The organism is Gluconobacter sp. P5B12 (assembly GCF_018812035.1).
GTDB lineage: Bacteria > Pseudomonadota > Alphaproteobacteria > Acetobacterales > Acetobacteraceae > Gluconobacter.
In genome coordinates this window covers 57,672-115,342 of sequence record NZ_JACRVV010000010.1, presented here as the reverse complement: position 1 = coordinate 115,342, position 57,671 = coordinate 57,672, and the positions used below count along the sequence as shown (strand labels likewise).

38 protein-coding genes (2 of these 38 cut by a window edge) are annotated in these 57,671 nt (G+C 54.9%); 19 read left to right on the top strand and 19 right to left on the bottom strand.

The window, feature by feature from the left end:
* On the top strand, positions 1 to 1,383 hold the 3' portion of the coding sequence (locus KP702_RS14525; RefSeq protein ID WP_202208192.1) for a GMC family oxidoreductase. 255 nt of this gene lie to the left of the window's left edge; the window shows 1,383 of its 1,638 coding nt (coding positions 256–1,638); the start codon falls outside the window, past its left edge; its stop codon occupies positions 1,381 to 1,383.
* Positions 1,376 to 2,743, top strand: a complete 1,368-nt coding sequence (locus KP702_RS14520) for a cytochrome c (RefSeq protein ID WP_202208191.1) — start codon at positions 1,376 to 1,378, stop codon at positions 2,741 to 2,743. Before KP702_RS14525 ends, KP702_RS14520 begins: the two co-directional genes overlap by 8 nt.
* A gap of 838 nt (positions 2,744 to 3,581) precedes the next feature.
* Here the strand turns inward: KP702_RS14520 and KP702_RS14515 are convergent.
* The 3 genes from KP702_RS14515 to KP702_RS14505 all read right to left on the bottom strand — a co-directional run bounded on the left by KP702_RS14515 (position 3,582) and on the right by KP702_RS14505 (position 7,881).
* The gene (locus tag KP702_RS14515; protein ID WP_237390049.1) at positions 3,582 to 4,547 is read right to left on the bottom strand and encodes a DMT family transporter; all 966 of its coding nucleotides are present in this window, start codon (positions 4,545 to 4,547) and stop codon (positions 3,582 to 3,584) included.
* Between the two features lie 328 nt (positions 4,548 to 4,875).
* Positions 4,876 to 6,000, bottom strand: a complete 1,125-nt coding sequence (locus KP702_RS14510) for a major royal jelly family protein (protein WP_252348760.1) — start codon at positions 5,998 to 6,000, stop codon at positions 4,876 to 4,878.
* 708 nt (positions 6,001 to 6,708) lie between these two features.
* Positions 6,709 to 7,881, bottom strand: a complete 1,173-nt coding sequence (locus tag KP702_RS14505) for an FAD-dependent oxidoreductase (RefSeq protein WP_202208190.1) — start codon at positions 7,879 to 7,881, stop codon at positions 6,709 to 6,711.
* Positions 7,882 to 8,393: 512 nt separating this feature from the next.
* On the opposite strand from KP702_RS14505, the gene KP702_RS14500 reads away from it, so the two are divergent.
* The 15 genes from KP702_RS14500 (at position 8,394) to KP702_RS14430 (ending at position 31,731) form a co-directional block, all read left to right on the top strand.
* Positions 8,394 to 9,284, top strand: coding sequence for a LysR family transcriptional regulator (locus KP702_RS14500; RefSeq protein ID WP_202208189.1), 891 nt, complete (start codon positions 8,394 to 8,396; stop codon positions 9,282 to 9,284).
* 136 nt (positions 9,285 to 9,420) lie between these two features.
* Positions 9,421 to 11,028, top strand: a complete 1,608-nt coding sequence (locus tag KP702_RS14495) for a serine hydrolase (RefSeq protein WP_215769289.1) — start codon at positions 9,421 to 9,423, stop codon at positions 11,026 to 11,028.
* Between the two features lie 164 nt (positions 11,029 to 11,192).
* Positions 11,193 to 12,413 carry an FAD-dependent oxidoreductase gene (locus tag KP702_RS14490; protein WP_202208187.1) on the top strand — a complete coding sequence of 407 codons (1,221 nt, stop codon included), beginning with the start codon at positions 11,193 to 11,195 and terminating at the stop codon, positions 12,411 to 12,413.
* A gap of 17 nt (positions 12,414 to 12,430) precedes the next feature.
* On the top strand, positions 12,431 to 14,818 hold the full coding sequence (locus KP702_RS14485; protein WP_237390047.1) for a penicillin acylase family protein: 2,388 nt from the start codon (positions 12,431 to 12,433) through the stop codon (positions 14,816 to 14,818).
* On the top strand, positions 14,815 to 16,110 hold the full coding sequence (locus KP702_RS14480) for a serine hydrolase (protein ID WP_202208186.1): 1,296 nt from the start codon (positions 14,815 to 14,817) through the stop codon (positions 16,108 to 16,110). Before KP702_RS14485 ends, KP702_RS14480 begins: the two co-directional genes overlap by 4 nt.
* Positions 16,107 to 18,179, top strand: a complete 2,073-nt coding sequence (locus KP702_RS14475; RefSeq protein WP_215769288.1) for a prolyl oligopeptidase family serine peptidase — start codon at positions 16,107 to 16,109, stop codon at positions 18,177 to 18,179. The genes KP702_RS14480 and KP702_RS14475 overlap by 4 nt, the downstream gene beginning before the upstream one ends.
* Positions 18,180 to 18,422: 243 nt before the next feature.
* Positions 18,423 to 21,311, top strand: a complete 2,889-nt coding sequence (locus KP702_RS14470; RefSeq protein WP_215769287.1) for a TonB-dependent siderophore receptor — start codon at positions 18,423 to 18,425, stop codon at positions 21,309 to 21,311.
* 120 nt (positions 21,312 to 21,431) lie between these two features.
* Positions 21,432 to 22,937, top strand: a complete 1,506-nt coding sequence (dacB, locus tag KP702_RS14465; RefSeq protein WP_215769286.1) for a D-alanyl-D-alanine carboxypeptidase/D-alanyl-D-alanine-endopeptidase — start codon at positions 21,432 to 21,434, stop codon at positions 22,935 to 22,937.
* Between the two features lie 40 nt (positions 22,938 to 22,977).
* A complete protein-coding gene (locus KP702_RS14460; protein ID WP_215769285.1) occupies positions 22,978 to 24,273 on the top strand; it encodes an exo-beta-N-acetylmuramidase NamZ domain-containing protein in 1,296 nt (431 codons plus the stop codon).
* Positions 24,274 to 24,606: 333 nt separating this feature from the next.
* Positions 24,607 to 25,329 carry a response regulator gene (locus KP702_RS14455; protein ID WP_202208181.1) on the top strand — a complete coding sequence of 241 codons (723 nt, stop codon included), beginning with the start codon at positions 24,607 to 24,609 and terminating at the stop codon, positions 25,327 to 25,329.
* On the top strand, positions 25,326 to 26,705 hold the full coding sequence (locus KP702_RS14450) for an ATP-binding protein (RefSeq protein ID WP_215769284.1): 1,380 nt from the start codon (positions 25,326 to 25,328) through the stop codon (positions 26,703 to 26,705). Before KP702_RS14455 ends, KP702_RS14450 begins: the two co-directional genes overlap by 4 nt.
* Positions 26,706 to 27,011: 306 nt before the next feature.
* Complete coding sequence (locus KP702_RS14445; protein ID WP_237390046.1) at positions 27,012 to 27,635, top strand: DUF3313 family protein; 624 nt, start codon at positions 27,012 to 27,014, stop codon at positions 27,633 to 27,635.
* 884 nt (positions 27,636 to 28,519) lie between these two features.
* Positions 28,520 to 29,503, top strand: a complete 984-nt coding sequence (locus tag KP702_RS14440) for a DUF1852 domain-containing protein (protein ID WP_215769283.1) — start codon at positions 28,520 to 28,522, stop codon at positions 29,501 to 29,503.
* Between the two features lie 27 nt (positions 29,504 to 29,530).
* Complete coding sequence (locus tag KP702_RS14435) at positions 29,531 to 30,559, top strand: methionine synthase (RefSeq protein WP_215769294.1); 1,029 nt, start codon at positions 29,531 to 29,533, stop codon at positions 30,557 to 30,559.
* A 269-nt stretch (positions 30,560 to 30,828) separates the two neighbouring features.
* Entirely contained in the window at positions 30,829 to 31,731 is a 903-nt protein-coding gene (locus tag KP702_RS14430; RefSeq protein ID WP_215769282.1) for a LysR family transcriptional regulator, read from the top strand.
* Positions 31,732 to 31,953: 222 nt separating this feature from the next.
* On the opposite strand, the gene pdeM is transcribed toward KP702_RS14430, so the two are convergent.
* Together pdeM and KP702_RS14420 are read right to left on the bottom strand one after the other, a co-directional pair.
* Positions 31,954 to 32,619, bottom strand: a complete 666-nt coding sequence (gene pdeM, locus KP702_RS14425) for a ligase-associated DNA damage response endonuclease PdeM (RefSeq protein ID WP_215769281.1) — start codon at positions 32,617 to 32,619, stop codon at positions 31,954 to 31,956.
* Positions 32,616 to 35,033, bottom strand: coding sequence for a ligase-associated DNA damage response DEXH box helicase (locus tag KP702_RS14420; protein ID WP_215769280.1), 2,418 nt, complete (start codon positions 35,031 to 35,033; stop codon positions 32,616 to 32,618). Before KP702_RS14420 ends, pdeM begins: the two co-directional genes overlap by 4 nt.
* A 70-nt stretch (positions 35,034 to 35,103) precedes the next feature.
* On the opposite strand from KP702_RS14420, the gene KP702_RS14415 reads away from it, so the two are divergent.
* The gene (locus KP702_RS14415; RefSeq protein ID WP_202208174.1) at positions 35,104 to 36,126 is read left to right on the top strand and encodes a ligase-associated DNA damage response exonuclease; all 1,023 of its coding nucleotides are present in this window, start codon (positions 35,104 to 35,106) and stop codon (positions 36,124 to 36,126) included.
* Entirely contained in the window at positions 36,123 to 37,718 is a 1,596-nt protein-coding gene (locus KP702_RS14410) for a cisplatin damage response ATP-dependent DNA ligase (protein WP_202208173.1), read from the top strand. Before KP702_RS14415 ends, KP702_RS14410 begins: the two co-directional genes overlap by 4 nt.
* A gap of 357 nt (positions 37,719 to 38,075) precedes the next feature.
* Here KP702_RS14410 and KP702_RS14405 read toward each other — a convergent pair whose 3' ends face one another.
* From KP702_RS14405 to KP702_RS14340, 14 genes are all read right to left on the bottom strand, one after another.
* Positions 38,076 to 38,804, bottom strand: a complete 729-nt coding sequence (locus KP702_RS14405; protein WP_215769279.1) for an SDR family oxidoreductase — start codon at positions 38,802 to 38,804, stop codon at positions 38,076 to 38,078.
* 23 nt (positions 38,805 to 38,827) lie between these two features.
* Positions 38,828 to 39,793 (bottom strand): ABC transporter permease, encoded by a 966-nt coding sequence (locus KP702_RS14400; protein WP_202208171.1) that lies wholly within the window; start codon positions 39,791 to 39,793, stop codon positions 38,828 to 38,830.
* Positions 39,777 to 41,324, bottom strand: coding sequence for a sugar ABC transporter ATP-binding protein (locus KP702_RS14395; RefSeq protein WP_202208170.1), 1,548 nt, complete (start codon positions 41,322 to 41,324; stop codon positions 39,777 to 39,779). The genes KP702_RS14400 and KP702_RS14395 overlap by 17 nt, the downstream gene beginning before the upstream one ends.
* A 35-nt stretch (positions 41,325 to 41,359) precedes the next feature.
* Positions 41,360 to 42,280, bottom strand: a complete 921-nt coding sequence (locus tag KP702_RS14390; protein ID WP_252348759.1) for a substrate-binding domain-containing protein — start codon at positions 42,278 to 42,280, stop codon at positions 41,360 to 41,362.
* Positions 42,281 to 42,379: 99 nt separating this feature from the next.
* Entirely contained in the window at positions 42,380 to 43,150 is a 771-nt protein-coding gene (locus KP702_RS14385; protein ID WP_202208168.1) for an SDR family NAD(P)-dependent oxidoreductase, read from the bottom strand.
* Positions 43,151 to 43,170: 20 nt separating this feature from the next.
* On the bottom strand, positions 43,171 to 44,184 hold the full coding sequence (locus KP702_RS14380; RefSeq protein WP_215769277.1) for an AraC family transcriptional regulator: 1,014 nt from the start codon (positions 44,182 to 44,184) through the stop codon (positions 43,171 to 43,173).
* Between the two features lie 15 nt (positions 44,185 to 44,199).
* Positions 44,200 to 45,237, bottom strand: a complete 1,038-nt coding sequence (locus tag KP702_RS14375; protein WP_215769276.1) for an NAD(P)-dependent alcohol dehydrogenase — start codon at positions 45,235 to 45,237, stop codon at positions 44,200 to 44,202.
* 379 nt (positions 45,238 to 45,616) lie between these two features.
* The gene (locus KP702_RS14370) at positions 45,617 to 47,020 is read right to left on the bottom strand and encodes a diguanylate cyclase (RefSeq protein WP_202208165.1); all 1,404 of its coding nucleotides are present in this window, start codon (positions 47,018 to 47,020) and stop codon (positions 45,617 to 45,619) included.
* Between the two features lie 107 nt (positions 47,021 to 47,127).
* Positions 47,128 to 48,186, bottom strand: a complete 1,059-nt coding sequence (locus KP702_RS14365; RefSeq protein ID WP_237390051.1) for a glycosyl hydrolase family 8 — start codon at positions 48,184 to 48,186, stop codon at positions 47,128 to 47,130.
* A 49-nt stretch (positions 48,187 to 48,235) separates the two neighbouring features.
* A complete protein-coding gene (locus KP702_RS14360) occupies positions 48,236 to 48,574 on the bottom strand; it encodes a hypothetical protein (RefSeq protein ID WP_202208163.1) in 339 nt (112 codons plus the stop codon).
* 43 nt (positions 48,575 to 48,617) lie between these two features.
* The gene (gene bcsD, locus KP702_RS14355) at positions 48,618 to 49,049 is read right to left on the bottom strand and encodes a cellulose biosynthesis protein BcsD (RefSeq protein WP_202208162.1); all 432 of its coding nucleotides are present in this window, start codon (positions 49,047 to 49,049) and stop codon (positions 48,618 to 48,620) included.
* Positions 49,050 to 52,895, bottom strand: coding sequence for a cellulose synthase subunit BcsC-related outer membrane protein (locus tag KP702_RS14350; RefSeq protein ID WP_202208161.1), 3,846 nt, complete (start codon positions 52,893 to 52,895; stop codon positions 49,050 to 49,052).
* Complete coding sequence (gene bcsA / locus KP702_RS14345; protein WP_215769275.1) at positions 52,892 to 57,448, bottom strand: UDP-forming cellulose synthase catalytic subunit; 4,557 nt, start codon at positions 57,446 to 57,448, stop codon at positions 52,892 to 52,894. The genes KP702_RS14350 and bcsA overlap by 4 nt, the downstream gene beginning before the upstream one ends.
* Before the next feature lie 200 nt (positions 57,449 to 57,648).
* A protein-coding gene (locus tag KP702_RS14340) for a hypothetical protein (protein ID WP_215769274.1) crosses the window boundary here: on the bottom strand, positions 57,649 to 57,671 show its final stretch. 250 nt of this gene lie beyond the right edge of the window; the window shows 23 of its 273 coding nt (coding positions 251–273); its start codon lies beyond the right edge, outside the window; the stop codon is at positions 57,649 to 57,651.

The following is a 57,671-nucleotide window of genomic DNA, read 5'->3' as shown; positions in this document are numbered from 1 at the left end:
ACGACCGGGCCGAACGCCGAAGCTTATCAGCAGGTTTATCTGCGAATGATGGGCGGCACGACGTGGCACTGGGCCGGTTGTGCATGGCGTTACCTGCCGTCTGACTTCGAGCTCAAGACCCGCTACGATCAAGGTCGTGACTGGGCCGTCAAGTACGAGGATCTAGAGCCATTCTACTATCAGGCCGAGGTCATGATGGGCGTGTGTGGTCCTGATCCGAAGGTCGAAGATCTGGGCTCTCCGCGTGCGCAACCTTACCCGATGGACGCACTACCGCTCTCGTATGCCGCGCAGCAGTTCCGCCAGCTCATTGCAGAACAGACACCATGGCGCGTTGTCCATGAACCTCAGGCCCGCAATACGCGCCCGTATGATGGGCGCCCGACCTGTGAAGGGCATAACAACTGCATGCCGATCTGCCCAATCGGTGCCATGTATAATGGCAGCTATTCCGTCTACCACGCGGAAGCCGCCGGCGCGAAGTTCGTAACCAATGCCGTCGTGTACAAGATTGAGCGCGACGAAGCGAACAAGAAGGTCACGGCTGTTCACTATTACGATCCGGACAAGGGATCGCACCGCGTGACCGGCAAGTATTTCGTCATTGCGGCACACTGCATCGAAACAGCCAAGCTGCTTCTGGTCTCCGCCGATGAGAAAAGCCCGACCGGGGTTGCCAACAGCTCCGATCAGGTCGGCCGCAACATGATGGATCATACCGGCGTTCAGGTGACGTTCATCAGCGGCGACAAATCTCTCTGGCCGGGCCGCGGACCTCTGGAAACCAATGTCATCGACAATTTCCGCGATGGCGACTGGCGCGGTGAGCATGGCGCATATCTCGTCCACATGGTGGATGACAACCAGGTGGATTTCGCAACACAGCTTGCAATTTCAAAGGGATATGTCGGCAAGGATCTGGAAGAGCAGATCCGCTATCTGGCGTCGCACACCGTCCGTCTCTTCAGCCACAATGAGGCCCTGCCCGATCCGGACAACCGTCTGACATTGAGCAAGACGAACAAGGACGCGCTGGGGATCCCGCATCCGGAAGTCTATTACAAGCTTCCGGAATACACAGTTCGCAGTTGTGAGCACACGCGAGGCGTCTTCAAGCAGCTTATCGGCCTGATGCATGGGACCGATGAGGAATGGACACCGGGCTACTTCCCGCAGGATCACCCCTCCGGCAGCACCATTATGGGAACGGACCCAAAGAACTCCGTGGTGGATGGCCATTGCCGAACGCATGACCATGACAACCTGTTCATCGCAAGTTCGTCCGTGTTTTCCACGGTTGGAACCGGGAACATCACCCTCACCGTCGCAGCCCTTGCGCTCCGTGTTGCTGATACGCTGAAAAAAGAACTGCTTCATGCCTGATTTCAAGAAAGTTTTTGCGTCTTTTCTGATCAGTGGCGCCGTTCTGGGTGGAATGGGATATTCTACTGCCCGTGCAACTGACGTGGGACAGGACGTTATGTCCCGTGGTGCGTATCTGGCGACTGCAGCAGACTGTATTGCCTGTCACACCCGCCCAGGCGGCAAGCCGTTTGCCGGGGGCCTGAAAATTGCGACCCCGCAGGGTGACGTTATTTCTACCAACATCACACCTGATGCGGAACACGGGATCGGCGCCTATACGGAGGCTGACTTCGAAAAGGCGCTGCGTCACGGTGTCCGCAAGGATGGTGCTTACCTTTACCCGGTCATGCCGTACGTCTCCTATGCGGGCATGACGGACCAGGACGTGCATGCGCTCTATACGTGGTTCATGCATGGCATTCGCCCTGTTGCAGAGAAGCCCACCGAGACGCATCTCAGCTTTCCTGGCAACATCCGCATGTCGATGATGGCCTGGAATCTGCTTGCGGGCAGAGAGAAGCAGGAGACCGGGGATTCCTCCCAGTATGACAAGCTACGTCGCGGACACTATCTCGCAACCGCTCTTGAACACTGCGGAACCTGTCACACACCGCGTAACAGGATGCTGATCGAAAAGCAGAGCCAGTATCTGGGCGGTGCACCGCTTGCCGGCTGGTATGCACCAAACATCACGCCAAGTGCGACAGGAGGGATCGGAGACTGGAGCGAGGATGACCTCGTAGCCTATCTCAAGACCGGCCGTGCCAAGAACCGCAGCCAGGCTGCAGGCCCCATGGCTGAAGCCGTCGAGCATAGCACCAGCCATCTGACGGATGAGGATCTGCACGCGCTTGCGGCCTTCATCAAGCAGATCCAGCCTCATGATGATGACAAGGATCATCAGGCCCGCGACAGTCTGGGCAAAGCGGCTTACAATCCGGACCTTCGCTCTGGCGAACTCACCCGCATTGACAATCTGCACGAAAAGTCTGGCGCAGAAATCTACACCGGCAATTGTGCCGCCTGCCACGGGCAGGATGGTGCAGGCACGGCAGATCAGTATGCCCCGTCACTGTATGCTAATTCAGTCGTCGGTTCCGAGCGTGTTGACAACCTCATTATGGCCATCGTCTACGGTGTGGACAGGAAAACGCCTGCAGGCGGCCATGCCAGCATGCCAGGATTTGGTTACAATTCTGACGTTCAGCGCCTGAGCGACGAAGAAATCGCTCGACTGGTCAACTACGTAACCGCGACGTTTGGCAGCGGTGATCATCATGTCACAGCAGAACTGGTCGCCAAGACCAGAACAGATCATCTTGAAACAGCAGTTTCCCATGTCATGGTCAAAACCACGACGGGTAACAGCACGCCATAACGTTTGTTAGGTGGAGTGGAAGCGTCAGAAGGGAGCATTTTTCCCTTCTGACGCTTCCTCTATTCTGAGCTTAGCACTGACTACTCTATGGGAATTAACATCCATTTCCTTGGTATTTTCATCTCTTAATTTACAGAGAAAATGCTTTCCCCAAGAAAAACATCTAAGTCTCGTCATTCTTGGGAAATATTTTTTTCGCGCTTTCCCACGGAAGAGATGGGCAAATCTTAGGCTTCTTCATTGTATGACAGTCGCCATCTGTTCGAGCGCCAAAGCAAGAACTAGCAGTAAATGATGCGCCATAACTTATACCTCACTGTCGCACACGACGAGGTATTCATGGGTAATGTAGCAGCCCACTGGAGCGCCTTGCCTGCCCGGATCAACGGTCTCTGGAGACATCTTCTGGCTTGCCGGCAGTCGTGAGCGCAACTTTAGCCAGCCCCTTGGGCTCAACATTGAAAACGGGGAACGCGGCACTGTGGTCACTTATTTAGTGATAATGTGCTGCGAAAAAACGTTTCTGAACAAGCCGAATATTCTGTCTCTGGGAGATATCCCTAAAAGCAATTGCTAAGCGTAAGCTATATCGCTTGCTCTTTCATGAACGTTTCAGTTTACCGCAATTTCGCGCGAGGAAAATAGGCCCCTGGAGGCCGAGACTGGCAATCTGGTCACCTTAGTTGGACATAAAGCTGACCTAAAACTTGTAGGTTCTCATTTCACATAGGGGAAGGCATCCTTTTAGTGGATGCCTTCCCTTGCCTTCGACAGGAAAATAGCGGGAAATCCCAGTTCCTTTCGGAACTAGCTCAATCTTCCACTCTGCCCTGCCTCATTACATAGTAGGGAGAGCGGTTTTCCTGGTTGCTTTCAGAGAGTCCTTGGCAATTTTTCGAGCCTTACGGCGTTCAAGGCGCTCTTTCATTGCCATTTTCTCGTAACGTATCCGCTGACGGATCCAGTTCAACATGCCGGAAGCTGTCAGGACGGCGATACCAACGAAAGTCCAGCGGTCGAGGGGTTGACGAAAGACGAGATAGCTCAGCGCAACTCCCCACGCCATCTGACTATACTGCGGCAACGCAACGCGGTTCGCGGGTGCCCGAGCGGTTGCAAGCATCATGCACAACTGCCCCAATGCAGTCAGAAAGCCATACCCAAATAGGTAAATCCAAGTCTCGACATGGGAAGGCCAAGTGGCATGGGCAATCATCAGGATGCCGTTTCCAACCAGCGGCCCCATGAGACTGGACCCAAACAGCGACAGCCTCACTGTTTCCTTACTGGCGATGCGATAGGCAATGACACTTCCTGCATTCGCACAAGCGGCTAAAAGCGCACAGAGATGCCCTAAATTAAGCGGACGCATTCCGGGCCTCAGAACTATGAGAACCCCCGCAAAACCAAGCGCAACAGCCAACCATGCCCAGAATGTTACTTTTTCTTTAAGAAGAAGAACCGATAGAATGGTTACAAAAAGCGGCATCAGAAACGTGATCGACAGAGCTTCTGGCATCGAAAGAAGCATAAAAGCTTTAACGCTGGCAGCTGTCGCCACGAAGACACAGAAAGCCCTCAGCAGCCACATTCCACGAAGCTGAGGCCGTACGATGTCTAGATAGGATTCCTGGGGTTTACGAATGAAAGGAAGAATAAGAAAACCGAAAACACCTCCAAAAAACGCAACCTCAAACGGGTTCAGACTTCCGTCCAGCAGTTTGGAAAAGGCATCACTAACGGCAAACGCAGCATACGCTCCGAAGGCCAAGGCCATTCCGGAGAAGAGGGTTTTGGTGTCCATAAGACTCTGGGATTCGATTGAAAAAAGAGAGGGCCGTGCTGAAAATTACTCAAGTGCGCCCGAAGAAAACGCAAATGTACAGAGCTGATCTATCCACCTGTAATTTCGGTAGGCTTCTTAGAAGAGTAATTACAGAAATTCAAACCTATTTTCTGCGATATTATGAATTTTTACAGCACGCATTGAATATAACACGATATAAATGATTTATAACAAGCATGAGGTTATTGTTATAATAAAATATAATTAATTTATTAAGTAGAATTATAGAAATTAAAATTAAAGCCGGGATCAATAAAATAATAAAAAGAATTGATCCCGAATATAATTATTTATTCAGTGGAATTCTAACGATAATAAATGGCATCTCTTCAAGACTTTTACCATCATGAAACACAGGAAGTCGTGCCCATTGTCCAATTACACTATACACTGAACCGTCATGATATGCGAGGCCGTCCGGCTCTATAAGGCGGGCATCACGCGCAACCATCATAACTTGACCATCGACCGTGCGCCGAAGAATGCCGTGACGCTCTACATCCGAGATGTACAAAGAGCCATCCGGGCCGGTTGCCATCCCGTCTCCCATTGTGGTCTCTCCTTCATATGTCACAGCGGCTTCAATCTGCGCCTCTGTCGTCTTTGTATCCGATAGGAGTGCGGTAGGGGCAGAGTATAGCTTTCGGCTGCTCAGAGACTGCCAGTAAAGCGTTTTCTGGTCAGCGCTTAGATCAATTCCATCTACTCCGCCCTGCGGAATGACTGCATGATCCGGATCATAGCGCCCTACCACACCATCAATCATGCCGACGAAGCCAGGTTCGGCTGAGACGACCTTGGCATCAGCGAGAATACGCCGCTGCTTTCCGGTCGCAAGATCAATGACAACAAGACCTGGATGAACTCCTGTTGAGGTGTCGGTGATAAAGGCCGTACCAGCAGTACCGTGTGTCAAGTCAATCCGGACGTCATTCAGGTGGCTGTCCGGCAAGAGCGCAGGCGCCGTAACCGGGTACACCTTGACGATCTGATTTGTCACAGGATCGACTTCAAAGAGCTTCTGAGCACCGGCAACGGTGCCCTGCCCTTCGACCATACCTTCGTCCAGAACCCAGAGCTTGCCTTGTGCATCAACAATCATGCCAAGCGGCGAGACAAACTGCTCCTGCGATGCCGCATCAGGAAACGGAATAATCTTTCCCTGGGCATACACCCCAAGCCGCGCCCCTGTGTGTTCATGAGCACTCCGCGGAAAGCTTACGACCATCCGGTTATCGGGAAAAAACGCAATGCCGGATGGCTGAACATGAGGGAAGCGGGCAACAACCCGGACATTGCCTGAACTGATGGAGCCCTTATCTACACTATCTTTGGCGAGAGCCGGACCACCGGCAGCCATCGCGAAAAAACCAGCCGCGAAAACGGCTACGAGGGAAAGGTTGGCCTTCAAGAACTATTCTCCACTGATGGACCCAAAGGAGAGACGTTCTCTCTTTCAGGTCGCACTGATTTTCGTGACGCTCAGTAGTCCACGGATAAGGATACTCTGTCACTTCAGAAAGTGGACTTTCTCACGAAATATCAATCGCCTACTTGCCACCTTACAGGCGTAAGCGCATCCGTCGGCAGAGATACACGATGCATCGGAAAGCCGATCATGTGGTCATCAAGTTCCTGCGTTTCAGCGGTCGTAGGGTAAACAGCAACACCTGCTCTCTGAATTGCTCGCCACCCCAAGAGCCACAGCGAAAAAACTTTAATCGCAAACGAGGCGATCGCGAAACTTCCAAGCCCGACCTCGAACATCCGTTTCTGCTGCCAAAAGTACCCCAGTTCCTGCGGCAATTAGAAGGAAATCACAAAATGTCGGGCCGTAAGAACTCTGGGCACAAGCCAGACTGACATCTGAAAATCTGAGTGGTTACTAAATTTGGCTAAACCCCTCAGGACAACCGAACTATCAAAGACAATTATGAGATAGGTGCCCTAAATGACCGCCTTATTCGCAGAGTACCTAGGAGGCAACTCCGCCATGATGGTGCGGCCTGCATTTATGGTCGAGGAAAGCCAAAGCCATGCTGTTCACACCTCTAAGCGCCTCAAACAATTGATATCCCACACGATTTATCTGAATAATTATTCCCGATTAAAAATCGTTCTAAATCTTATACCCGATCCGCCTGTATAGTTTGTTTATTATCGAAACACTGTGGTTAGCTTCTACTAGATCAGGCATTTCGTCTGTGTTGTTATATCCAAACCCCATATCATGGCCCATCCACTGGACAACGATGCCATCTCTTCGTGAAACGACATATACGTTCTCAAAACTCATGCTGCACAGCGCCTCGGGCTGAGGAATTAGCCATGCGATCTGCCCCCGTATGGGAACAATGCTGTCATCATGCCATAGGGCTCTGGCGCCATACCCGGTACAATTAATAAAAACAGGTTCTGGGAGAGTTGTCAGTTCTGAAGGATGATGAAGGGTCAAGATTTTTATCTTGCCGCCACGCTCCAAAAACTGCCGCAAAAGATAATCCGAATAGCTTGTGACGTTGAAAATCAGGTTCGGTTTCTTGTGAACTTCCGAATATGGAAATCGAGTGTCGTCTATCCTGATCAGGTTTCCCTGAGGTTCGATGTCCTGAATACGCTCATCAAGTTTGGCAAAACCAATGGGATCTGCATGAGGCACCGAGGGCTCCCGGGAACGCATACCATAAAAAGTATCCCATTCTACCGGATTTCCTGGCAGCCCCTGAAGGCCTTGATAACAGGAGAAGGAATGCCGGGCCATGCTTTCCCATCGCGCGGCAAACTCCGGCGTCACAGCGTCTTTCTGGGCAATACGAGAAGACGGTGTCCAGCTTCCGGAGGCCCGTGCAGAACGGACGAATGGTGGAAGAGCCTCAGCATAGATCGTGACCTGAGCGCCAGCCTGCTGAGCAACAATTGCCGTCGTGAGGCCAATCGCACCGCATCCAATGACCCCGATATTCCGGGAACTGACTGGTAACGCCCGCTCTACCGCCAGCTTTGCGCTGCCCCATGAGAGCGACCAGCCGCTACCGCCATGCCCATAATTATGCACGACTGTCTTTCGGCCCACCTGCTCCACCTCCAAGCGCGGTCCAGCAGCCCGGAAAGGACGTAGACAGACTGTAATCCGGTCAACTCTGTCAGTTCGTGCCCGGATGACAGGTATGGAACGTACGTCCGCATCCAGGTCGGGGTTGATAAGAGTTCCGGACGCGCATCCGGAGAGGCTGGAAAGCCCTACAAGAGATGCTCCTCTTGTCAGGGCATGGCGGCGCGAGAGAAGGAGCATTGAGAAAAACTTCCAGCTACGAAAGGGAAAAGAGTGATCTACATACAGGTGCCAGATTAGGTTGGACCGCCTAACTTCAGAACGCTGGCATCGACTTTCTTCGACAGGCAAGCATCAGGGTGTAAATGGTTTTGCATATAAATTTTGCTATGCCGCGATGGTATTCTCAAGCCGAACTGCCAATCAAAACCATTCAGGAAACTACCATATTCATTTTGAAGTCTTATCAATCATTACGGAAACTCGGCCAGAATGAAATTCTCAAAAAGCTTGCAAAGCATAACTCCAGGTTAAGAAATTTCCGCAAGCAGCCTATTTTCCATACAAGCGTGGTTCGTTCTTGTTTCAGATTGAATTTCCATTCTGAAGTCAGCATAACCCATGCCATGTCTTTGGCATCGGCTTTTGCAAAAGGGTGATAAAAGACGTTTCATTCGCGCGTAGATGTTACCCCTCTTGCCTCCCCTCCTGTGAACAGTTCAGAAACCTCTCTTTCAAAGTAAGGACCCCCAATGCGCCTGCGCCAGATCGAAGTTTTTTATGCGATCATGACGACGGGTTCGCTCCGACGTGCTGCCGAGTTACTTCACGTCTCGCAGCCAGCAGCAAGCAAGGTTCTGCGCTACGCCGAACAATCGTTGGGTTTTGCGCTGTTTGAACGGACGGGCGGCCGGCTGGTGCCGACACGTGAGGCCCGTATCATGCTCCCGCATGTCAACGCGATCTTCGAGAAACTATCCGATCTCAAGCGCCTGACCGACAATTTACGCTACGCGCGGGATGGACATTCAATCAGTATCGGATGCGTACCAAGCCTGGGGTTAAGCCTGGTGCCTCGTGTGGTGCAGCGATACCGTGCCGATCATCCGGGAATGGAACTGACGATCGATGCGATGCACGGGACTGAAATCGTATCTCGCATCATGAATCATGACCTCGATCTGGGAATTGTTTTCGGCGATTACACATACGATGGACTGACAGCACTCCATATTGCAGACATTCCGCTGATGATGATCGACGGAGAAGCGGGAGAAGGGCCAGTCAGCGTTACCGGGATCGATCCTGAACGCTATATCGGGTTAACCGAAAACGATCCCACGGCCCGCATGCTGGATATGGTGCTGGAAGAGGCTGGAATTCCCATCAAAGCCCATGTGCGAGTACGAACTCATTTCATGGCAGCCGAACTCGTCCGCCTCGGAGGAGGATGTGCAATCGTGGATGCTGTGACAGCCCTGCATCATCCAGGTCTGTCTCGCCCACGCCCTCTCTCACCACCCTTAAGCGTGAGCTGCACGGTTCTATTCCGGGCAGACCATGCCCTGTCGCATATTTCACAGAATATCCTTGCCCTCCTGCGAAGTGAACTGGACGTCGATCTCCTCGCCTTGAAAGAATGAACGGCGTATTTTAACCCAAGGTTAAGGGTTCACTCCATCTTTAAGACAGGACAGGCAGAACATTTCGTGCTCTGAATCATCTTTCTTCCCGGTCTCCTCCTGCTCCGGAGCCGGAAATTCGTATTCAGAGCCGTTCATGATCCAGCCTTTTAGACAGTCACTCATGCTTGCCGTCTCGGCGGCCCTCTTCCTTTCCACAACATGCATCACCCATGCCGCGACGCTGCCACGCGGACTAACCGAGCAGGACATCACCGCGACGGTGGAGCATGCGCGATCGGCCTTCGACGTGCCGGGAGTTGCGGTTGCCGTGGTGCAGGATGGCGAAGTCGTGTTCAGCCGCGGCTATGGACGACGCACGCAGGACAGCGCGAGCGCACCGGTTGACGCCCGCACAATGTTCGCTATCGGCTCCAACACCAAGGAATTCACCACGACGGCGCTGGCCCAACTGGTCGATCAGGGCAAGCTGAAATGGAACGACCGGGTAATTGATCATATGCCGGACTTCCGCGTGGCCGATCCGGCCATTACGCGGGATTTCCGCATCTCGGATCTGCTGACGCATCACAGCGGCATGGGACAGGGCGCCGGAGACCTGATGCTGTTTTCACACAGCACGTTCACGCGTCCGGAGATTTTGGCAGGCTTGCCGTTCATGCCTTTCACAGCCCCATTCCGCAGCGAGTACGCCTATAACAATCTTCTGTATGTCGTCGCAGGCGCGCTGGTGGAGCGCCTTACAGGACAGAGCTGGGAAGATGTGGTCCAGAAACGCCTGATCGATGCGGCGGGCCTTCCGGCCTGTCAGAGCACACCGCCCGTCAAAGGCCAGACGAATGTGGCAATCGGCGAAGGTGAAAGCACAGCTCTGCCTGAGCGGAGCGCCCTGCGCCTGCCGGGTGTCGCACCGGCAGGCGGCATCTGGTGCAGCGCCGATGGCGTGGCGCGATGGGCCCAGACCTATCTCAATGGCGGCCGCGCGCCGAACGGCCAGCAGATTTTCAGCCAGACCAGCCGCGATACCCTCTGGGCGCCGCACGGACTCCTGCCCCTGGCCGAGACGGCGGAGGCTACAAAGACGCATTTCCGCGCCTATGGCTACGGTTGGTTCATGGAGGATTTCTTTGGCCTCAAGCGCGTCTGGCACACCGGCACCATCAGCGGAATGGTCAGCTACGTAACCTTCCTGCCCGAACGCCGATCAGGCATTGTCATTCTGACCAACCATGACGATCACGCGGCGACTTACGCGATTGCGACAACACTCAGCTCCTATGTCGCAACCGGCGCAAGTTCAGACTGGGTCACGCATTTCCAGAACGAGAAAAACGCCAAGCAGGCTGCAAACGCGAAAAAGGCCGCCGAGAGTGGCCCTGGCTCCCCCGCGCGACCTTTCATCACGCTCTCACACGATGCGCAGCAGGACTATGTTGGGACCTATCACGATGACTGGCGTGGCCCGATCACAATCAGCCTTCGTGGAAAAGATCTGCGGATGTCCTTCAGCCATGCTGACGGCCTGACCGGAACGCTCTCCGCCCTGCCGCATGATCTGTTCATTGTCCACTGGGATGACCGTGGGCAGGATGCGGACGATGATTCCTATGTGCAGTTCGAACGCGGCATCTCGGGTCAGGTGAGTGGCATGAAAATGCAGGTCATCGGCTCTGATTTCAGCTTTGATGCGCAAGACCTGCACCCGCAGAAAGTCAATTCTGCAACAAAACCCTCCAAGCCCTGATACCTTGTTTTCATGGTAAAACAAAACCTTAACCACAGGTTATGGAAAGATGGCCTCTTTGCATTAGCCCGACTGAGTTGGAGGCTGTAGGTTTTGGGCATGATAACGGCGCAGGAGATCGCAGCGTCTCCACCACGCCCAGCCTCTGAACGCTCAGGATTTTTATGGCCGGAAAACGGACCATCACCATCATCGGCGGAGGCGTTATCGGCCTGACAGCCGCCTACGCCCTCGTTCGAGACGGACATGACGTCACCCTGATCGAACGCCGCGAGGACGTCGGACAGGACGCCAGCTTCGCAAATGGCGGCCAGCTCAGCTACCGCTATGTCAGCCCGCTGGCCGACGCCGGTATCGCGCAGGACGCCTTGGGCTGGCTGTTCCGCCCGAATTCTCCGATCTCGCTGCGACTGAAAGCCGATCCGCATCAGTGGCGCTGGCTGCTTGCGTTCCTGTTCGCCTGCAACCGGCAAACAAACCGCCGCAACGCCGCAGTCCTGCTTGATCTGGCTCTCAGCGGACAGGCCGAGCTTCAGAACTATCGCGAGGAAGGTCTGGGCGATTTCCTGTGGCGTCGTCCGGGAAAACTCGTCTTGTACAGGAACGCCACTACCTTCCGTAAAGCCGCAAAATCCGTCAGCGATCCGCAGCTCCAGCGCACGCTCTCGCCTTCCGAATGTGCTGATGTTGAACCCGCCTTCGCGGGTCTGCGCGGGCAGATTGCAGGCGGGATTTTCTCGCCTGAGGACGAGGTCGGGGACTGCTTCCTGTTCTGCAAGGCTCTGCGCGAAGCCCTCGCAGCTTCTCCGAACTTTCGTTTTATACAAGGCGACGCCACGCTCACAACAGGCCCGAAAAACCGATGCGAAGTCCAGCTGGATGGCAAGCCCTTTGAGACTGATCTTGTGGCTCTCTCAGCCGGGATCGGCTCCCGGAAACTGGCACGCCCGCTCGGGATTGACCTGCCGCTTTACGGCCTGAAAGGCTACAGCCTGACCACGCGTCCGCGTCCCGGCCTCGTGCCCTCAGTCAGCGTGACGGATTACGACAACCGCGTGGTCTATGCCGGTCTAGGCGATCGCCTGCGGGTCGCCGCAATGGTCGATATCGGTTCGGAAAATACCGATCTGAACCCAAAACGCCTCGGAGAACTGCGCGCGCTTGTGGCGGAGACGCTTCCCGGCGCACTGGGTCAGGGCGACGATACGCCGTGGGCCGGACTGCGGCCCGCCACCCCGACCGGCGTTCCGATCATCGCCCGCACCAGGTATGACAATCTTCTGCTCAATGTGGGGCATGGTGCCCTTGGCTTCACACTCTCGGTCGGCTCGGGCCTGAGACTGAAAGAGATCGTGGCCGGGTTCGACACCCGCGCCGTCAGCTGAGAAAGGAACAGGTTTCTATGCAGGCCACCCGCCGCACGGTTCTTCTTGGCGGCGTCGCCGCCGCCCTGTCCATGCCAGGACGTAGCGCACGCGCCGCCTCTCCCCTTCAGAGCTTGCTGGGCCTGAGCCAGCCGGTCGAAGTTCTCGAAGACCGCTGGGGCGTCCCCCATGTCCGCGCGCAGACCATCCCCGACGCCTTCTTTGCCGACGGCTATCTGGTCGCGCGCGACAGGCTATGGGAGCTGGATTTCGGCCATCGTCAGTCTCTGGGCCGACTGGCGGAAGTCTTCGGCCCGGCCTTCGTGCCCTCCGACACGGCCAACCGGCTGGTGCTGTTCCGCGGAGACGCCGAACGCGAACTCGCCGCCCTCCCCTCCCTGACGCAGGACTGCGCACGCGCCTATGTCGCCGGGATCAACGCGCGCATCGCGGAAGTCACCGTCACGCCCTCGCTCCTGCCGCCGGAATTCGGCATTTTCGCTGCCACACCGCTGCACTGGGACGTGCTGGACCTGATCCGCGTCCGCGCCGAAGTCACGGGCAACACCCGCACTGAAGTCCGCCGCGCCCGACTGGCCGCACGCGGAGCACTGGCCTACGACGCCCTCATCACGCCGCTGGAACCCGTCCACGACCTGCGGGTCCCAGAAGGGCTGGACACCGCCGCCATCTGCGAAGACGACCTCGGACTGTTCGGTGTGCTTCAGGCCCCCCTACCACGGCACGACCTCCATGCAGCCGCCGAGGACGAGACGCGACGACGGAATGAGGGCAGCAATTCTTGGGTCATCGCCCCCTCCCGCACCGCGACCGGCCGTCCCATTCTGGCCAACGACCCGCATCTGTCCTTCGGCGTGCCCGGCCCCCGTCACGTCATCCATCTGACGGCGCCGGGACTGGATGTGATCGGCGGCGGTGGCGCGGGCATGCCCGGCGTCATGCAAGGCCATAACGCGACGATCGCCTTCGGACGGACGAATTTCCATATCGATCAGGAAGACCTGTTCATCCTGCGCACCAACCCCGCCGACCCGCTGCTTTATGCCCATCAGGGCGGCTGGAAACGCATGGAACAGGTCGAGACGCGGATCGCAGTCCGTGGCGAGGCCGAGCGCATGGTGAGCCTGTTCTATTCCGTGCACGGGCCGGTCGTCTCGCGTGATCCGGCACGCAACCGCGCCACGGCGGTCTCCGCCACCTGGCTTGCCCCCGGCGCGAACGGGCTTCTGGCCAATATCGGGATCAATCTGGCCCATGACTGGACCAGCTTTCGCGAAGCCCTGCGCGTCCATACCAGCCCGACCAATTTCACCTATGCCGACACCAGCGGCAATATCGGCTGGCAGGCCGCAGGCGGTCTGCCCCGTCGTGCACCGGGACATGACGGGCTGATGCCCGCACCGGGAGACGGGCGGTATGACTGGCAGGGCCTTCAGCCGCTCGAAGCCCTGCCCAGCAGCTTCAACCCCGCACGCGGCTGGTTCGGAACATCCAACGAAATGAACCTGCCCCCCGGCTATCCGGTCGAGGAACGGCGCGTCAGTTTCGAATGGCGTGACGGCTTCCGACACGAGCGCGTGGCCCAAATGCTGGATGCCACACCGCATGCGACCCTTGGCGACAGCGTGGCCCTGCAACACGACACATTCTCCGTGCTGGCCCTGCAAATGGTCCGGCTCCTGCCCGACGTCCCGCCCGACCTTGCCGCAGAGGCTGCAGTGCTCAAAGCATGGAACGGCCGCGTCGATGCTTCAAGTGCGGCAGCAGCGCTGTATGAAGTCTGGTGGACCCGGCTCGAACGCGCCCTTCACGCGCTCATCATCCCGGCCACTCTTCACGACCTACTGCCGGGCCCTGTGAACGCCACGGTTCAGCTCTCCCTGTTCCAGTCCCCCGATGCCCGCTTTGGCAAAGATCCAGTGAGCGCGCGGAACAGGATGCTCGTCGAACAGTTCCGGGAAGCCGTTCAGGAGTTGCGGAAGCGCCTCGGCCCGCTTCCCGCCGCATGGCGCTGGGGGGCACTCCATACCATCACGCTGCGTCATCCGCTCGCTTCCGTCCCGGCCATCGCAACGGCTTTCCCCACGGTCGGCGGCCTTTCGGCCCAGAGCGGCGGGGACCCCTATACCGTCATGGCACGCTGGTACAGCCCCCAGACCGGCGGTCCCGACGCCTATGCCACGACGGGAGGCGCCAGCTATCTGATGGTGTGTGACGTCGGGCACTGGGACCGCTCGCTGTATCTCAACTTTCCCGGACAGTCCGCCGATCCGAAATCTCCGCATTACGCCGATTTCCTGCCCGTCTGGCTGCGTGGCGCCATGCAGCCGCTGTCCTTCAGCACCCACAGTGTCGATACCGCCGCGGTCCGGCGCATCACCCTGTTGCCTGAGACTCAACCATGATCATCCGGAGCCTCACACTCGCCGCCATCGCCGTCCTGTCATCCGCAGCACACGCCCAGACACACACACAGTCCGCCACCGAAACCACCCACGCGCTGGATCGCGTCCTGACACAGGGCGAAGTCCGCCCGCTGGCCGCCATCGCTGCCGTCCGCCTGCGGCACGGTCGCGTCGCCTACAACTATTACGGCGGATTTGCACGACGCACCTCGGGCGGAACGGTTCCCGTCGGACCACAGACCCTCTTTCGCATCGCCTCAATCTCGAAAGTCGTTACGACCATCGGGCTGATGGGACTGGTCGAGCAGGGCAAGATCGACCTCGATCACGATGCCTCGGACTATCTGGGCTTCCGGCTCCGCAACCCGGATTTCCTCCGGATACCCATCACCGTGCGAATGCTGCTCAACCACACCTCCAGCATCCGGGATGCCGACGGCTACATCCTCCCACCGGACCATAAGATCAGCGAGTTCTTTGATACAACCCGCAAACCCGGTGAGCTCGGCTACCACTTCGCGCATGGTGACGTACACGCGCCGGGCACATGGTTTGAATACTGCAATCTCTGCTACGGCCTCGTCGGCACGATCATGGAGCGTGTCAGCGGTGAGCGCTTCGACCACTACCAGCAGACACATGTGCTGGATCCGCTCGGGATAGACGGCGGCTATAACCGTATGTCCCTCGCCCATCCCGACCGTCTGGCCACGCTCTACAGCCACCGGCCCAAAGGATGGGAGGCAGAAACCGACACCCAGCCCCTCACTCCCAGCTGGAGCGCCGCATCCCTCGCCACCTACACGCCGGGTACGAACGGCACGCTGTTCGCCCCTCAGGGCGGCCTGCGCATCTCCATGGAAGGGCTGACCCGTCTTGCCCGCTTCATGCTCGGCCACGGCACCCTGGACGGCAGAACGCTGCTTTCGGCCCACAGCATCGCCCTGATGCAGACCCCCACCTGGCAGTATGACGGACAGAATGGCGACTGCCCCTACCCGATCGCCAGCTATGGTCTGAGCATGGCGCGCCTGACCGGAGCGCGGGATTCTTCGGGCCGCGAAACCCGGCCCTATAAAGGCTATTCCGGCGATCTGGCGGGTCACCTCGGCGATGCCTATTCGCTGCATTCGGGCTTCTGGTACGACCCCGCAACCGGCGATGGCTTCCTGTTTGCAGCGGACGGCTTCCCCGATGCCGGGCAGGAACGCCCGGGTGTCTATTCATCATTCACCAGTATCGAGGAAGAGATCTTCACCGCCCTCGCCGGAGCCGGGAAATCAGCCCCATGACTGTTCGACTGTCCCTTCTCGCCGCCTCAGCGCTGCTCGCGGCCACCTGTTCCGGCGCAATCGCGGCCTCCACGCAGGACGCAACCCAGCTGGGCGCCCTGCTGGCCATGCCCTATGCCAACGGGCTGACAGGAGCCGCAAAAACAGCGCGTCTAGCCTGGGTGGAACGTCGGAACGGCATCCGTAACATCCTGATTTCCGACGGAGGCGCGGTCCCCCGCAAGGTCACCGCCTATATGCAGGATGACGGAACCGATCTGTGGGGCCTCGCCCTCAGCCCGGACGGGCGGACACTGGCCTTCGTCGAAGGCGGCGATGCCGAATATCCCAACGATCACGCCCCCAATCCCGGCAACGCGGCCATCCCGGGCAAGGAAACCGTGCGGGTCCTCCTGCCCGACGGCCGGACGACCACCGCCGGAGAAGGACACAGTCCCGTCTTTTCCCCGGACGGACGCCTGCTGGCCTTCATGCGCGGCGGTGCCCTTCTGGTCGGACAGCCGGGCCAGACGCCGCGTGTGGTCATGACCACGCCGGGCGAAATCACCGCCCTGCACTGGTCCCCGGACAGCAGCCGTCTCGCGCTCGAAATCGACCGTGGCTCCCACAGTCTGATCGCGCTCTGGAACGCCCGAAACAGCAGCGCCGCACCCGTGTTCCTGCCCGCCGCACTGGGCCACGATCAGGAAGCGACCTTCTCGCCAGACGGCCGCTCCATTGCCTTCGTCCGGGCCTATCACCCCCTGATGACGGCCGAACGCGGCAAGGGACATTTCTGGTCCCTTCAGGTCTATGACACCGCATCTGGCGCGGAGCACACGCTCTGGACTGCACCGAAAGGTGCCGGGAACCGCTTCTGGGCGCCCGAAGGCATGGACCTGACATGGACCCGCAACGGACAGCTCCTGTTCCCGTGGGAAGGCAGCGGCTGGCTGCGCCTCTGCGCCCTCAGCGTCACCGCCCCTGCCGCAACACCACGCTGCCTGACGCCGGATCAAGCCGAAATCGCGTCCTACCGTCTGTCAGCGGATGAAACCCGTCTGATCTACACGGCCAATATCGGTGATCCGGATCACTGGCGCGCCTGGTCCCAGCCCCTTGATAACAGCCAGCCCGTGGCCCTGAGCGCGCCCAATGAACAGGTCATGGACCTCACACTGGCGGGACCGGCCATTGCCATGATGGCTACAGGCACAGACCAGCCCGCCCACCCGGTCGTGCTTCAGAACACTGTCCGGCACCTGCCCGTAATCCCCACTGTCCCGAACGGCTTCACATTCACGCCCCCTCAGATCGTGCATTTCCGCAGCGATGACGGCCGCGACATTCACGGACAGATCTTCCTGCCTCCCGCTGGAACACCCGGTCCGCATCCCGCGTTGGTCTTCGTCCATGGCGGCCCGCACCGGCAGATGCTCCCGGCCTTCAATCTGATGGGTTATTATTCCAATGCCTACGCCATGAACCAGTTTCTGGCATCGCGCGGATATGTGGTGCTGGCCGTCAATTACCGTAGCGGCACCGGCTACGGCGTGGACTTCCGAACCGCCCCCGGCATCGGCCGCGCGGGCGCCAGTGAATACAAGGACGTTCACGCAGCCGGACTGTTCCTCCGCAGCCGCTCCGACGTGGCCCCCAGCAAGATCGGCATCTGGGGTGGAAGCTGGGGTGGTTATCTGACGGCTCTGGCCTTGGCCCGCAACAGCGACCTGTTTGTCGCTGGCGCGGACTTTCATGGTGTCCATGACATGACGGAACCAGATCATTCAGGCCTCTCTCCCGAAGAGAAGCAACGGGAAAAGGAGAGCGAGTGGCGCTCCTCCCCAATTGCCGACATCGCGCACTGGCGCTCACCAGTCCTGCTGATCCACGGGGATGACGACTTCAACGTCGAATTCGAACAATCCGTCCTGCTGGCCCGTATGCTCGTGGAACGGAATATTCCGTTCGAAGATCACGTCTTCCCCGGTGAACGCCACGCCTTCCTGCGAACACAGGACTGGCTGAACGCCTATCTGTGGACGCTGCATTTCTTTGACACAAAGTTACCAGCCGTACAGCCAAACTGACTCCTGCCGGATCTGCGTGCGGGACAAACATTTCCAAAAGGCAAATCCGGACGGGAACCGAGGCCTATCCTTCCCCGTCACCAACAAAATGTTGCCTTCATGAAACGTAAGGGGATGTCGCGCACTTAACTTTTGGTTATATAGCGCGCGCAGTTTCGAAATCGACGGTTGCGTTGCAGGCATGCAATATTAGTTCGATATCGCAACATCATCGCCCATCGGCGTTTATGAGGGAACCAGGGTATGACGGCCAGACTGCCCCTGAAGTCTTATCTCCTGTCCTTTGCAGCTCTGTCGTCGGGCGCAGCGTACCTCGTGCCGCAGCAGGCTTATGCTGCCGCAACAGTGTCCAGCCCTGCCGATGCCAAGGACACATCATCTCACTCTACAAAATCCTCCGCGGAGCACAAAAAAACTCAAAAACCGGTTAAGGCCAGCCGGGAAGTCATTACGGTTACGGGCAGTCACATTGCGAACGCGCATATCAAGTCTCCGACCCCCATCAGCTCCCTTAACCAGCAGGAAATCCTGAATCAGGCTCCAAGCAACAATATTGCTGACCTGATCAATCAGATGCCGCAATTCGCAGGAAGCCAGACACCTCAGAATTCCGCCTATTCCCTAAGTGATGGCCTCGCTGGCATCAACGCACTCAACCTTCGTAATCTTGGTGCCGTCCGGTCACTCGTGCTTCTGGATGGACGACGGATCACGCCATCCGCCATCACCGGGATTGTCGACATCAACACAATCCCACAGCAGCTGGTCAAACGTGTGGATGTAGTGACGGGAGGAGCATCCGCGCAGTACGGCTCCGATGCTGTCGCAGGGGTCACGAACTTCGTACTCGACAAGACCTACACAGGCCTGAAGGTGACTACGGATTCCGGCATCTCGGACTATGGGGATGGAGAGAACCAGCATGCCGCCATAGCTGGCGGCTTTGGCTTCGCACATGGGAAGGGGCACGTTCTTCTTAGTGGCGACATTGCCCATCAGGACGGCATTTTCAGTGTAAACCGCAGCTGGAACAGAAACGGCGACCGCATTATCGCCAATCCCGACTATGCAGCGGGAAACGGTCAGCCCTATTACATCCGTGTTGGTAATGCAGGAACCAACAACGTTATGCCCGGAGGGATCATTAATGCCTCCAAGGGAGGCGTGACCAATTCGCTGCGTGGGATCTATTTTGGTCCGGGCGGAAGTGTCAATCACTACAATTACGGCTCTCTGTCGACCTCCAGCGTCTCGGTCGGCGGTGATCAGAACCTGGCCAACAATAACAAAAACATTGGCCTGGAACCTCAGAGCGACCGTAAAAATCTCTTCGGACGCCTGAGCTACGATGTCGCGCCGTGGATGACCCTGTATGCCGAGGGTGCCTACAATGAGAGCGAATACGTCTACAATGCCGGGCCACAGTATCTCAGCTCAATCTCACTGAAAGGGACCAACCCCTATCTTGTGGATGCTCTTGGCGCTGACGCACTTCAGAATGTCTCGAACGTCACTGTCGGGACGACTGCGCTCGACATGCCCTACCGCCGGACTGACAATCTCCGCAACGTCCAGCGTTATACGTTCGGTGGCGAAGGCAACTTCGAGATGTTCGGCAAACGCGCCTCATGGAACGCCTACGCCCAGTATGGCGTCACCCATACACATGAGCAGATCTACAACGTCATGAACACGGCAAAGATCGCCAATGCGACAGATGCCGTGCGAAACTCGGCCGGACAGACTGTCTGCCGCTCTTCCCTGACCAACCCAGGCGATGGCTGCTCCCCGATCGACTGGCTGGGAACGGGCGTTATGTCGTCATCGGCCATTGATTATGCTCTTGGCGCACCATGGCGAAATCAGCGGTTTCAGGAAATCGTCTCGGGCGTAAACCTCTCCACGATACCCTTTGCGACATGGGCCGGAGATGTGAACGTCGCCGTCGGTGGCGAATATCGTGACGAGCGTGCCTCGGGATACGTTCCGGCAGAATACCAGTCGGGCTGGTCGGTCGGCAATTACCGGCCGACCTTTGGGCACTACAACGTCAAGGAAGCTTACCTGGAGACCGCCGTGCCGCTGGCAAAAGGTCTGTCCTTTAACGGTGCCGTCCGCGGAACGAACTACTCGACTTCTGGTTATGTCACGACATGGAAAGTCGGCGGAACGTGGCAACCTGTCAGGGATGTTCTGTTCCGCGCCACCCAGTCGCACGACATCCGTGCACCAAACATTAACGAACTCTACAATGCAGGGACATCCCAGACGACGAGCGTGCTCGACCCGGTCACGGGTCAGACGGCTACCGTTCTCTCCACGACGACAGGTAATACGAAACTGCGTCCCGAGACGGCTAACACAACCGTCGTCGGCGCCGTCATCACTCCGCGATATGTTTCTGGCCTGGCGGTTTCGGTTGACTGGTTCCATACCAAGATCAAAGGTGCGATCGAACAGTTCTATCCGCAGTCCATCATTAATGAGTGCTATGCAGGATACACGACCTTCTGTTCGGCGGTCCGTCCCGATCCGAGTGGGACGCGTGATCTTCTCATCAGTGCCTCTCCGTTCAACTTTGCCAATCTTGAAACCAGTGGCATCGATATCGACGCTTCTTACAGCTTCCCGTTGCGCCGCCTGCTACGCGACGCCGATGGCAAGTTCACCCTCCACGGTCAGGCCACAAACTACCTGAAATATGTTTCTAATTCCGGTGTGGGCTATACCGTCGACACATCAGGCGACATTTCGTCCGGCCCGCCGCGCTGGATCTACCGCTTCTCGGCCACCTACAGCACATCACGATACAGCGTCACGGCCATCGCCCGGGGCATCAGTGCAGGCAATTATTCCAACAGCTATGTTCAGTGCTCGGGGACCTGCCCAGCGTATAACGCCAATTATCCCACGATCAACAATAACCGTGTCACGGGCATTTTCTACTTCGACATGAACGCCACCTACAATCTGCCGGTCGAAAAAATCGGCAAGATGCAGCTTTTCCTGACCGTAACCAACCTCGCAAACACCTCTCCGATCCTTCTGCCGGAAGGCGGACTTGAGGCCGACGAAACCTATAGCAACCTGCTCGGGCGGACTTATCGCGGCGGTATTCGCATGGAATTCTAAGGGCGGTTTTTCCACTCCAGATCATCCCCGCACTGAGGCTGCCTGCACACCAAGCACAGGCAGCCTCTTATTGTTTCAGCGTCAGGCTGAACTTTGTAATTCCCAGTCAGCCAAGGTCTTATGCGTCAGATCTCCAGCTTTACTCTGAAACGTTTTCGCCGGGTTTTCCTTTCCTTCGGGACAGCCGGACTTCCCATAATCCTGAGCGCCTGTGCTTTCCACAGTTCCTCTGCCCCTCTCGGACCGTATGCCCTCGCTGAGCGACTTTCGCCCATCCTCCGGACCTCCCAAGAACAGGGCGTACGCTGGGGAGTTGTCATTTCCACGAGGGATGGAAAAGTTCTTTTTTCCCGAAATGCCACTGGGCGCTTCATCCCAGCGTCAAATGCCAAACTCTTCACGACAGCCGCCGCAATGGCTGATCTTGCCGAATTGGAGCGCGATGAAGCCACACATTCCACTGCCCTTCTGCTGGCGCCCCACGCTCACGGCGCGCCAGATCTCATTCTCCAAGGCTCAGGAGATCCTTTCCTCTCCGATGACGCTGCATGCAAAACCGACTGCCTGAAAACGCTGGCCGATGCTGTCTTCGCCAAAAAGCTCAGACGCGTTCATGCCATTATCGCTGATGACCAGTTGTTCGCGGATGAGCGCTGGGGTGATGGATGGAGCTGGAATAACCTGCAGACACAATGGGGCACGGCAGTTTCGGCACTTACACTGAACGACAATATCGCTGAACTGGACGTACAGCCCGGTGCACACCTTGGCGAACGCCCGTTGTTTCGCTGGTCATCCCCAGCCGAGGAACTGACGGTAATCAATCAGGCTCTTACCGTACAGGATGAAAAACCTGAGCTGAATTTTGAAAAGAAGCCCGGTGAAAACCGTCTTGTCCTGACAGGCACGCTACCTGCAGGAGCGGCAGTCCAAACATTGAAAATCGGGATCGACGATCCAGCACTCCTGACGGCACACCATTTCAGGTCGCTGCTTCACGACGCGCGCATCAAGGTTCAGACTGTGAAAGCTCGTCATCGCCTGACGAACAGTCCAGCCGAAATCATTGCGCCAGATGCTCAAGTCCTTACCACCCTCCCAGCACCAGATCTGAAAGAAGACATCCGTTATCTCCTAAAGACCAGTCAGAACCTTCATGCCGAACTCCTCCTCCGCCGCTTAGCTCTTGTCCATGGGAATGGATCTGTCGAAGACGGCCTTGCCGAACGCCACCGGGTTCTGACTGCTCTGGGGTTGGCTCCTGTGGGCTTCTCTCTTTACGACGGCTCAGGAATGTCTCCCTACAACCGCGTTACACCTCAAACGGTGATCCAACTCCTTCTCCTCGCTGACCAACAACCCTGGGGCGCTGAATGGCGGGATGACCTTCCGCTGGCAGCATCAGACGGAACGCTTGTGCATCGTTTTATTGGCACGGCCGTCGCTGGTCACCTGCATGCAAAAACAGGCACGCTCGCAGCAACCCACTCCTTATCAGGTTATCTCCAGACGGTGCGGGGTCAGACTCTTTTGATTGCCGTATTCACAAACGACGTGCCGGACAGTCTGCCACATCCGACGAAAATCATGGACGATCTGGTGACTGCTGTCGCCATGGCCGAATAATCGCCTGAAGAGCACATTTTGAAGGATAATGTCTTAATTCATGCATGAGCTTTCTGGGGCGCCAGCCCGAAAAACACCCCTCGGCCGCCGCTCCTTTATGGGCCTTTGCGCAGGAACAGCTGCATTATCTTGGGCAAACGCTTCTGGGATGCCACGTGAGTGTCTGTCCCCTGTCGCGATCCGAACCGGCTATGACAGTCTCGAAGCTGATGGCTATCAGGCTCTTAAAGGGAGAAAAGTCGGTCTGATCGCCAACCCCACAAGCGTGGACCGCCACCTGCGCCATATCGCAGACAGGCTGCATGCTGCACCGGGAGTAAACCTGAAAGCCATCTTCGGGCCTGAACACGGGTTTCGCGGCTCGGCGCAGGCTGGCCACTCAGAAGCCAAAAGCATTGATCCCCGCACGGGCATCCCTGTTTACGACATGTACACACTCTCCGGCCCGAAGCTGGATGCGCTCCTGAAATCTGCGGATATCGATCTTCTCGTCTTCGACATTCAGGATATCGGCGCCCGGTTCTACACCTATATCTGGTCCATGTTCGACGCACTTGCAGCCTGTGCACGCTGCGGCGTCGCGTTCATGGTTCTGGACAGACCCAATCCCATTACAGGCCTACCCGCCAGCGGCCCTACCCTCGACCCGGCATTTTCATCATTCGTGGGCAGGGTCCCCCTTCTTCTGCGGCATGGCATGACTATTGGCGAACTGGCACGCCTCTTCAACAGCCAGTATGTCCCACAACAGGCAGGCCACGCTGCCGAATTGCATGTCATTCCCATGACCGGCTGGCGTCGGGACCGCTATCAGGACGAAACCGATCTGGTCTGGGTGCCGCCGAGCCCTAACATGCCCAACGTGACGACAGCCCTCGCCTATCCGGGGACATGTCTCTTCGAGGGTACAACCTTTTCGGTTGGTCGCGGTACGGCATTTCCTTTTCTCACGATTGGCGCCCCTAACCTCCAGGCAACCCGATGGATAGAGAGCCTGAACAACGCAAACCTGCCAGGCTGTCTGTTCAGGGAGGACTGGTTCACGCCCGGATCGGACACCGCAAAGGAGCAATTATGCCACGGGCTTCAGATTGCCATCACGAACCGGAAGACTTTTGACCCTCTGCTGACCAGCGTTGCGATGCTCCAGACAGTCATAAAGATATCGGATAGCCCAATATGGAGGAAATCCGGGTCGACCTTCGACATTTTGGCTGGGAGTAGCATACTCCGAAGACAGCTTTCACAGGGCATGTCAGCACCTGATATTGTGGCAACCTGGAAAGCGGATGAAGCAACGTTCAATATGCAACGCCACCTGTTCCTGATGTACTGACACAACAACAGGTTTGACTATTGCTCGACAACTTTAGCGTCTCCGTTGCACCATGCCCAATGGCTATTTGACCTAGAACAGCGGGGCCGCATGCGTGGATGTTTGTGATGTGCACGAGACAGCCTGTCAGGGATTTTCTTTGATCGAGAATATGCATTCCGGAGAGCACGATGCTACTGCCCTTCCTCTTCCAGAAACAAAAAAAACTCTGAGTGCGGCATTTTTTTTGCAGTGTGATATGCAAAATTACTAACCTGTTCATATGTGTCTAGGTTGAAACATCGTGTCCCGCCCAGACATCATCCCGCAGACCTTTCATGTTAAAGGTAAGAGATGACACCCATGCCTCATCTCCTCATTGTTGATGATGATCAGGACATCCTGACGCTCCTGACCAGTTTCCTGCAGAGACACAACTATTGCGTTTCCGTCGCTGAAGACGGCGAGGCGATGTTTGAAATCCTGCGAACGCAGACCATTGACCTTGTCATTCTAGACATCATGCTACGCAAGGAAGACGGTTTCAGCCTCTGTCAGCGCCTCCGGACGTCTTCGAAAATTCCGGTCATCATGCTGTCTGCCATGGCCGACCATACTGACCGGGTGGTCGGACTGGAAATCGGTGCTGACGATTACTTGACGAAACCCTTCGACCAAAGGGAACTTCTGGCCCGCGTCAAGGCCGTCCTGAGACGCACAACAGAATTCGCCCCCACAACAGCTCGCATTCCGACACGCCCCATCCTCAAATTCGGGAGCTGGAAGCTCGACGTGGCCCGCCGCGAACTTCGTTCGGCCAGTGGCTCTCTCGTTCTGCTGTCCAGCGGCGAATTCGATTTACTTCTGTCCTTCGTTGAGCATCCCCAACGTGTTCTGACCCGCGACCAGTTGATGGACATGGCACGCGGCCCCGACCATGCGGCTTTCGACCGAAGCATCGATGTGCAAGTCAGCCGCCTTCGCCACAAACTGGAGGAAGACCCTAAAAACCCTACCCTCATCCGAACTGTAAGAAACGGCGGTTATATCTTCTCAACGACAGTAGCACGCACATGAAGCGCCTTACTTTTATGGAAGATACTATCGCAAGGCGTCTTATCATTACGGTTACACTGGCCGCAGTCGTCACACTTGCGCTTCTGGAACTGTTTTTTGTCTTTGGAGGCACGTGGGCCAAACCGGATATTCAGGAAACAGGCGTTGTAAGTCAGGTGGGGTCAGTCATTCGCATCGTCAGCTCAGCGCCTGCATCAGACCGTGAAGGACTGGCACAGGCAGCCAGCACCGATGACGTCCATTTCGCCTGGTATGCACCCCACACTCCACTGGCGCAGGCGCTAGAGAATGGTCAGTACCGTAGCGACGAAATTTCCCAGAGCTGGCGGTTCCTTAAGCCCTATCTCCGACACCGTCCAAACCGCTTGATCGTCTTTCGGGAAAACAACCCCGTCTCCCAGGCAACTGGCCTCCCATATGACAGATCGCGCTTCCACGACGCCTATTTTGCAGGCATTCGCCTCGACGATGGCAGCTGGCTCCTGTGTGTTGCCCTTACCCGGTTTTGGGGGCTGTACGCCTTTCAACGTTTCACCCTTCAACTCCTGTTTCTTGCAGTATGGGTTGTCACGGTCTCCATGATTGCTTCACGCCAGCTATCACGACCTATCGAACACCTTTCAGGTGGGGTGCGCAGCCTTGGTCTTCAGCCACGCTCCGCGCGTCTGGATGAAGATGGCCCCCGTGAAATCCGGCTGGTCGCAGAAACGATCAATGGCATGCAGGCTCAGATCCAGCAGTTCATTGAATACCGCACCACAATGCTGGCTGCCATTTCGCACGACCTTCGCACGCCCCTGACTCGCATCCGCCTCCGCGGCGAATTCATTGATTGCCCCGAACAGCAGAAACATCTCTTCCGGGATGTGGACGAAATGCAAACCATGATCGACGGTGCCTTATCCTTCTTTCGTAACGATGCCTCCCGCGAAGAAAGCATCATGTTCGACTTGCCCGGCCTCCTGCAGACCATTGCAAACGACTACTGTGACCAAGGCTTCAGTGTAGAATATTACGGTCCAGCCAAGGCGGGTTACGTTGGCCAGCTCTATGCCATGAAGCGCGTATTCTCCAATCTCGTCGAAAACGCCATCAAATACGCAACGCCTCCCACCCTCACCCTGGAGACACAGCAGGACGGCAGCTACATGATTTATATCCGTGATAATGGTCCGGGTATTCCTGAAGCCTCCCTTTCCGAAGTTTTTGAGCCCTACTTTCGTCTCGATAAGTCTCGTAACCGTCAGACAGGCGGCGTCGGTCTAGGGCTAACGTCGGCACAAACGATCGTCCGCTCCAATGGAGGTGAAATCACAATGGCCAACCGTTCTGAGGGTGGCCTTGAAGTCCTGATTTTCCTGCCGAAAATCTGCTAATAATGACCATATTTCACAGCTGCAATATTTGAGACACACGCTGGAAAAAGACGAGCTTTAACAGTGGCTTTACCACGCAGCGCCCTATACCAATCAAAGGCGCTGCACCTTCCGGACCCACCCTTTTTTCGGAAACGAGCCACCAGCATGACGTCTCATTCACAGCGCGCGCAATCGTACAAACCATCACGCTTTCCTCCAGTGCCTTCGGTACTGATTTCCTGTGCCTTCATATTCTCCCTAACAGGATGTGCAGGCCAAAAAAACACCCAGACGGGTTTCATTCCTCGGGATACGTATGGACAGATGGTTCATCAAAAAAACCATACGGATGATCTGGTTTATGTCTCCCCCACGATAGATGCTTCGAAGTATCATTTCCTTGTCATCGAACCTGTTACCTGGCATCCGGTAGCAAAGGCTCCAAAACTTAAACCTGCGGTCGAAGCACGCATGACCAAGGCTTTCCACGACGCACTTGTCAAAGCCCTTGCGCATGATTTTCAGGTCCTCGCACCCGAACAATGTGACCCGACTTGCCCCAACACAATCCGGGTCCGCGCGGCTATTACCAATATCCGCCGCAGTAAGTGGTATTATAATGCCCTTCCGATCGTTGCCGGATTTGCAGCCGGCGCAGCGGGAGGTGGCATGCCGCCGATCCCTCCCCCATTTCCGGGGGGCGCCAGTGAAGAACTCGTCGCCACGGACGCAACCACAGGGGAAACCCTGCTTGCCATCTCGACTTATAACAATGGAATGCCATGGAACATGATGGGACAGTGGCTTCCATATGCACATGCAAAAAGAGCCTTCCGTCTGGCGTCCGAACTCATGGATGAAGAGTTTCACAGGATCAAGAAGAACGGGAGCACGCAGTTGCCTACCGGAACCCTTCGTAACTCACATGAAAGCAGGAGAAGCGGATAATGAGCCCGTTAAGAATGAAAATCCGTAAAAACTGGCCTCTTCTTGGTTTGGTCGTAAACCGCTCTCTTCTGAATATTCTCGAGTTTTATATACCTCTCACAATTCATCTTGTCGTCACTCGCACTCACCGTAAAACATAGTCACTTTCTTGATGGAAACTATGTCATTCTTTATTCATTATGAAAGAACCGTGGATTATGCCCTTGCGACCTGATTTCAGGTACAACTGACAGTAATTGACGGTTTTTCTGGATGTTTGGCACCTACAAAATACATTGCACTTTGGTGCCTCTATGGTACCGATCAGACATGGCACGCAGCAATTTGCAGCCTGTCGCGCCTCTCTGGAAACAAAGCAGAGACGATCCATTTAGTCGTCCTTTAACCTAATATCGACCGCTCATCCTCAATCTCTTCACAGGCGCCTGAAACAGACTTCTACCCTGACATCAATTGCGCCTATACGCCGTATTTTATTATCGAAACTATGTTTCAGTAATTCCGCACGCAACTCAGAAGCCTAAGCCATTAGTATTCCTGTTACAGGGAATTTGAATTGCCTGCTCGAAATCTTCCAGCATCAGACATTCATGCATCGTTCGCTTCTCGAAGCGATTGTCTTCATCCCGTCCAACTAAAAACTACAGATTAGTGTCAGATGTTGGCGGGTATTCTAACCTTTTTTCTCCTACAGTTATGGTATGAACGATTTTCATGGATCAATGAAATAAAATCATTTTTGCTCACTCAACATCTCGGGCATACCGTTCACCAGCACCACTCATCACTGCACGGCATGAAGCTTTCTGCTCCGGCAATATAAATCCGAATAAATCCTCAAGTGAAAATATGAGGAATTTTCAACTCGCAAGGTCGAACCGCATATGTCCATAGAGTTTACTTTTAATCTGAAAAAAACGCGGTTTGACGAGGACTATTGTCCCTCAAACGATACGCGTCTAACCACAAATTTTGCCAACCTCGTCAGAGGAAACCATCGTCAACAGAACTTGCAGAATATCCTGCAAATGATTGATAACCGTTTTAATGCGTTAGCCCATTGGGACAACTCAAAGGCAGATCGCTACTCCGTCGAAATTGATATCATCTCTGTCGAAACGACTATGAGTTGTAATGGTGAACATCAGTCATTTCCCTTAATCGAAATACTGAACACTTCTATTATTGATATTATCAACAACGAACGTATTCCGGGCATTGTTGGAAATAATTTTTCCTCTTACGTCCGCGATTATGATTTCAGCGTCCTCCTTCGAAATTATAATCAGAACCGTTCAGAATTTGGCATTCCCGAGCGCTTTGGTGATCTTCATGGTAAGATGTTCAGATCTTTTCTCGGCTCTGACGAATACAAGAATAACTTCAGAAAAATGCCGGTCATTTGCCTGAGCATTTCAAGTAACAGAACGTACCATAGGACTGAGAATCATCACCCTGTCCTTGGCTTTGAGTATGAACAGAGAGAGTATTCTCTTACTGATCAATACTTTGAAAAAATGGGTATGAAAGTTAGATATTTCATGCCTCCCCATAGTTCAGCACCTCTAGCATTTTATTTTTTCGGAGATCTTCTGACAGACTATTCCAATTTGGAACTCATTAGCACAATTAGTACGATGGAATGTTTTCAGAAAGTCTATCGACCAGAAATCTATAATGCGAACTCCCCGGCAGCCGGATGCTACCAGCCCAGCCTGACCCATCAGGACTATTCGACAACTCAGATTTTCTATGACCGAGAAGAACGGAACAAGCTGGCGATTGAACAGGGAAAGTTCACCGAGGAAAATTTTATCATTCCCCACCGGACGGCTCTTGAGCAGTGGTCTGCTCATTTTTCAGTTTGAACCCTAAACCGTACAAGGCCTTTGACCATGACAAAATTACTTCCGACTTCAACAGTTGGCAGCCTGCCTAAACCGTCGTGGCTTGCAAAAACTGAAACCCTCTGGTCCCCATGGAAACTGCAGGGCGAGGAATTGATTGAGGGCAAACAGGATGCTTTACGTCTGACACTCGACGATCAGGATCGTGCCGGAATTGATATCGTGAGCGACGGTGAACAAACGCGGCAGCACTTCGTCACGACATTCATTGAACACCTGCGCGGCGTTGACTTCAAAAACCGCCAAACCGTCAAGATCCGTAACCGGTATGATGCGAGCGTGCCGTCCGTTATTGGGAATGTAACACGTGAGAAACCTGTCTTTGTAGAGGATGCAAAGTTTTTAAGAACACTGACAAAAAAGCCGATTAAGTGGACACTCCCAGGCCCCATGACCATGGTCGATACGCTCCATGATAGCCACTACAAAAGCCGTGAAAAGTTGGCCTGGGAATTCGCCAAGATCCTCAATCAGGAGGCGAAGGAACTGGAAGCTTCTGGCGTTGATATTATCCAGTTCGATGAACCAGCCTTCAACGTTTTCTTCGATGAAGTTAACGACTGGGGGGTTGCGGCCCTAGAAAGAGCAGTTGAGGGGCTCACGTGTGAAACCGCAGTTCATATTTGCTATGGGTATGGTATCAAAGCCAATATCGACTGGAAAAACAGTCTCGGTGCCGAGTGGAGACAATATGAGGAAATTTTTCCTAAGCTGCAGAGTTCCAGTATCGATATGATCTCTTTGGAATGCCAGAATTCCCGTGTTCCGATGGATCTCATTGAACTTATTCGTGGTAAAAAAGTAATGGTTGGAGCCATTGATGTAGCTACCAACACGGTTGAGACGCCAGAAGATGTGGCTGATACGCTCCGAAAAGCCCTCCAGTTTGTGGATGCAGACAAACTTTACCCTTCTACCAACTGTGGTATGGCGCCTTTGTCCCGTCGTGTCGCACGGGAAAAGCTGAGCGCTCTTGCCGCAGGGGCCAACATTCTGCGAAGAGAACTTTCGGCATAACAAGCGCAGTCTTCAGCGCCTGATTGTCAAAAATAACGGATAGCTGAGCGGAGATTTTTTTTACTGTCTCCACTCAGTCATAACTCCAGAACGGCCCAACAATTTGACCACCGCGTTCCCGAGCCCCAGCGCTCCTGAATTGCCGAAGGCAGATACAAAAACAAAAAGATTTGAGAGGGGCGGGCAACTGTCTGGAGAAAGGTTTTTAAAGATAAGCAAAAATGATATAATTTAATGCTTTCATAAAAAACACGCATGGACTGGAAAGTATGGCTATCCTGGAACGCAACCATCTGATGATCATTCAGGCAGTCGCACAGGAAGGGTCGCTAACAGCAGCGGGTATCCGATTAAACCTGACCCAGCCTGCTCTCAGTCATGCCGTTCGTAAGATCGAGATACAACTTGGTGTAAAGATATGGCGACGCGAGGGACGCTCTCTGGTCCTGACGCAGGCAGGGCAATGGCTACTCGCTCTGGCAAATCGTTTGCTACCCCAGTTTTCACTCGCAGAAGAGAGGCTGGAACAATTCGCCAATGGCGAACGTGGCATTTTGAGGATCGGGATGGAGTGCCATCCCTGCTACCAATGGCTCCTTAACGTTGTCTCACCCTATCTCGAACGATGGCCAAAAGTAGATGTCGACGTTCGGCAGAAATTTCAGTTTGGTGGCATCGGAGCCTTGCTAAGCAACGAAATTGATATTCTCGTCACACCCGACCCACTTTACAAACCGGGCCTTAACTTCACACCGGTGTTCGATTACGAACTTGTTCTTGTCGTAGGGACTGGTCACAGACTGTGCGGCGAAACATCCATCACGCCTGAGCAACTTGCCGGGGAAACGCTCATTACCTATCCCGTACCTTCTGAACGTTTGGATATTTATACGCAGTTTCTTCAGCCAGCCGGCATCGCACCGCGTCAGCAGAAGCAGATTGAAACGACAGATATCATGCTGGTTATGGTGGCGCATGGGCGCGGTGTCACAGCCCTACCTCGCTGGTTGGTAGAAGAACATGCCTCACGCTACGGTCTGCATGCGATAAGACTTGGCGAGAAAGGGATTGCAAAGCAGATCTTTCTCGGACGCCGCGAAACAGATGATGACATTCAATATCTCACCGATTTCATAGACTTTGCTGCCCGACCTGAAGATCCTTTCTTTTGAAAAGCTTTCTGTGTTCCTCTATCACCTTATGATGGGATAGAGAGCATCAAACAGCCGGGCTTTCTCAATATTGAAAAGCATCCGTTTCCTCGAAGAAATTTCCGGGCTTTTAGATTTGAAATATTTGTGGATCAGCATAAATTCTTGGGAACCACTCAAGAATTCTACCAATTACGACGGTCTCGATTGCGCGCCTCTCCACCGTGGGCTTAGAGCTGCCCACTAGACAACCCGATTAATTTGATCAGCTCCCCAGACATAAGCCGCATATCCGTGGAGAAACAGTCCTGCGAACGCCTGATGGGAGATGTCCAATCCGCCGGTATATGATCCCAGTGCTGGCAGAATAAGGCGTTCTTCTCCCGTGAGGAAGCAGGCGCGGCTCATAACATGCCCCCTGATCCGTATTCTGATCTTCGGATGAAGATGGCCTGCCAGTTCCGCACTGCCAGAAGGAATTGTCGCAGATGGTATATGCCTGAGGATCAGATTGCCGACCCGGTATTCTTCAACCCACTTGCCCCCAATACCCGAAATCGGGAGCGCATCGTGATTACCTGTGATCCACAAAGTCGCTGCTTTTGTGGTTATGGTATCCAGCAATGTTCGTTCTGCATCAAGAAGACGCTCTCCTGCCTGACAGTCATGAAAGCTGTCTCCAAGCGCGACCAGAACCCGGGGGGAATGAGCCTCGACAAGCTGGAGCACGTTCTCGAGCGTCGACATCGTATCTCCTGGCGGAAGCAGTACTCCACGTGCCCGAGCAGACGTCCCCTTACCCAAATGCAAGTCAGCCACCACGAGCATCTGCGTTTCAGGCAGGAAAACAGCCCCTCCGGGCAGGAGCCATATCCGCTCACCTGCCAGCGTTACCTCACGAAAATTCACGCTTTCCCTGCCAAGGCATAAAGCTTGTCAGCCTCGGCCAGAAGATACTCTTCGCCCTCTCCTCCCCGGATTTTTTCACGTCCCTGCTCAAGAAGAACAGGAACCGCAAGCGGCGAAACATGGGAAAGACTAACATGCTCGATATGCCCTTGAATGCGATCCAGCATACCGGAAAGACGCCGCAGATCAGTCAGACCCTGCTCTGCCTGAAGCCGCGTCGCACGTAGGAGGATGTGATCTGGATCATATTTTCGAAGGACATCGTAAAGCAGGTCACTACTGATCGTCATCTGACGCCGGTTTTTCTCACGCCCGGGATAATTGCGTTCCACCAGTCCGGCAATAATGGCAACGTCCCGGAAAGTGCGGCGGAGCATGGCACTTTCCGCGAGCCAGTCTGCCAGATTGCCTTCAAGCAGATCTTGGCTGAACAGGTCCGTCATGGAGCCAGCGGGATGGACGCACCAGCAGGCAACCATATAATCGTTAGCCACGAAGCCCAGAGGTCCCTTTCCAGTCTCCTCCAGCTTTTTTGTCAGGAGAAGCCCCAAAGTTTGATGCGCATTCCGCCCTTCAAAGGGATACGCCACAATGTAGTGCAATCCTTTGTGTGGAAAAGTCTCAACAAGAAAATTGTCCGGTCCAGGCATATGTGAGCGCTTTGCCTGAAGGGTAAGCCAGTCCTGCACAGCCTTCGGAAGCACGGTCCACAAGGATGGCGTATGCAGCATCTCACGGACGTATCTGGCCAGACCGGGTGAAATGGAAAGCTGGTTGCCCCCGTAAACCGGTACGCGCGGATCCTTGCCTCTACCCCGCGCCGCCTGAACGGTCGTATCTTGCAGCCCCAGAAATTCCAGCAGTTCTCCGCCCAGCAGGAATGTATCGCCCGGAACGAGCGTTGAGGCGAAATACTCGTCAATCTCCCCAAAAGCTTTTCCGCGTCGGGATTTGACGCGAAGCATCGGAGTATCGACGATGGTGCCAATATTCATCCGGAACTGCCGGATGATCTGCTCATTGCGAACCCAGAGTTGCCCCAATGAGTCCCGGAAAAGACGCTGATGGCGTTCATAGGCCTTTAAAGCATAGCCACCGTCTTCGACAAATCGAACGACCTCATCGAAATCCGTGCGTGCAATCTGGCTGTAAGGCGCAGTCTGGCGAACTTCTTCATACAGAGCATCGGGAAAGAACGGTCCAGCACACGCTGTGACCAGCACATGCTGAGCCAGAACGTCCAGTGCCCCGGCGCGCGGCGGATCACCGTCGAGTTCATGCCGCAGAACAGCGTCTTTGGCAGCTTCACATTCCAGCACTTCAAATCGGTTGGCTGGAGCAAGAAGCGCACGCGATGGTTCGTCCATCCGGTGATTAGCCCGGCCGAGCCGCTGTGTCAGGCGGGAGATCTGTTTTGGTGCCCCCACCTGAATGATCTGATCCACTGCGCCCCAATCCAGCCCCAGATCCAGCGACGACGTAGCCACCACTGCCCTCAGATCGCCTCGAGCCATGGCCTCTTCAACCTTGGCCCGACGCACCGCATCCAGACTGCCATGATGAAGCCCAATAGGCAGATTGTCTCCGTTGTCTTTCCACAGAGCCTGGAACAGTAGTTCTGCCTGCGCCCTACTGTTGACGAACACGATGGTGAGGCGAGCACGGGCAATTTCATTCAGGATTGCAGTAGCGCTTCCCAACCCTGTACGACCGGCCCACGGAAGATACCCCCGCTCGTCAGGCAAAAGCACATGAACGTCCGGCCGCACCCCGTCTTCCGCTTTGACAAGACGGACGCCAGAGGCTTTGCCCGTCGGGGAAACCCAGGCCGCCATGGCGGAAGGGTGCGCTACGGTTGCGGATAAGCCATTGATCCGGAGTGATGACGAAAACGTTCGCAGGCGGCTGGCACAGAGGGCAAGCTGGTCTCCCCGCTTGGTGCCAGCAAGCGCATGAACTTCGTCGATAATCAGAACTCTGAGCGTGGAAAAGTACGCGGCAGCATCTGGGTATGACAGCAACAGCGCTAGGCTTTCCGGTGTTGTCAGGAGAACATGCGGCGGGTTCTTCTGTTGCCGTTTCCGGCGTGCTCCGGACGTATCTCCACTGCGGACCTCAACACGAACCGGAAGATCCATGTCCATAATAGGTCGGGAGAGGCTTTCTGCGATATTGGTCGAGAGAGCCTTCAGGGGACTGACATAGAGCGTATGCAGTCCTGAATATGAACCGTCTGCCAATTCGATGAGGCTGGGCAGAAAGCCCGACAGTGTCTTTCCTCCGCCGGTTGGCGCGATAAGAAGCGCAGACACTCCATCTTCCGCTGCCTGAAGCATAGCGAGTTGATGAGATCGGGGAGACCAGCCCTGTTGGAAAAACCAGGTCTGAAAAGGTTCGGGAAGATGTTTGCTCATTAGCTGAAGAAACGCACACGCGTTTCGCGGGTTCTTTCCCTGTTCTTGCACGACTGGCGGAGAAGACTGGGTGGACTGGCTTGAGTTGAAACCGGAAGGGCTCTTCTGTGCACCCGGCGCGTTCTATATTGACCCTCTCCAACCAGTGGCCCACGCCGTCATTACGCATGGTCATTCTGATCACGCCCGACCCGGCCACGAGCTTGTCACCGGGACGCCCGAAACTCTGGCGATCATGCGCCTGAGAATGGGTGAAGGCCGCGCCGGTCAAGCCCAGCAGGCACTTGCTTATGGAGAAGTCATTTCCATTGGGGACGTGCAGGTCTGGCTCGCGCCTGCCGGGCATGTTCTGGGAAGTGCACAGGTTGTCATGGAGTACCGTGGGCAGCGCGCCGTCGTCAGTGGGGATTACAAGCGCGCGCCTGATCCAACATGCGTTCCTTTTGAGGTTGTGCCCTGTGATCTTTTCGTAACTGAAGCCACGTTTGGGCTGCCAGTCTTTCGCTTACCTGATCCCGCTCATGAGATTGCCAAACTGCTGCATGACGTACGCCTGTTTCCAGAGCGCACGCATGTTGTTGGCTGTTACGCCCTTGGTAAATGCCAGCGTCTGATCGCTCTGCTTCGTGAGGGTGGCTACCATGACCCTCTCTGGCTCCATGGTGCTCTTCTACCGATGTGTAAGCTGTACGAAGGTTTTGGTGTCCCCTTGGGGGAACTGCGTTCTGCAACGGCAGCAAAGAAAGGTGAGATGCGCGGGGGCATTGTCCTCGCGCCTCCATCGGCCATTGCAGACCGTTGGGCACGTCGGCTTCCAGACCCGGTCGTCTGTCTGGCATCAGGCTGGATGCATGTTCGCCAGCGAGCAAAAGCGCGTGGGGTCGAACTCCCTGTCATTATCAGCGACCATGCCGACTGGGATGCTCTTCTGGAGACATGTCAGGCAACCGGGGCAAAGGAAATCTGGGTCACGCATGGGCGCGAGGATGCTCTGATTTATGCGTTGGGCAAGATGCAGATCCGCGGCCGCGCGCTGCGGCTTTTGGGGTACGAGGAAGAGGATGAACAGGCGGAACAGGGCGCTTTGACATGATCGAATTTGCGACCCTGCTGGAACGCCTGGCCTTCACCCCTTCACGAAATATGAAGCTTGCACTTCTCAAAGAGTATTTTTCGATGGCGCCCGATCCTGACCGGGGATACGCGCTGGCTGCGATGGCAGGAAGTCTGTCCTTTGCTACTGCTAAACCTGCCATGCTTCGGGCTCTGGCCATGGAACGGATCGACCCGGAACTCTTTGCGTGGTCTTATGATTACGTTGGAGACCTTGCGGAAACAGTCGCACTGATCTGGCGGCCGGAAACCAGTGATCATGTTACGCCAACTGCACCGGGTCTGGCGGAGGTCGTTCATACCCTCGAGCGCCTTCCAAAGGCAGATGTCCCGGATGTTGTAAGGGGATGGCTGGACGTATGCGATGCCTCCTCCCGCTACGCCCTCCTCAAGCTCATTACTGGCTCGTTGCGCGTTGGCGCGTCAGCCCGGCTGGCAAAAACAGCCCTTGCAGAAATAGCGTCTGTGGCTGCGGATGACATTGAGGAAGTGTGGCACGGCCTTGAAGCGCCTTATGGGCCCCTCTTCGCATGGGTGGAGGGAAAAGGGCCGAAACCCGATGCGAAGGATGCTCCGGTTTTCCGGCCGCCTATGCTGGCCCAGCCCTTGGAAAACGTTGACCTGACAGCATTCGATCCAGCGGAATGGCGAGCAGAATGGAAATGGGACGGTATCCGAGTTCAGCTTGTTTCCACACCTCAAGGGGAGCGTGTCTACACGCGTAGGGCGGAAGATATTGGAAAGGCCTTTCCGGACGTGCTGGCCACGATGCAGGATCTAGGCAGCAGGGTCGTTCTGGATGGTGAGCTTCTGGTCGTTCAGGACGGTGTTGTCGCCCCGTTTGCGGATCTCCAACAGCGATTGAACCGAAAATCGCCTACGGCTTCCATGCTTAGAGACATGCCAGCCGGTATCCGACTGTACGATATCCTGTTTGAAGACGGAGACGACCTGCGCTCCCTACCATTCGATACCAGACGACAGCGATTGGAAAGCTGGTTCGCACGCTTGAATCCGCCCAGAATGGTCTTGTCTGATCTCATTGCGTTCCAGAACTTTGAAGACCTAGCCAAGCTTCGCGAGAATGCACGGAGCGAAGGCATTGAAGGGCTAATGCTGAAAAAGGCTGACAGTCCGTATGTTCCGGGTCGACCACGGGGGCCGTGGTGGAAATGGAAACGTGAGCCACTCAGCGTCGATGCCGTTGTCATGTATGCACAACGCGGGCACGGCAAACGCAGCAGCTTCTATTCCGACTACACGTTCGGCTTATGGCGCACCGTGGACGGAGAACGTGAACTTGTTCCGATTGGTAAAGCTTACTCAGGCTTTACGGACGAAGAACTGAAATTTCTGGACAAGTGGATCCGCGATCACACCACCAAGCGTTTTGGTCCAGTCCGGGAAGTGGCGCATGGTCTTGTTCTGGAAATTGCCTTTGATGCTGCTCAGTATTCCAAGCGCCATAAAAGCGGCGTAGCCCTTCGTTTTCCGCGCGTTTCACGTATTCGCCGTGACAAACCTGTAGAGGATGCGGACACGCTCGATGAGTTCATTAGAGCTTTTCTATAGAGGAAGTACCTCATCCGTTTCGACACACCGCACTCCCCCTCTCGCGGACAACGATGGCTCCAGGGGAAGAACAGACGCGGAAAAATTTTAATTAATCCCCCGCTGATGTTCTGATGGGGCGCCAGTCGCACCTCTTCGCACGCTCGTAGCAGGCAAAGGATATGATCGCGACGGGATGCTGGAGAACCTGATCTTTCGAGGCGATCCTCCCGTCATCCCACCACATTCAAATCAAACAGAGAATATTCTCTATAATTTCCGTTTTCACAGAGGGCGCAACCGTATCGAGCCGATGTTTAATAAGCCCAAGCAGGTTAGGCCGCGCCCTCTTATGGAAAAACCAGAAAAACCTTTGTATCAGGCATCAAAGTTATGCGGCAGAACGACCAGATCCCGCACCATCACGCCCTTTGAACGTGTCAGGATGAAGATCAGGGCTTCAGCCACTTCCTTGGCTTCCATCAGAGCACCAGCCTTGATATTGGCTTCAAGCCGTGCCTGATCCCAGTCTTTCAGCAACGGCGTGACCACAGGCCCGGGCTGGATTGCGCCCACCCGAATACCGTACTTCGCGACCTGCCGGCGCACTGTATGCACAAAGGCCTGCACAGCATGTTTCGAGGCTGTGTAGATGGGCTCGGCCATGATGGGGATCATGCCGGCAATTGAACTGGTCATGACGATATCGCCACTCTCCTGCTTCATCATCTGCGGCAGCACGGCGCGGACCGAGCGGAAGGCAGCATTGATGTTCAGGTGCAGCATCGCATCCCAGCTATCAGGATCGCCTTCCCAAACATTGCCGCCAACATACGCCCCGGCATTGGCATGGAAGATATCGATCCGGCCCTGTTCCTGAACGATCTGCGCAACGGCAGCATCTACGGTTTTATAGTCGAAGAGATCGACAATGATCGCATGAGCCTGGCTACCGAGCTCTGCCGTCTTGTTTTCGAGCGTTTTGGCATCACGGTCCAGAAGATAGACCACGGCCCCCGCTTCGATGAGATAGCGGGCACATTCGAGACCGATACCCGAAGCCGCGCCCGTGATGGCGGCGATCTTGCCCTGAAGAGACTGTGTCATATGCACTATCCTGTGATGCTGTCTCAGCGTGCGGACGCTGTGCCGCGCTGACGACTGATGAAAATTGCGAGAAGGATGATCGCGCCCTTGATGACATTCTGAACGTAAGGGGAGACCTCAAGCAGGTTCAGCCCGTTGTTCAGGACACCCAGCAGCATGGCACCGATGAGGGTGCCGATGATGGAGCCACGACCGCCGGAAATTGAGGTGCCACCCAGCACCACGGCGGCGATGGCATCGAGTTCAAAGCCGACACCTGCGTTGGGCTGGCCGCTCATGAGACGCGAAGACAGAACAACGCCTGCCAGCGCGGCCGTAAATCCGCCAATCAGGTAAACGGTGATCTTGTATTTACGGGAATCGATGCCGGAGAGGCGGACAGCCTCTTCATTGCCACCGATGGCGTAAATGTACCGGCCAATCGGCATGCGCTGGAGCAGCAGATAGGCCAGCGCATAGACAACTAGCATGATGAGAATTGGCGTCTGGATTCCCAGAACCTTTCCGCGACCGATAAACGCGAACCAGTCCGGAAGGCCCGAGATGGGATAGCCGTTCGTGTAGATCAGCCCCAGTCCACGGGCGATACTCATGGATGCCAGCGTCACAATGATCGGCGGCATTCCGAGACGGGCAATGCATAATCCGTTTCCGGCTCCGAAGAGCGCCCCGACACCCAGCCCGGCGAGAATGGCCAGCCCGGCGTTCAGGCCGGAAACCAGCAGACCCGCCGTAATGGTTCCGGCCAGCGCCATGACCGCGCCCACAGAAAGATCAATGCCGCCTGTGAGAATGGCAAAGGTCATGCCCACGGAGATGATGGCGTTAATTGAGACCTGTCTGGCGACGTTTTCGAGGTTGCCGAAGGACAGGAAGCGACTGTTAAGCGCGATCATGCAGACTACGACCACGAACAGTCCGACCGCTGGGAGAAATGCCGTTGACCGCGCGAATTTCGACGATCTGTAACGCTCAAGCAGAGAGTGCATCGACTGCGGACTTTTTAACGCTTGCTGTTGCATGACGCATTACCTCTTCCGAACTGATGGCATCCCCCTCCAGAACCGCCGTGATGACGCCATGGCTGAACACGGCCACGCGGTCACACATTCCGACGACCTCCGGAAGCTCGGATGAGATCATGATGATGGCGTATCCCTCTGCCGTGAGGTTCCGCATGAGTGTGTAGATTTCCGCCTTAGCCCCGACGTCGATGCCGCGGGTAGGCTCATCGAAGATCAGGATCTTGCTCCGGCGGTTCAGCCAGCGCGCAATCACAACCTTCTGCTGATTTCCGCCACTAAGACTCACCACGGTCGTCTCGTCCGAAGGGGCTTTGATACGGACGGCGGACATCAACTCCTGTGTCTTCCACTTCTCCCGCGCGGTGTCGATCGTGCCGATCGGGCGGGTATATTGCGGCAGGTTGTTAATGGAGATGTTGTCCCGGATACTGAAGCCAAGGATCAATCCTTCGGTTTTTCGGCTTTCGGGCAGAATTCCGATACCGTGACGCAGAGCCTGTGCCGGATTCCCCATAGACACGTCTCTGCCCTCAATCCGCACCGTTTTTCCTGGACATGGCAGTGCGCCGATCAACGCCAGAGCCGTTTCCGTTCGGCCAGAGCCAACCAGCCCAGCGAAACCAAGGATTTCACCTTTCCGCAGGTAGAAACTGTTGGGATGCCCGTTACTGGAAAAGCGAATATTTTCAGCTTCCAGAATGCGCTCGGCAGTATGGAGAACGGGTTTGGGCGGGAACGTATTTTCAATTTTCCGGCCGACCATCCGCTCAACCAGATGATCCATCGTGCACTCGGCCGTTTTCAGGACGCCTACATAAGCCCCATCGCGAAGCACCGTAATCCGGTCACAAATTTCAAAAATCTCTTCGAGGTGATGCGACACGAAGAAAATGCCGATGCCCTGGTCCCGGAGCTGCCGCATGACGTTGAAAAGCAGTTCGGCTTCCGTCGGGGTCAGGGTCGCGGTTGGTTCGTCGAGGATCAGAACCTGCACATCCAGTGACAGAGCCTTTGCGATTTCTACAAACTGTTGTTCAGCAACGCTGAGACGCGCGACAGGAACGTCAAACCGCGTTTTCACCCCCAGCCGCTCGAAAATTCCCTGCGCAATGCGCGTCATTTCGCTTTTGCGGGAAAAGCCGAGAGCGTTCCGCATCTCACGCCCGAGGAAAATATTATCCACGGCGTCGAGTTCAGGAATCAGGCTGAATTCCTGAAAAACAATCCCGATGCCCGCGCTGATGGCATCCTTGTAGCTGGAGAAGTGGCATTCTTTTCCGTTGAGAAAGATCTGCCCTTCATCCTGAGACTGGATGCCACCCATGATCTTGATGATCGTGGATTTTCCAGCACCGTTCTCCCCCAGAAGAGCATGGATTTCTCCACGCTCCAGGCTGAGACTGACATTCCGCAACGCCCGGACTCCCGGAAAGCTCTTGGAGATTCCCTTAAGCGCCAGAAGCGGTTCTGGGGATGTCTGACTGGTTTCTGTCATGATGTTCCCTCCGGAATCCGGGGCGTTCTTGGAATTTACCAGCTAAACGTCTTGGCTTTCGTCGCGTCGATCAGCTCGACATCGACTGGCAGAACTTTCGGGACTTCTGCGCCCCATTTCTTGGCGAGGGCCAGCGCGAGTGCCAGACGGATTTCCTGCCGGGGGAACTGGGCTGCCGTGGCGATGAAATGAGAGCCCGGCTTGCTGATGGCCTTCACAGCTTCCGGATTGCCATCCACGCTGACCAGCTTCACGTCAGAGCCATTGGACTCAATGGCTGAAAGAACACCGAGCGATCCGTTATCATTGACGCTGAAAATGCCCTTCAGATCCGGGTTGGCCTGAAGCATGTTCTCCGCCACCGTCAGAGCCTGATCACGCTCCTGCTTGCCGTTCTGAACGCTGACAATCTTGATGTCGGAATGCTTGGCAATGGCGTCCTTGCAGCCTTTGACACGCTCAAGAATCGGCACAACCGGGATACCGTCGATGATCCCGATATTGCCGCTCTTGATCGTCGTGGCGAGGTACTCGCAGGCCTTGAAACCGGCATCGTAGTTCTTGGAACCGACAAACGCATCCAGCGGGCCGCCAGCCTGAGCATCTACCGAGACGATCGGGATGTTCTTGTCATGAACCGCCTTAACAACGGACGTGACGCCTACGGTATCGGTCGGGTTAATGATGATGATCTGCGCGCCCTGCTGGATCATGTCCTCAATGTCGCTCACCTGCTTGGAAACGTCATGATGCGCATCGCTGATGATGACATTGGCGCCGATTGTGGCAGCGGCCTCCTGCAAAGCGTCCTTCATGGTGACGAAGTACGGATTGTTCATTTCCTGAAAGGAAACGCCAATTTTCAGTGGTGTTCCGGCTGCGGCAGCCGGGTGTGACAGGGCCGTCCCGCCAAGAGCGAGAGGCAGAAGGGCCAGCGGAAGCATCTTGGTCTTCATGTTACACCTGTTGATCTGCATGCACTGTGCAGGCCATTTCCTGCACATGGCCTTGTCAAAACCATAAAATTACCTGTCTCTATTTGAGGATGCGGCGGCCTAGAGGGCCGTGTATCCGCCATCGACAAATATTTCCTGCCCGTTGACCATGTTCGATGCATCGGAAGCTAGATACAGAACTGTATCCGCGACATCTTCCGGTGTTGCGACACGACCCGCAGGGATTTTTTCCAGCAGCTTTTCCAGCTTGTTCCCAACGCTCCAGACGCGTTCGCCCATGGGCGTCCAGACGACTGTGGGGCAAATAGCATTGGCCTGGATGTTATGAGCCGCCCACTCCGCCGTCATAACCTTGGTGAGACCGTTCAGACCCGCTTTGGAGGCGACGTAAGCACCATGATCAATCAGCGCGACAGAGCTGGCCTGGGAACTGATGTTGACGATTTTACCGCGCTTGCGTTCGATCATGCCCGGCGCAAAAGCACGGGCGAGAAGCCATGGAGCGCGCAGGTTAATGGCCTGCACGGTGTCCCACTCCTCAACGGTCTGCTCCACCAGAGGGCGAGGGAAACTGACGCCAGCATTATTGACGACAATATCGACGCCCCCCCACGCAGCCGTCACGGTCTGGGCGACAGCGTCTGGAGCCGTGGAATCATTAAGATCTGCAACAACCGTGAGGCATTGACGGCCATGGCTTTCCACAATCCGGCACGTTTCGGCCATATCGGCTTCCGAACGCGCAACAGCGACAATATCGGCCCCGGCAGCACTCAGCACGTCGCAGATCGTAACACCAAGCCCGCGGGATGCACCCGTTACAAGAGCTTTACGACCGTCGAGGGAAAAGCGTTGTGGAAGTGTTGACATGATCTGTTTTCCCTTATCGATCAGTTCAGGAACTCTGTGGCGTCTGCTGGCGAAAGGGCCGTCATTTCGCGAGCATGACGGCGATATTCCCGTGGCGTGCAGCCACGCAGGCGCAGAAAGATGCGGTTAAAATTGGAGAGGTTGTTGAAGCCGGAAGCCGCACCGATTTCCGTGATCGAAAGGGGAGAACTCGCCAGCAGATGACATGCGTGACACACCCGCAGCCGATGCAGGAACGACATGAACGTGTCGCCCGTCGCCGCCCGGAACTGACGGGAAAATGTTGAGGCGCAAAGCCCCAGATCCTGCGCCAGATGGTCATGCCGAATTTCGGACGGGTCCATAGCCATCAGGGACGTGATGACATTACTCATCCGCTGCATTTCCGGGCTGTTCAGAGCCGGGTTTTCACCTTTGAGAGACAATGTCCGGAAAGGCGCAGAAGTCAGATCTGCCAGAAGCCCCAGACACGCTGCCAGCTTCGCAGCGCCCTGCACAGTACCAATGGCGACCAGCTTTTCACCCATCTGAAGTGCTTCTGGACCAGTAAATTCGATCCCAAGGGTGGAAGCCTGCAAAAGATTGCGCAGCCCTGCCAGTTCAGGGCACAGCGTCGTCAGAGTTTCAATCCATTGAGCGCTAAACTGAAGCACCACATCACGCCCGGTTAGTACTTCTCCGGGCTTGAGCGGGCTGAACCAGCCATGCGGAAGATCCGGCCCAACAAGTACCAGTTGCCGCGGACCAAAACTGCCGATGTGATCCCCGATAATGGCTCGCCCCTCCCCCTTCGTGATGAGATGCAGTTCATATTCGGGGTGATGATTCCAACGTGCGACAGGCGCTGGATAATCGTGCTGATGCCATCGGAAACTTGTGTTCGGTTCTGCATGAATGGCCTCATAAACAGGACGCGTCGCATTGCCACTGACGGGCGCCTTGGCTTGAAGCGAGCGGAGCGTACCGAGGGCCGAGGCCCTGTTAGCAATGGGAGAGAATGCACCCTGCGTCTGAGATTTCTGCGTTACGGACATGAAAATACTGTCCTTTCAGAGAACGATCTGGAGCTTCACGTCATCCGGTCGTGCTTCCGCAGCACGCTCGAAAGCTGAAATACCCTGATCGAAAGGGAAGGTTTCCGAGACGAGAGGTTTGAGGTCGATCTTGCCCGCACTGATAAGGCGGATGGCTCGCTCATAGACATTTGCGTAGCGGAAGACAGTTTCCATCCGGATTTCCTTGGCTTGCGCAGCCACGATATCAAATGGAACTTTCTGAACCGGCATCCCGACGAACACGATTGTGCCGCCTGGCCGGACGCAGGCCAGAGCATCATCATAAGCCCCAGAAAAGCCGCTGGCTTCGAAGACAACATCTACACCCCAGTCCGCACCGCAGGCTGTATCGATGACGTCGCGCACCTTCGTCTCCCGCACATTGACAGGCGTGACACCGTCATACTGCCCGGCAATGGCAAGTTTGGCGGGAGCAAGATCCGTGATGAAAACCTGGCCTGCCCCTGAGGCAAGCGCTGCCAGAGCTGTCATAATTCCGATCGGACCACAGCCCGTGACGAGACACACATCGCCGGGCTTGAGTGCCGCCTTGACGGCCGCATGAACACCGACCGCCAGAGGCTCGACCATGGCGCCTTCTGCGAAACTCACATTGTCTGGCAGCTTGAAGGTGAAGGCAGCCGGATGGACAACCGACGGGGTCAGACATCCGTGAACAGGTGGAGTTGCCCAAAAACGCACGGCTGGATCAACATTATACTGCCCTAAGAGGCTGGACCGGGATTGCGGGTCAGGAATTCCAGGCTCCATGCACACCCGGTCTCCCACCTTCAAAGAGCGGACATTCTGCCCTACTTCCGTAACCGTACCCGAGGCTTCATGACCCAGAACCATGGGTTCCCGGACCACGAAAGGGCCGATGGCACCGTGCGTGTAGTAGTGCACATCGCTACCACAGATTCCAACGGTATGGATGGCAATTCGAACATCATCGGGGCCGATCCCCGTTGGCAGAGCAATTTCCCGCAGGGAAAGTTCGCCCTTTTTCTCAAGCACCAGAGCCTGTGCCATATCCAACCGTCTCCTGTCACACGTTCTAACATCAGATGTGATCAAGAGAACTGATTATATGTTATATATCACAGTGTATAGAGTGTTTTTTCCTAAAAAATGATACTTTTTTGAGTGATACGATTTCAGATATCCAATTTTTTATCGACAGACGTTAATCCAACATATTGATTAAAATAGATATTATTGATTATACTCTCTCCTGAAGAAGAATGTATTTTCCTGAATCCTGAAATTTTCCATGTTATAGATAACACAAATATGAGGTCTGGACTGCTTGGAAAGCTCCAGATTCTATCGATGAAAGGCAGCAGCCACAGCGTGTGGAGATACGGCGAAACTATTCCAGGCTACTAAACATCCATCGGACACAGCACACTTACTCTGCCAAGCCATCCGAATGAACGTGTCTGCCTTTGCTTACATGCCAGCGGTTTCTACCTGCCGCCTTGGCAAGATAAAGGGCTCGATCTGCATCCTCGATGAGATGACGATAATCCGGATGGCCAGCAAATGTGGCGATGCCAAACGATGCGGTCACGCGAATATCGATTTCGTTGACTGTCAAAGCAGTGTTTTGCTCAATCGCTGTGCGAATACGTTCCGCGATTTGGATCGCTTGTTCTTCCTGAGTTTCGGTCAGGAGAACAAGAAACTCCTCTCCTCCGTATCGAAAAATAAAATCACTCATCCTGCACTGTGCAACCAGTATTTTAGCGACGTATCGCAGCACGGAATCACCCACAACATGCCCGAGTTTATCGTTGACGGACTTGAAGTGATCGATATCCACCATCAGAATACTGAAGGGAATATGTCGCCGTAGAGAAAGGGAGACTTCTCTACCAAGAATGGTAGGCAAGAAACGTCGGCTCAGTGTTTTGGTCAATGGATCACGGCCATTCTCAACGGCTTCCGCCGTTTTAAAAAGCTGGTCCATCATGTAATGGATTTCTTCCAGCGCGCCTTGAAGGGCTTTGATTGCCTGTGGGGGCACAGGCCGCGCGGAGACCAGCTTCGGAACAAGCGCATTATCAACGTGTTCTACGGCCTTCGATACAACGTCAATTTCTGACGCGCCTTGAAACAGAACACTTCCCTTGTGCCTTAACCAGAGCCCAAACGCAGAGTCTGAAAGAGTATTGGCGGAGTCTCCCCCATAACAGATGTCGAGAAGAAAAGACTGTCCCCACTCCAGCAAAGCGGCCCGTTGCGTCTCTCGTTCAAGACTTATGTCTTTGCCCAGTGACATGAGCCGGAACGCCTCATTGACCTCAACTTCCTTTCGCGTTCCCTGTACAAAAGCCAGGCTCATGACCTCGATCGCAATATCGATCATATCTTCCGCATATGCGATGGCCGCGGAATATTGCGGTCCGTCCAATCCCAGTGCCTGAATGAACACGCGCAGTTTCCTTTTCAGGAGACGGGCACCATGCATCACCACATGAATCGGGATCTGAATACGCGCATGCGCGGCGCCAATCTTCTGCTGAGTCTGCACAAGAATACTGGCGTCCGGCGCGTCGTGAGAGAAAAGCTCTGCCAGCCAACGCCCCAGTGCTGCACGAAGGCGCGTATCAACAATTTCATTCGAAAGAAACGGGGCTGCATCAGCGTTGTTCAGAAGCACTTCATAAAACCTTTGCACGCAGTCCACCGCGTGCTGGTCTATCACCCCTGCTACAATTTCCTGCACAGGGGCGGGCGTCTGGGAGATCAGTCCCTGCCACTCTTGCTCGGCGATAGAAGGCTCTTGTACTTCAGAGGCATCAGTAGTCATCAAATAATTTTCCGTACAGTTCTGGGGCAATTTTTCGAAAGGAACTGCACAGCAGCACCCCATGATCTTTAAACACAAAAGCAGTTCTGTCTCGTCATTTCCCCGCCTTAGCGCAAACTTTGTGCCGCAACGATGTTCGAGAGAAGGACAAGTGAAGCAGAGTAATAATCAATGCTTCTGCTCAACACCGGGCTAAAGCCATTCTCAAACCCACAGGCTGCGCCAATGGCATGAAATCCCTGGGGGGCCGCATAAGGCGCTGTTTCATCTGTCTTCAGGTCGATCCAGGCAGGCAGCCCGCCTGACGTGTAGGCATGCCAGTAACGCACAAACGGGTTTGCAATATCCCGATCCAGCATGCCGCCCCATTGAAGATATAAAGGAACCCGGATCGCATCATACGAAAACCGGGGTGGCCAACCCGAAGCGATTTCCGGCACGTCCCGATCCTTTCCAAGCGTGAGCCAGTCAGGTGGCAAGCCCCATCTGCCAAAACGAGCCTGCCGGAGCAGATCCATTCCGTCATGAATAGCTTGCGCCCATATTCCGGTATCGTCGAACTCCTGTGCGGCCTGCATGGATGGAATAACGTAATAGGACATGTTCAGTGTAGCTTTTCCGGGTGACAGAAAACCCGAAATACCCGGAAGAAGGACAAGGCAACCGTTGAAATTTACGAGAAGTTTCTTCCGAATACTTGAATAGATCTGCTTTGCCTGCGTCAAAAGATGTGGCCGCTGCCATTTCCTTGCAGCGCTTGTCAGGGCAAAGGCGATCAAAAGATCACCATCCGTCGCGTTGTTATGGTCAGGCACATGCGGGATAGAATTATTGATATACCGCCAGGAAAAGAGCGCATCCTGTGGCCTGCGGAGCGTCGTGGCGGTCCAACTCCAGAGCCTGTCAAAAGACGTTTGATCATCGAACGCAACGGAGAAGAGCATCCCATATCCCTGCCCTTCACTATGGGAGGCGACACCATCATGAGCGTCGATGATGCGCCCGTCAGAGGTCATAAAGCGTTTCTTGTAATCTTCCCACAGATCATCTGCAGTCGCAGCAGAAGCATACGATCCGGTCGCCGCCAGAAATGAAGTACAGAAAACTCCTTTCATGACCATCCGCCGGTTGAAGGACTCTATTGCCATGGTGGGATCACGCATCATGTTCTTCACTGAATATATCCTGTCTGGTACTGTCGCGCTTGAAGATTACTCAACGAAAAATCTCGTTAAGTCCCTTTGCGGGCATGCCGCTTGTGATCCTGTTTTTCTCCAGCATCGAAAACACCTTGGAGAGTGGAATGCTACGGGCATCCGTGAGGAAATTTTCAATCGGCAGGGCAGTACTCTCCGTGCTGCCGTCCTGAGGACGCAAAGTCACTTCAGGTGCAGGGAGAGGCTTCGACGCTTCAACGTGTTCGGCTTCCTCCACAGGCGCCTTCACGTAAGGTGTCTGTGGAATGAAAGCGATGTTATCGAACGAACGGTATCTGAAATCCGGCTTTCCCATTGCTTTGCAGAGTGAAGGAACGTCGGATGAAAACTGGGGCATGCTTAATCGTCCTGGCTCATGAAGCGACCGGTCGCGGTTCTGTTCATTGTCCGTACTCGAACAGTAGACTTCCAATGGAGTTGGCCGGCGTCTGAGGGTCCCATGTTATTCGGCAGCCTTCCGCGGCATTGGGCTGATCCATAAGCCATTGCTCATAGAGGCCCGCCAGACATGCCGTCAGCCAGCTTCCTGGCGGAGTACCCGTACTTCCCAGTGATGGCAGACCATCATGGGTCAAACGAAGGCGTGCCTGGGTTTCTGCCAGAGAAAGGCTCGTTTGCCCCCACCCAAGCGTGGCAAGCTGGACGTTCATTTCCAACTCGAGGTTGAGCAGCGTTTCACATGGCGGCAATGTCACGCGGCACGCAATCCGATACCCGACCTTCCGAAGAAAACTGTCCCGCGCGTCCGCCCCGGCCTGCTGATCGAATTCCCGAGCCAGCTCTGTAAGAAGCAGTGTAAAATCAATGGCCATTCAACGTATTCCGGAAAAGTCGTAGTGAACGGACAGATTCACATCTGTCTGATTCCAGGGACCCGACTTCTGGTAGAGAAAACGACCACTAACCTTCAGATCAGGCGTAATGTGGTAATAGAAAAGCGCATCTATACCGCCTGAAATTCCAGACGAAGATTTCGCGGGATCACGATAGTTGTACTGGCTCAGCACACTTGTAGAAACACCACCGCAGGGTGTGATTGTTGATCCGTTTGCGGCAGCGAGTGCTTGCTGTTGTACACAGTCCTGTGCAGCATCGTAATTCGCTCTTGCCTGTGTCTGGTAGCGACTGTCTCGAGGAAAAAGCAGTGTGCTGCGCTGACGATACGCCTGGAAGCCTCCAAAACCGGAAGCCGCCCAATCCCACGCCCCCTTATGTCCTGCATACCGCACCGGGATAGTCAGAGAGAAAAAGGACTGTGGCGAAAAATAACCGCCATTCCCGGGGGTATAAAGAAACTGGTTGTTATTATACCTGAACCAGTCGGCATCCGCACCGATATGAACTTTGTTCATACCATCGTCGTAGATACGGAAACTGCCTCCCACACCGGCTTCATAATTAACATTGGACTGCGTGTTACGACCATAGATGTAAGCACCGCCCCCACCTGCATACAGAGAAAAGGCATCATCTCCGTATTCGAACTGTGCATGAGCTCTATTTTTGGTTACCCCGCCCCAGGTCCTGTGCTGGGTTACATCGCCCACTGTCTCCGTCTCACGCAGACCTGCATAAGAGAGGACGCTATCTGCGATGGCACGTCGTTCGAATGTCGTATGCAGTATAAGATGAGGCGCAATCTGAGGGGTTAATTCAATCCCACCCAGAATGTTGGTCACAGAAAAGCCCAAAGGCGACGTGCCGATATCCGCCCTGAACCAATCAAGAGCATAATAAAGATTCGTACCTACGCCATAAGCCGAGCGGCGACGTATCACGTCACTGTAGCAGGCAGAAGTTGTCTGGACGTCTTGAGGCGCACAAGTCACCGCTGTCGTCCCAGTTTTCCACAGCCCTTCCCGATAATCCATAGTCCCCGTGCCGGAGGCGAGTACGGTGGGATCCAGAACGATACCCAATCGTCCCGAACCCACCGTCATGGCTCCTTCCATCTTCAAATCAGCACGGGAAAGCTTGGTCAAGCCGGTCCCGGAACGTCCGAGAAAGCCGGGAGTAATATCCACGGTCGGCGCATAAGTCTGACTGACGCGGCTTTCATCTTCCTGAATGCCACTCAGCATTGGGTCCTGCTCCGCCTCGGATTTGCCGTGATCCTGCTGCCGGAATGGATTAACGTCCTCAACAAGGCCTCCATCCGTCCGTCGAACCTGAGCGGCACGGAATTCTCTGGCCCGAGCAAGATCTTCAAGACTTTCGCGCCAGTTACCATCCATCTCGGCCACACGGGCTGCCGCAATCCACGCACGCGGATCGGTGGGCGCACGCTCCTTGAGAGCTTCGGCATTAACTCTGGCTTCGTCTTTTTGGCCAGCCTGAGCTTCGAGCTTGACCAATGCTAGTCTGGCTTCCAGATCATCAGGGTCACGATTGACAACCGCACGTACAATTTCATCCGCCTTGGCATTTTCTTGCCGGGCTTCATACAGTCTAACGAGCGCCATACGGGCTGACGTGTCAGACGGATTATCCGCCAGAACGGGCCTGAGGGCTTCATAGGCTTCCGCCTGATCACCCTTCGCATTCAGCTGATCCGACCGCGTTACAGCCAGCCCTGTTGTAATATCGTGGCGCTCACGTTCCTCTTCGGGAGTCAACTGCGCACCTGCAAGGCCTTCCATCAGATGTCGTGCTTCTTCTGTTTTGCGAACCCCCAGGAAGCTCCCCGCATATGCCAGTCGCTGCTGTGCCGTCAGATGGGGGGTAGAAGACAAGAGGCTCCGGAGAAAAAAGACAGCGAGAGCAGGCTTGCCTGCACCAACCAGTTGGCTGGCAACGCCTGCGCCCCTTATCCCGGTAGGATCGCTCATAGTGTCGGCAAGTCTGCGGACATAAAAGCGGGCATCGGTCTCATCCGCCGGCAGAGTGGCGATGCGGTCGTGATCTTCAAGACGCATCTCAACCTGTCTGATGGATTGCGTCCGTGCCTGTGCAGGCAATGTTCGAAGAAGCTGTCTGATTCTGTCGAAATCATTGACCTGACTGCTAAAAAACACTGCAGCCTGTAGCTGTTCAGCCGTCAGATGGCGATCTGTCGACAGGATAGGCTCCATGACTTCCCGTGCTTCCTGCTGGCGCGAAGACTTCAGAAGCGCCTGAGCCAGATGAAGCCTGATCCACGGGTCGTCTGGTTTTTCCGCTAGAGCTGAAGTCAACAGGGTTACCTTTTCCCCGGCGTTATCCGCCCGGTCAGCTTCGGCCTGTAAATCGGCCGCACGCATATCCTGCAGGAAACGGTTGCCCATACCCGGAATACGTCGGGCGAGTGCCTGAGCCTCACTCACCCTTCCATCCGAAGCCAGAATTCCACTCAACCCCTGAAGCGCTGCGATATTCCCGGGCTCTGAAGCAAGAACACTACGATAGCCTCGCTCGGCTTCAGCCGTTCGCCCCTGCCTACGATCCATGTCTGCAAGTTTGACTTTAAGAGCCGCTTGGTCGGGCGCCACCTGCAACGTGTCAACAGCGAGTTGTCGTGCTTCGTTATAACGCCCCGTAGCGATCAGACTGTCTATCCTGTGATAGGTGCCCGCCAGCTTCGAACCTGCCAAAGCTTTCGTCCAACGCGCGGCCTCGGCAGGGTTCAGTTGCGATGCCCGGTTCAGAAGTTCCGTAGCTTCGTCCGAACGCCCCTGCCGCAGACGCACAAGTCCGAGCCCTCCGACCGCGTCCGCATCATCCGGATGGGTCTGCAGCACTCCATTGAAGTCACTTTCCGCCTGCTGAAGATTGCCACGGTCCAAAGCCTGAAAACCTTCAGTGCGGGTCTGGGCCAATTCTTCACTCGGGGCATGCTCTGCCTGATGTCGACGTTCCAGCACATCATGATCTTGCGGCAAGACCGATAGAAAAGCATCATAAAGTGGGATGCTTCGAGAGGTCGGAGGAACCCAGTAAAGTGCTGTTCGCCAAGCTCTCATGACAGAGGTTCGCTGCTCTCTTGAAAGAGCCGTAACACCCGCCAGACCTTGCAACCGTTTCATTCCATCCAGACGGGTGTCCTCGTTCCAGGTCAGAGCTTCAGCATATCCAATCTGAGCCGCAATATTGTTATGATCAGTGCGGATCAGTGATCGCAACCCGGCAATAGCCTCGTTTCGCAATGGCTTAGACGCAGCCATCACCTGATAATATTCCAGTGCATACCCTCCTGGCGGACCATTCGGAAACAGACGCTCATAAACGCGCACTGCTTCTGTCGCCTTCCCTGAACGAGCGAGGGTCCGGGCCTCCTCCAAAAGTGGGCCAGAAACAAGGCTTCCCCTCATAACGGAATCCAGATTTTGTGCCGCTTTCGGATTGATTTTCTGAAGCGTCTTTAGAACTCTTTCCGAAGCTTCAATGTCACCTTTCTGAGCAGCCCACTCTCCCTCGATTTCCAGAACGCCTGGGTTTTGAGGAGCAACCTGCCGCGCCTGAGCCAGTGTTTCTGCCGCACGATCATACTGACTGCGACCAAGCCAGTACCTCGTCTGTTTTAACAGAAGCTGGACGACCTCCGCCTGATCCGCCGGGATCGCCGAAAGAGTAACTGCCTGTTGAGCCTGCGCATCTTCCGGCAACCAGAAAAATACACCTTGGGATAGACCAGAAAGAAGCAGGGCGGACGTTGGTAGCGACGGCAGGAAACGAGCTTTCATTGCGCCTGAACGCCCTGATCGGAGAGTTGCACCTCATCCATGACACGTTTGCGCAGCATTGCCTGATACATGACAGCTTTATGCAGACTGCGTCCGATCAGAAAGATGGCAACAGCAGCAGCAGCAATGATGCGGAATGGGTGCTCACGGAAGATACGCTCGATATTCACCCAGAAAGGCAGACTACCGACGGTATAGGAGATGCCATTGCGAGACGCGACAACATGGCTGCCATTAACGACAGTCAGATCCCCCTGAATTCCCCGCTGTTTTTCTGGATCACGCATGGCATGAACCAGTTCATCCAATCCCTGTGGTGTCCCGGATAGCATCATGACAAGCGAGCGATGCGATGCATACGGAGAGCGCGCTGCCATAAAAGCTCCCCCACTCTGCAGACTGAGCGCCCCCTGAAGCTTTACTGTACCTGTGTCAGAAACGGCATTTCCTGCAAGATCGGCAAAGAAATATCGCACCCCATCCAGCATTGTTCTCTGCCGGAAATGAAGCTTGCCATTTTCAAGAGTATAAGGTGTTGCTGCCAACAGAGAAGCATATGACCTGTCCGAGCCAAGCGTTCCCATCACCAGCACGTCCTGATCGGGAAACGTCTTGTCCGAGGCTAGGACGCTCTCGCCAATCAAAGTCATTTTGTCTGCGGGATACCACGTATAGGAGCCAATGGTGCCCATTAGGTCCAGAAAGGCAGTCGTTACTGCTGTATCCGGATGATCAGGAAGGCAGATTACCGTTTCGGAAAGGTCTGCAAGGCGCGTAAAGGGAAAGGCGCTATTTGCGAACATTGCGAGATTGGGAAGTACGGCAAAATGGTACGCCCGCCTGAAATCAAGCGTGGAATCAGGATCAATGCTGATCGTGATATCCTGACCTGATGCGGCAATTTGTGTATTCGCAGCTGGGCGACCGCTAAAATAGAAATCAAGCTGATTCTGCGCATACACCCCCCAAACTGGAAGTTTGATCCGATCCTGCTGTAGGGCAGAAACCGACGGGAAGTAACGTGAAATCCATAATGGTAGAAGCGTCGGAACTCTCCAGGAGTAGCTCCGCAGGTAAAGGTTATTGAGGCTCACATCAACATGAGACCGGTCCAGGTCAACAATTGCTTCCAAGGGACCATTGATGCCAACCTCGGCGAGAAATGGCTTGTCCCGCCACGTGTAGAGATCAGGCAAGATACGGAACGGAATACTCAGTGTGCCAGGAATATACCCGTGGCCCGTGAGAGCAGCATCACTCACCAACTCGCCAAACCGGACTACCCGGCTTGTCGGTATAAATGCTGGTGCATCATACGGATTTCTGGGCATGGTTTCCGGTGCGCTAACACTCTGTGACGCATTTTCAGAAAGTGCTTCCGGTAGAAATGCAACGGCACGCGCAGCTTCCTGAACCTCTTCCACGGTGCGACCAGTAATAACCAGTACGGTTCCATTACTATCTTTGGGGTTGGCAACTTCAGCTACAAAGGGCCCTTTGACAGAGGCTGGAAGCAGCAGTCCGACTGGCAAAAGACCTGCTGGAGCGATGGCCACCGCATTACCGCTCAAAGGAAGATGTCTGCTGACAGGAAACGAGATACGTCGGACGTCGGTAATCTTTCCAAACCAACCTGCCATGATCGCAGCGCCCCGTAGGTCCCCCGGAGACTGGTTGTCAGGAAGGACAAAAGGCAGCACGACAGGATCGCTCGCCTGAATGTCCAGCAGAGGTGTGGGAAGACGGTTGAGATGACGCTGGGGCGGCAAGGGTACGGTGGTCAGCGTCAGAGAGGACATACCTCTGATTTCGGCCCATATGTCAGTCGTTTTTTGGGGCAGCGCAGGCGTTTCGTGATCCGAAGACGTACTTCCCAAAGAAAAGGTCAGTGTGTTCTTTTTCGTGAAAAGTACGGGATCAAGATCAAAACTAAGGGCGTCAAAAGAAGCGCGAGAGCGATCCAAAGTGATCGTTCCAACATACTGATCATTGAGACGTATCGTGATGGCCCCGCCTGTCGCGGCAAGTTGCGGTGAAAACGCTCCACTCAGGACAAGGCGCGCCCCTGTGACAAGACGGGAAGATGGAACTGAAAGGTTGACCCCCTGAATGGAAGCCCAAGGCAACATCCGTAGAACAGAGGGCGTTCCAAAATGCATGAGAGAAAAGGTTTGCGGCGTTGCCCCTGCAAGCGGAGGCATGACAGGCCCCGGCACATTCGTAGTGGTTCCTATATCGGGCAGAGGAATATTGTCTCCTGCATCGGAAATCGGAGATGGGAGAGCCTGAGCAGAGGCCTGCCCACTCATCGCGATGCTTGTCATCAGACCGATGATCAGGAGGGAAGCAGTCGAACCTTGTTTCATGGGACGAAGCACTATTCTCTCGCGTTTTTTCTTGCGGGCGGCGGCAAAATCCTTTGCCTGCTGTTCAGCATTCAGAATGCGCTTGTCGCGCTCAGCATAAGAATCAGGATCAGTTCGTTTAAACAGTGCTCCGAAACAGCGCAGAAGTAGCCACGCACTCCGGAGCGGACGATCTGGCGCATAGTTATCCCAGCCAAGCCATGCATCTGCCCGACCAAACATGAACCGTACAATCACCGCTTCTTCTCGTGGCGAAGCAGGCGTCCAGCGCAGGCTGACCTCGTCCTCTTCGACAAGAACAATTCTAGCAAGCACACCGGTCTCACCTGACTGCAGACGAAGACGGACTGCCATATCCGGGCGGATCATGCTTGCGTCTTCAGGCGGAACGTGAAGCCTGCAACCGCCTCGTGAGACATCGATCGTAACGCCTTCGACGAGGCTACCGTTCTGCAGATCGACCGTCAGCGGAAATATCGCAGCAAGTCTCGGGCTATGCCTTATCTGACGTGTCTCACGCCCAACCAGGATGGCACCAAAAACCAGGAGGGCATTCAGCGCAGCCCAGAAGCAGGTCGTCCATAACGCATTCAGAACCATGACGTCATGCTGTCTGAAAAAAATTCTCCACAGCCCTGAAAGAACAGCGATGCAGAGCAGGATCAGAATAACAATCTGCGGCCAAATGGCGCGGATATCCGTATATTCCTGTTTAACCAGACCGCCTTTGTCGGTCACGTTAAAGCGCCCACGGCGTGGGAAGAGCAACGTCATGAACGTAATTGGAGCGATGAATGGCGCAAGCGCGATGTCGTAAACTTCGCTCCAGAATGAATATCGCCAGTTTCTCTGGACGTGAGAAGCTGTTGCAACCGAATGGAAAAAGTGCGGCAGCACATAGACGGCGAGTGCCATAGGAGATGCTGCTATCAGCGTTTCCCCAAAGAAGAGATACGCGAGAGGCGCAAGAAGAAAAATGAGACGAGGGATCGCGAAGAGAAAACTCATCGTTGCAGACAGATAACAAAGCCGCTGGGCAAATGTCAGACCCGGTCCGAACAGCGGATTATCGACACGAAAAATTTGCGTCATTCCTCGCGCCCAGCGCGCACGCTGACCGATATGAAGGATAAGACGTTCCGTTGCCAAACCGGCAGCCAGAGGGAGGCGCAAGTAAGCACTAGACCACCCTGCTCTCTGCATCCTGAGCGCCGTGTGACAGTCTTCTGTCACTGTATCGGTCGCAACCCCTCCTATCTCCTCCAGCGCCGTTCGCCTCAATACTGCACACGAACCGCAGAAAAATGCGCTATTCCAGAAATCATTTCCCGGCTGAAGCAATCCATAAAACAGATTACCCTCTGGAGGGACGGAAAGCCCTTCTGAAAGATTTCGCTCAAATGGATCAGGAGAATAAAAATAATGAGGTGTCTGAATGAGGCCAATACGGCGATCAGCAATCATCCATCCCATCGTGGACTGAAGAAACGCTCGTACAGGAATATGATCGCAATCGAAAATCGCGATGTACTCACCTGATGTGAGAGCAAGCGCGTGGTTTAGATTGCCAGCTTTTGCGTGAGAATTATCAGGACGCGCGATATAACCAGCACCACAGGCTTGAGCGAATTCGAAAAATTCACTTCGATGCCCATCATCCAGAATATAAATATTTAACCGATCTGCGGGCCAGTCCAACCCCATACAGGCTAGAACAACCATACGGACTATTTGAAGGTCTTCATTATAAGTGGGGATATAGACGTCGACAGATGGCCATTCTTCAACTTTATCTGGCAATGCCATCGGCGTGCGTTGCAGGGTATGCAATGTCTGAAAATAGCTCAGAACAAGCATTATCCCCGCGAAAAATTCGGCAAATATAAGGGCTACGCTTAAGGCGGCCTGAGTAAAATCTTCAAATTCAACCGTCTCAGTAAGACGCCAGACAAAATATCTCAGAGAAACAAATAGCGACAGCAGCTTAAGAATAATCGCCGCATTGTCATTACGCACCCTATCTACGATAAAAAACGCTACAATACCTGCAACAGCAAGAACAGCTTGATTTTCCACTGAAAGAGGAATTGTTGCAGCCCCGCCAAAAAGAAGCGTTCCGCCCAGCGTGGCAAAGACAAGGTGGCGCGCTCTTATAGAACGCCACGTGGCAAGAGAGGATACTACCATTTCGCATCAAGATCCGAACTGAACTGAAAAATTTCGATTACCCGGATCCTTTCCGCAATAACCTGTTATATGACCAGAATACGGGAGTTAAGAACGACGGAGATGGGATTTCAAAACCCAATTTTAAGAGAGACGCAGCAATGGCGTTACGCTCTCAGCGATTTGGGCGCATTCAGCACCATTGCAATTTCTTAGATACTTCACAGCAGCGGGGTCCCTGTTG

Excerpts from the sequence above, each read along its gene's own strand:
- KP702_RS14520 (WP_202208191.1), top strand. The coding sequence starts at position 1,376 with ATGCCTGATTTCAAGAAAGTTTTTGCGTCTTTTCTGATCAGTGGCGCC.
- KP702_RS14515 (WP_237390049.1), bottom strand. The coding sequence starts at position 4,547 with ATGGACACCAAAACCCTCTTCTCCGGAATGGCCTTGGCCTTCGGAGCG.
- KP702_RS14505 (WP_202208190.1), bottom strand. The coding sequence starts at position 7,881 with ATGCTCCTTCTCTCGCGCCGCCATGCCCTGACAAGAGGAGCATCTCTT.
- KP702_RS14500 (WP_202208189.1), top strand. The coding sequence starts at position 8,394 with ATGCGCCTGCGCCAGATCGAAGTTTTTTATGCGATCATGACGACGGGT.
- KP702_RS14495 (WP_215769289.1), top strand. The coding sequence starts at position 9,421 with ATGATCCAGCCTTTTAGACAGTCACTCATGCTTGCCGTCTCGGCGGCC.
- KP702_RS14490 (WP_202208187.1), top strand. The coding sequence starts at position 11,193 with ATGGCCGGAAAACGGACCATCACCATCATCGGCGGAGGCGTTATCGGC.
- KP702_RS14485 (WP_237390047.1), top strand. The coding sequence starts at position 12,431 with ATGCAGGCCACCCGCCGCACGGTTCTTCTTGGCGGCGTCGCCGCCGCC.
- KP702_RS14480 (WP_202208186.1), top strand. The coding sequence starts at position 14,815 with ATGATCATCCGGAGCCTCACACTCGCCGCCATCGCCGTCCTGTCATCC.
- KP702_RS14475 (WP_215769288.1), top strand. The coding sequence starts at position 16,107 with ATGACTGTTCGACTGTCCCTTCTCGCCGCCTCAGCGCTGCTCGCGGCC.
- KP702_RS14470 (WP_215769287.1), top strand. The coding sequence starts at position 18,423 with ATGACGGCCAGACTGCCCCTGAAGTCTTATCTCCTGTCCTTTGCAGCT.
- dacB (WP_215769286.1), top strand. The coding sequence starts at position 21,432 with ATGCGTCAGATCTCCAGCTTTACTCTGAAACGTTTTCGCCGGGTTTTC.
- KP702_RS14460 (WP_215769285.1), top strand. The coding sequence starts at position 22,978 with ATGCATGAGCTTTCTGGGGCGCCAGCCCGAAAAACACCCCTCGGCCGC.
- KP702_RS14455 (WP_202208181.1), top strand. The coding sequence starts at position 24,607 with ATGACACCCATGCCTCATCTCCTCATTGTTGATGATGATCAGGACATC.
- KP702_RS14450 (WP_215769284.1), top strand. The coding sequence starts at position 25,326 with ATGAAGCGCCTTACTTTTATGGAAGATACTATCGCAAGGCGTCTTATC.
- KP702_RS14445 (WP_237390046.1), top strand. The coding sequence starts at position 27,012 with ATGGTTCATCAAAAAAACCATACGGATGATCTGGTTTATGTCTCCCCC.
- KP702_RS14440 (WP_215769283.1), top strand. The coding sequence starts at position 28,520 with ATGTCCATAGAGTTTACTTTTAATCTGAAAAAAACGCGGTTTGACGAG.
- KP702_RS14435 (WP_215769294.1), top strand. The coding sequence starts at position 29,531 with ATGACAAAATTACTTCCGACTTCAACAGTTGGCAGCCTGCCTAAACCG.
- KP702_RS14430 (WP_215769282.1), top strand. The coding sequence starts at position 30,829 with ATGGCTATCCTGGAACGCAACCATCTGATGATCATTCAGGCAGTCGCA.
- KP702_RS14420 (WP_215769280.1), bottom strand. The coding sequence starts at position 35,033 with ATGAGCAAACATCTTCCCGAACCTTTTCAGACCTGGTTTTTCCAACAG.
- KP702_RS14410 (WP_202208173.1), top strand. The coding sequence starts at position 36,123 with ATGATCGAATTTGCGACCCTGCTGGAACGCCTGGCCTTCACCCCTTCA.
- KP702_RS14405 (WP_215769279.1), bottom strand. The coding sequence starts at position 38,804 with ATGACACAGTCTCTTCAGGGCAAGATCGCCGCCATCACGGGCGCGGCT.
- KP702_RS14400 (WP_202208171.1), bottom strand. The coding sequence starts at position 39,793 with ATGCACTCTCTGCTTGAGCGTTACAGATCGTCGAAATTCGCGCGGTCA.
- KP702_RS14395 (WP_202208170.1), bottom strand. The coding sequence starts at position 41,324 with ATGACAGAAACCAGTCAGACATCCCCAGAACCGCTTCTGGCGCTTAAG.
- KP702_RS14390 (WP_252348759.1), bottom strand. The coding sequence starts at position 42,280 with ATGAAGACCAAGATGCTTCCGCTGGCCCTTCTGCCTCTCGCTCTTGGC.
- KP702_RS14385 (WP_202208168.1), bottom strand. The coding sequence starts at position 43,150 with ATGTCAACACTTCCACAACGCTTTTCCCTCGACGGTCGTAAAGCTCTT.
- KP702_RS14380 (WP_215769277.1), bottom strand. The coding sequence starts at position 44,184 with ATGTCCGTAACGCAGAAATCTCAGACGCAGGGTGCATTCTCTCCCATT.
- KP702_RS14375 (WP_215769276.1), bottom strand. The coding sequence starts at position 45,237 with ATGGCACAGGCTCTGGTGCTTGAGAAAAAGGGCGAACTTTCCCTGCGG.
- KP702_RS14370 (WP_202208165.1), bottom strand. The coding sequence starts at position 47,020 with ATGACTACTGATGCCTCTGAAGTACAAGAGCCTTCTATCGCCGAGCAA.
- KP702_RS14365 (WP_237390051.1), bottom strand. The coding sequence starts at position 48,186 with ATGATGCGTGATCCCACCATGGCAATAGAGTCCTTCAACCGGCGGATG.
- KP702_RS14360 (WP_202208163.1), bottom strand. The coding sequence starts at position 48,574 with ATGCCCCAGTTTTCATCCGACGTTCCTTCACTCTGCAAAGCAATGGGA.
- bcsD (WP_202208162.1), bottom strand. The coding sequence starts at position 49,049 with ATGGCCATTGATTTTACACTGCTTCTTACAGAGCTGGCTCGGGAATTC.
- KP702_RS14350 (WP_202208161.1), bottom strand. The coding sequence starts at position 52,895 with ATGAAAGCTCGTTTCCTGCCGTCGCTACCAACGTCCGCCCTGCTTCTT.
- bcsA (WP_215769275.1), bottom strand. The coding sequence starts at position 57,448 with ATGGTAGTATCCTCTCTTGCCACGTGGCGTTCTATAAGAGCGCGCCAC.